We start from the raw sequence: 55,284 nt of genomic DNA, 5'->3' as shown, positions 1-55,284 counted from the left end.
CGTTCGGCGGCTCGGTCCGGTAGGCCCATTCATCGACGTCCACGATGCGCCCCTCCTTCAGGGAGGCGACGATCCCCGAGACGGCACGACGGCTGAAGTCGCGCAGGGTGCCGGCAAAGGGGTTCGCGGTGACCACGACATTGGGGGTGAAATCGCCCTCGATGGGAGGCATGCTGCCGAAGAGTTCGACTTCCGGGCGCACTTTCTCCGCTGACCAGGGTGCCGGTAGTTCAAAGGAAAGTACTCCCTGGAATCCCTCGTGCCTCACGGCGGTATCCATGTCCATCACTTCCATCCCTTCCGTGCGGCGCGTGCTGGAACCGTTTCATGTGGCCCCCAGAGGGGCGTCTCATCGGTTCCACCGCGGCGTACCCAGTCCTTGTGCCACTTCGGAGTCACAGCGGTCGGCCACCACCAGCGCATGCCGATGCCGATCGGAACGAAGACGACGATCAGCACCGTCCACAGCGTCTCGGCGTGCTCCCAGCGATCCAGACTCGCGAGGATGGCAGGACAGATGCAGAGGAGGGCCAGCCCCGCAATACCCAGTTGCATCGGGGCATAGTTCCGCTTCGTGAAGATGAACGGTCCGGGCTCCTTGACCGCCCAGGTGCGCCATCGTCCGGCCCAGGCAGCCCCGAAGGCACACAGGAGCGCCAGAGCCGGCAGGCCAATGATGAGTGCCAGGAGAAGAATGTCTTCCATGCGCTGGTTTGCTTCGCTCCTTGACTAGTCGAATGGGTTGAGTGAACTACCGATGTCCTTAAGGGTGCTACCGACGGCCTCACCGACCGACCCGATATCGCCATGGCGGATGTCGTTGATGGTGGATCCAATGGCATTACCCACGACACCTCCGACGTACCCTCCGGCCAGGCCGCCGAGGAATCCACCAACAGCCGCGCCCACGCCGGGAATCGGGATGATGGCCTGCCCGATGGCAGCGCCCGCGCCCCGCCCAACGGCAGTGCCAACCACGCTACCGACTTGTTCGGCACCTGTCACGATGGCCGCGTCCTTGGCAGCCTCCGCTCGATGCTCGCCCGGGGACATATCGGGATTGCGGATCAGGCTCTCGTTGTAGCCCTCGGTGTAGGTTCCGGCGAAGGTGGTGCCGGCTCCGACCACGGTGAGCAATTTTCCGGCCGGGCCATTCGCGAACTTATTGACCTTGTCGAGTGCCTTCGGCAATTTCACCGGTCCAGTGCGGGCATGCGGGCCGCCCCGGTGCGATCCCGATCCGCGGGTCAGCTGGACCTTGAGATCGACCTTCTGGCCATGGACACTGAATTTGCTGTTCTTCAGCCACGGGTACTTGGCCACGAGGGCCCCCAGGGGGCTCTTGGGATCAAGGTTGTGCAGCATGTTCTTGCCGGCGTTCTTGGAGACGCGGTCACCCGAGGGCTTCTGGCTGTCGACCAGACGCTCAACATACGAATTGGGTACGCCGAGCTTTTTCAGGGTTCCTTCCTTGATGGAAAACTTCTTCGGCAAACCCGTCTTCTTGAAGTCGTTGGCGTCGGAGTTGTACTTGAAAATGAGCTGGCCGTTTCGGAATTCGAGCGAATCAGCAGTCAGGCCGAGCGCCTTGAGCGCAGGCAATGCGTAGGTCGAGACGGCCCCGTAGGCCTTTCCTGCCGTTTTGGCACCATCGCCATAGAGGGGATTGAGCTTGGAGATCTTGTCCGCGCATTCCTTGACGGCGTCGTCGTAGAGCCGGCTCACCGCATTGATCTCGGCCTGGATGTCGGCGTTCTTCGTCCCATAGTCATCGGGACGGTCGTCGCCCTCCAGCGCATTGTGTGCCGACGCCTGCTTCTTCACATCGTCGTAGCGCTGCTTGAGCCCTGAGATATCCGAGGAAAAGCCCTCCAGGGCCGTAGCAGTGTCGTTGGTGAGAGTCTTGACGGCATCGGTGTAGGGCTTCATCACCGTCTTCACCGCCGAGTAGACCAATGCCTGGTGGGGCGACTCGAAGACGCCAGGGAGACCGGACCAGTCGCTCTGGACATCCTTGCGGATTTCGTGGCTATCGGTCCCGACCTTGCGGACTGCGGCGGCCGCGGTATCGATGGCCCCGGTGTCCGGCAGCTTTTCGGGCAGGCTTGCTGTGCTGACAGTCATCCGGCGTCCACCTTCGACTTGGGGGGAGTGGGAACGGAGTAGATGGCGCTCTCTGCCTTATCGGCCATTTTCCCGTTGGCGTCGCTGTAGGCATCGATCGACGCGAGCGCGTTGCCGCAAATGGAGTTGCCGGCGTTTTTCCCCGCTTCCAGCAATGGGCCCAGGAATTCACCGAGCAGCCCATTGAGCGCGTCGCCAATCTCGATGTGGTCGCAGGCTGTGGCAGCTTCCGAAAAGGACGTGGTCAGGGCGGTTTCCTGGTCTTTGAGACGGTCGACATCATCTTGCGCGTTGCCGACGATCAACGTCGCTGCCGCGACGTCCACTTTCCAGGCCTCCAGTGCCATTTCCCCACTCTCCTTTCACCTTCAATGTCATTCTGCGAATACCACCATACGGTGGACGTGACGATGCCGCGATGGGGAGTTCTCCCCATCGCGGCATCGTCACGTGCCCCATCCACGCCTACGGCGTGAACCGCGAGAACTATTTTCCTGCGGCGATCTGTTCAGCTGCCGTCGGGTCGGAATCATGAAGGAACTTGCCGATGCGATCAACCTCGGTGGCCTCGCCGATGGCAGCGGCGGCCCGCTGCAGCGCGTACAGCGAACGCAGGAAGCCACGGTTGGGTTCGTGCGAATACGGGACCGGACCCTGGCCGCGCCAACCAGCGTGGCGCAGGGCGTCCAGTCCGCGGTGGTAGCCCACGCGTGCATACGCGTAGGACTCCACCGTGCGGCCGTCGTCGTACGCCTCGTCGGCCAGCAGCGACCAGGCCAGCGACGAGGCCGGGAACCGGGCCACGACATCGACCGGTTCGTCACCGGCGGCAAGCCGTGCGTCGACCTCTTCGTCAGGGGTCAGCAGGGTCTCGGGAATGCCGAGGAGATTGCGTCCGAGTTCGTCGCTCATCGTTACTTCAGGCTCCGTCCGGCCGAGCCCAGGCGCTGGGCGGCTTCGACGACGCGGGCCGCCATGCCGGTCTCTGCGGAAGCCCCCCAGACGCGCGGATCGTAGGTCTTCTTGTTCCCCACTTCGCCGTCGATCTTCAGCACGCCGTCGTAGTTGGCGAGCATGTGTCCGGCCACCGGACGGGTGAAGGCGTACTGCGTGTCGGTGTCGATGTTCATCTTGATCACGCCATAGGAGACGGCGTCGGCAATTTCCTGCTCGGACGAACCGGACCCTCCATGGAAGACGAGGTCGAAGGGCTTGTCCTTGCCCAGCTTCGAACCCACCTCGGCCTGGATGTCCTTGAGGATTTCCGGACGCAGCTTCACTCCGCCGGGCTTGTAGACGCCATGCACGTTGCCGAAGGTCAGCGCCGTGATGTAGCGCCCGTTCTCGCCGGCGCCGAGCGCGTCGATGGTCGCCAGGGCGTCCTCCACCGTGGTGTAGAGCTTGTCGTTGATGGCGTTTTCCACGCCGTCCTCTTCACCGCCAACGGTCCCGATCTCCACCTCGAGGATCTGCTTGGCCGCGGCCGAGCGGGGCAGCAGTTCGGCGGCGATCCGCAGGTTCTCCTCCAGGGTTTCGGCAGATCCGTCCCACATGTGGGAGTTGAAGATCGGGTCGCGCCCGGCCTTCACCTCGGCCTCGGAGGCTGCCAGCAGCGGCAGCACGAAGCCCTGGAGCTTGTCCGCTGGACAGTGGTCGGTGTGCAGGGCGATGTTCACGCCGTAGCTCTTCGCCACTTCCTTCGCGAAGGCGGCGAAGCCCAGCGAGCCGACCACCATGTCCTTGACGGACGAACCCGACCAATAGGCCGCGCCTCCGGTCGAAACCTGGATGATGCCGTCGGACTCTGCCTCGGCGAAGCCGCGGATGGCGGCGTTCAGGGTTTGCGAGGACGTCACGTTCACCGCGGGGAAGGCGTAGCCGTCCGCCTTCGCCGCGTCGATCATGGCGTTGTACTTCTCGGGGGTTGCAAGAGGCATGCTGACTCCTTCATGAGTTGGGCAGGGAGTAGACATCGTTGGCTACGGCCCATCCTACCGATATGCGATCAGCGCCACACCCGCAGATTACGCCCTTAGATCCGCCAGCAGCTGGAGAGCTGGCGCTTCCCCTCGAACCGTTGCTTCAGGAAGATCATGGCCGCGGGCATCGCAGCGACATAGCCACCGATATGCGTCGGGCCGGCCGTCGTGTTCCACGAGACGTTGGCGCCTTGGGCGCACCAGCGCTTGGCCAGGTCGCGTCCTGTCTTGTAGGGGATGACGTCATCGAGCAGGCTGTGGGACAGCAGCACCGGGACCTCCGGCTTGCGTCCGTTTCCGATTTCCTGGTCGGCAATGGCCGCCTTGAACGCACCTGCGGCCATGACGGTTTCCAGGGGTTCGCCGGAACGCGTGAGGTTCCTCGTGTCGAGGAAGGCGTGCTTGCCCAGCGCCTCGATGGTGCAGTCGCCTTCGGCGCCTTCGAGCTCTTCGATCCCCGCGGCGTTGAGGTACCCGGTCGGATCCAGGTCGGCGGTCGCGCCGAGGCCGGAGACCGCGTACATCAGGAACGCGGTGTAGAGGCTGCGGTCCAGGTTCCTGGCCACGGAGACGAGGTCCGCCGGAACAGCCCCGGCGTAGGCGCCCTTGAGATTGAGCCCCGGCGCATACCGGGGAGCAAGCTCGGCTGCCGCCGCGCTGGCGCCGCCGCCCTGGGAGTACCCCACGAAGGCGACGGGGTTCCGGGCCCCGATGCCCGGGAGCCCGAGCCGCTGGAGGGCGCGCACCGAGTCGATCACCGCATGCCCCTGGGAGGCGCGCCCCATGTAGGTGTGCTTGCCGGGTGTCCCCAACCCCTCGTAATCGGTGATGGCCAGCGCATAGCCGGCGTCCAGCAGCGCGGAGATCATTGGGCCCTCATACTCCTGGCCGACGCCCATCTGCCGGGACGGGGCACATTTGTCCGCCACGCCCTGGGTGCCGACCGCGTACCCGATGACCGGGCGGGGGCCCATGCCGCTCCACTCCTTGCGCGGGACCAGGACGGTGCCGGTGACGGCCATCGGCTGGTCGTTCGCGTCGGTGGACTTGTACATGATGCGCGTTGCAGTGGCCGCCGGACGGATGAGCTTGATGGGATCGAGGAAGAAGTCAGCGGACTCGCTGCGCACGGGTGAGCCGTTGGCCGTGGGGAGTGTCGCCGGTGGGGTGTAGAAGTCCGTATCTACCGTTTGGGCCAACTGTTCGAGGGCATCCTGCCGCCTCACGTCTCCGCCGGATGCTGCATCCGAGGTCTCGATGGACGATGGGTCGGCGCCGGATGTTCCGGCCGGCGCGGCGACAGCCATTCCGGTGCCGGAGAGCAACAGCGTGGACGCGGCGAGGCAGGACAGGGCCAGGCGAAGTCGCTTGCGGGCCGCGGCGGGGTGGGCAGGGGTCATGTTCGCTCCTTTGCGAGGGGGTCGCGATCCGACGTCCACGGGGGATGTCTCGACGCGATCCAGTTATTACCAACGAGTAACAAGTGATCCGCATCACAGGGTATGCCAGGAATCCTCCGCGCGGAAGACCCGGTGCGAATTCCTGCAGTTCACGGGGCGTTCAACTGCGCGGCCCCGGGGATTCAGCCGGGCCTGACAGGGTGGTCCCGATCCTGCACCGTCGATGGAAGGCCCCTCGTGAACGCCGATACCCAGACATTCCTGCCCATGCTCGGACATACGCGCGGCAAGCGCAGCCCCGTGACCTGCGCGCTGAAGTGCGACAACGCCTGCTCCAAGGCCGTCTGCAACACCTCGTCGAACAGCTACTTCCGCGACATCGCCTCGGCGGAATTCTCCCGCCGTTCCGCACTCGGCGTGGGCGCCGCCGGCGCCCTGGCCGCCGCGGTCGTCGTCGTCGGTGGCGCTGATCCCGCAGCAGCCGCAGGCGTCGCGGCCAAGAAGCACCAGCCCGGCAAGCTGGCCTTCGACGCCATCAAGCCGGTCGACGCCAAGATCGACGTCTTCGACGTCCCCGAGGGCTTCGAATGGGCACCGTTGCTACGTTGGGGCGACCCCCTGTTCAACCGGTCCCCGGAGTTCGACTTCGAGAACCAGACGCCCAAGGCCCAGGCCCAGCAATTCGGCTACAACAACGACTACACCGACATCATCCGGTCCAAGAACGGCAAGAAGGGCGTCCTCGTGTGCAACCACGAGTACGTGAACCCGGAGATCATGTTCCCCGCCGCACCGGCCAACGCCGCGGAGGAACGCCAGCGCCGCAACATCTTCCGCAACGCGGTCGGGCTGAGTGTCGTGGAGCTGAAGCGCAAGGACCGCGGCCAGCCCTGGGACTACGTCCGCGGCGCCCACAAGAACCGCAGGATCACGCTGGACACCGAGTTCGAACTGACCGGCCCGGCCATGGGCTCGGACCTGCTCAAGACCAAGCGTGATCGCCGCGCCCGCTTCGTCGAGGGCACGCTGGGCAACTGCTCCGGTGGCACCACCCCGTGGGGCACGATCCTCTCCGGCGAGGAGAACTTCAACGGGTTCTTCCGCACGGCGGGCACCTCGGCCGAGGACAAGCGCTACGGCTTGGAGAACAAGGCGACGGCCATGGGCTGGGAGCTCGAGGACCCGCGCTTTGACGCCCGCAGCGAGGACTTCGCCAACGAGCCGCACCGTTTCGGCTACATCGTGGAGATCGATCCGGAAAACCCGAACTCCACGCCTGTCAAGCACACCAGCCTGGGCCGCTTCAAGCACGAGGGCGCGAATGTCATCGTCGCCGACAACGGGCACGTGGTGGCCTACATGGGCGATGACGAGCGGTTCGACTACCTCTACAAGTTCGTTTCCAAGCGCAAGTACCGCAAGAACGACCGCCGCCACAACCTGACCCTGCTGACCGAGGGTGACCTGTTCGTGGCCCGCTTCAGCGGTACATCGGAGGCCGAGATCGACGGTTCGGGAGACGTGCCATCCGACGGGAAGTTCGACGGCTCCGGCCAGTGGATCCCCCTGGTGGAAGACGGCAAGTCACGCGTGAAGGGGATGAGCGTCGAGCAGGTCCTCGTCTTCACCCGCCTGGCCGCCGACGAGGTCGGCGCCACGAAGATGGACCGTTGCGAGGATGTGGAGCCGAGCCTGAAGTCCGGCAAGATCTACGTGGCCTGCACCAACAACTCCAACCGCGGCGTCGGCTCCAACGCAAAGGCCGACGAGGCCAACCCACGCACCGAAAACCGCGACGGGCACATCGTGGAGATCACCGAGCGTCGCGGGGACCACACCTCCACCCGCTTCAACTGGGACCTGCTGATGCTCTGTGGCGATGCGGCACAGGGCGACGCGACCTACTTCAGCGGCTTCCCGGCCGACCAGGTCTCCCCGATCTCCTGCCCGGACAACGTCGCCTTCGACAGCGAGGGCAACCTGTGGATCTCCACCGATGGCGCCCCGGACGGCATCGGCTACAACGATGGCTTGTTCAGGGTCACCGTGGACGGCAGGAACCGCGGCAAGGTCGAGCAGTTCCTGTCGGTACCGCGTGACGCCGAAACCTGTGGGCCGGTCATCCACGACGACGAGTCGATGGTCTTCGTGGCCGTCCAGCACCCGGGCGAGGAAGGCTCGTTCACCGAGATCCACTCGTACTTCCCGGACTACGTGCCCTCCGAGGCACGCCCGGCGCCCGGCGAGGTCAGGGCCCCGCGTCCTGCCATCGTGCAGGTCTACGCCACGCAGTAGGTCAGCCCACCGGCTGGGAGAAGACGTGCCGGCGGATCCAGGCGTGCATGGCGATGGCCGCGGCGGACGCTGCGTTGATGGAACGGGTGGAGCCGAACTGCTCGATGCTCAACGTGGTCTTCGCCGCGGCATGCACCTCGTCGCTCAGCCCGGGGCCTTCCTGGCCGAACACCAGCACACAGTTGCGCGGCAGGTCATAGGTCTCCAGCTGCTCGGAGTCGGGGAAGATGTCGATCCCGATGATCTCCAGCCCCTCCCCCGTCGCCCAGGCGGTGAAGTCGGCGACGGTCGGGTGGTGGCGTACGTGCTGGTAGCGGTCGGTGACCATCGCCCCGCGGCGGTTCCACCGGCGTCGTCCGATGATGTGGACCTCCTTGGCCAGGAACGCGTTGGCGGTGCGCACGACGGTGCCGATGTTCATGTCGTGCTGCCAGTTCTCGATGGCGATGTGGAAGTCGTGGCGGCGGGTGTCCAGATCGGCGACGATCGCCTCATGCAGCCAGTAGCGGTACTTGTCGGCGACGTTGCGGCGGTCCCCGTCGCGCAGCAGCACCGGATCCCAGTGCCCGCCGTCGGGCCAGGGACCCTCCCAGGGGCCCAGGCCGACCTCGGGCACCGCGGCGTCGGGAAGGGAGGGGTCGGAAGGTGCGGCCTCGGGCCGGGATGCTGGTTCGTCCACCGTGCCAGCGTAGTCCGCTCGCGGAGCCGCCGCCCGTTCCGGTAAGATGGGGACATCGTGAGGGAGTATCCCCCCGCGCCGAGGTCGTCAACACGCAGGGTTCCGCAACCCCGCCGGCCGAGGCGGACGGCGTCGAGGTGACGCCGGCGGAGAGACTCGCGGCCCGACAGCATCATGCAAAGGACCCTCCGTGACCGTTCCCCTGTGGATCTGGCTTCTGACCATCGTCGTCATCCTCGGCCTGCTGGCCTTCGACTACTTCTTCCACATCCGCAAGGCCCATGTGCCGCAGCTGAGGGAAGCCGCGATCTGGTCCTCCATCTATGTCGGCATCGCCGTCGTCTTCGGCATCGCGGTGCTGGTGTTCGGCGGGGGGACGATGGGCGGTGAGTACTTCGCCGGCTACATCACGGAGAAGGCCCTGTCGGTGGACAACCTCTTCGTGTTCCTGGTCATCATGGCCAGCTTCAAGGTCCCCCGCGAGGACCAGCAGAAGGTGCTGCTCTTCGGCATCGTCTTCGCCCTCATCGCGCGCACCGGCTTCATCTTCGCCGGTGCAGCGCTGATCAACACGTGGTCGTGGATCTTCTACATCTTCGGGCTGATCCTGCTGCTCACCGCCGGGAACCTGCTCAAGCCCGGCGGCCACGAGGACGACCAGGCGAACAACGTCATCATCCGGCTCGCCCGGCGCTTCATGCACACCTCCGACGACTACGACGGCGACAAGCTCCTGACCGTGGTCAACGGCAAGAAGGCGCTGACGCCCATGCTGCTGGTCATGGTCGCGATCGGCGGAACCGACATCCTGTTCGCCCTCGATTCGATCCCCGCGATCTACGGGCTGACCCAGAACGTCTACATCGTCTTCACCGCCACCGCCTTCTCGCTGATGGGCCTGCGCCAGCTGTACTTCCTGCTCGACGGGCTCCTGGACCGGTTGATCTACCTGTCGATCGGCCTAGCCGCCATCCTGGCCTTCATCGGCGTCAAGCTGTTCCTGCATGCGCTGCACGAGAACAACCTGCCGTTCATCAACAACGGCGAACACGTCGACGTCCTGGAGATCACCACCGGCTTTTCCCTGTCGGTGATCATCGGCATCCTGGTCCTCACGGTGGTCGCCTCGCTGGTGTCCAAGGCGGGCAAGGCGCAAACGGCAATCAACAACGCCCGCCGCCACGCGGAAAGCTACCTGGACCTCGGCTACACCGACGATCCGGCCGAACGCGAACGGATCTACCAGCTGCTGCTGGAGGAGGAACGGGGCATCGAGGCGATGGACCAGAAGTACCGCGACCAGGCCAAGGACGTCGAGGCGATCCGGGCCCAGGTGGCAGCTGTCCACGCACGCCACGACGAGCTGGGCACGGCAACCCGCTGAGATCCGGCCGCCACGGTGGCAGACTAGTGCGCTGGAGGTGGTCATGGCGATTATCGATAACGGGATCTACGTCAACGGTCAGCGGGTCCAGGACCCGGCCGAGCTGGGGCACACGGTGCAGCGGATGCGCGAGCACTCCGGCATGGCGTGGCTGGGTCTCTACCGGCCCAGCGAAGAGGAGTTGCAGGCGGTCGCCGACGAGCTGGGGCTCCATGCCCTGGCCGTCGAGGACACGCTGAAGGGCCACCAGCGCGCCAAGCTGGACCACTACGGCGACCACTCGCTGCTGGTGTTGCGTCCGGCCCGCTACCTGGACGACGTCGAAAAGGTCGAGTTCGGGGAACTGCACGTCTACATCGGCGAGGACTTCGTCGTCACCGTCAGGCACGCCGAATCCCCCGACCTGGCCAAGGTCAGGCACCGGATGGAGCAGGAGGAACCCGACCTGCTGGCCCTGGGGCCGCGGGCCGTCTTGTATGCGGTCGTCGACCAGGTCGTCGACGAATACGAGCCGGTCGTCGACGGGCTCTCCAATGACATCGATGAGATCGACGACCAGCTCTTCTCCGGCAATCCGGATGTCTCCCGGCGCATCTACGAGCTCTCCCGGGAGGTCATCGAGCTGCAACGCGCGACGTTGCCCCTGGAGCGGATCCTGACAGTGCTGCGCCGGGACCTCGGCGACGGGCAACCGATCGAGGGCATCGAGCGGGCGGCCCGCCGGGGCACCACCGACGAGGGGATCCTGGAACTGGACCACCGGATGGTCGACGTCCAGGACCACGCCATCCGCGTCTCGGAGCGCATCGCCTCCTTCCGTTCGCTGTTGGCCAACGCGCTGTCGCTGAGCTCGACGCTCGTCTCCCAGCAGGCCGCCGAGGCCGGCGTCGCCCAGAACGAACAGATGAAGAAGATCTCCTCCTGGGCCGCGATCCTCTTCGCCCCCAGCCTGATCGGCAGCGTCTACGGGATGAACTTCGAGAACATGCCCGAACTCGCCTTCCCGTGGGGCTACCCGGCGGCGCTGGTCCTCATGCTGGGGCTGAGCGTCGGATTGTATGTGGTGTTCAAGCACAACAAATGGTTGTAGGACCGCGATAGCGTGAACCCAGGACCAAGCAGAGCCACCCGGCAGAAGAGGCTGAGATGAAACACGACGAACGCACCCCCGCAGACATCGAATGCTGGCTCACCGACATGGACGGCGTGCTGGTGCACGAGGAGCGCGCCATCCCGGGGGCCGCCGAGATGATCGAGCGCTGGGTGGCTACCTCCAAGCGCTTCCTGGTGCTGACCAACAACTCGATCTACACCCCGCGCGACCTCTGCTCGCGTCTGGAGTCCTCCGGGCTGGTCATCCCGGAGGAGAACATCTGGACCTCTGCCATGGCCACGGCCGAGTTCCTGCGGCGCCAGGCGCCCGGTGGCAAGGCGTTCGTCATCGGCGAGGCCGGCCTGACCACTGCCCTGCACGACGCCGGTTTCATCCTCACGGACCGGGACCCGGATTTCGTGGTGCTCGGAGAAACCCGCACCTATTCGTTCGAGGCCATCACCCAGGCGATCCGGCTGATCTCCAACGGAGCACGGTTCATCACCACGAACCCGGACGCCACCGGCCCCTCACCCGAGGGCCTGCTGCCGGCCACGGGATCGGTGGCCGCCCTGATCAGCGCCGCGGTGAACCGCCAGCCCTACGTCGTGGGCAAACCCAACCCGATGATGTTCCGCTCCGCCCTGAACCGCATCGAGGCCCACTCGGAGACCACGGCGATGATCGGTGACCGGATGGACACCGACATCGTCGCGGGCATGGAAGCGGGCCTCTACACGGTCCTGGTCCACACGGGCATCACCCAGCCGGCAGACATCGAGCGCTTCCCGTTCCGTCCCGACGCCGTCTACCCGTCGGTGGCCGAACTGCTGGACCAGATCTAGGAACCCAACCAGGCCGCCGCGTCGGAGGCCAGCTGTGCCGGGCTGTCGGCGATGTCGAACATGCGCCCTGCCTCGTCGGGGGCGAGCTTCTCAAGGGTCGCCAGCTGGGAATCGAGCAGGCTGGCGGGCATGAAGTGGCCCGGCCTGACCTGCATGCGTTCGCGCAGCAGCTCCTCGGTGCCGTGCAGGTGCACGAACCGGGTGTCCGGCGCGGCGGCGCGGATCAGGTCACGGTAGGAGCGCTTGAGCGCTGAGCAGCCGATGACCAGGGTCCGGCCGGCGGCCGCAGCCTGGCCGAGCTGGACGCCGATTTGCCGCAACCACGGTTCACGGTCCTCGTCGTCCAGCGCGATCCCGGCACTCATCTTCTCGATGTTCGCCTGCGGGTGCAGGGCGTCGCCGTCGACGAACGTGCCGTCGAGTTCGGTGGCCAGCAGGGCCCCGACAGTGCTCTTTCCGCACCCCGAGACACCCATGACGACCACGCGGTCCCCGGGCACCGGCGTCGTTCCCTGTCCTGCTGCTTCGCCCATGACGGCGCTCACCAGTCGTGGACCGTGCCGTCGATCAGACGGTTGTAGGGCAGGTAGGCCTGCTGGTAGGGGAACTTGGCGGCGGCCTCGACATCGAATTCGACGCCGATGCCCGGCGCGTCGCCCGGGTGCAGGTAGCCGTCGGTGAAGGTCATCGACTGGTGGAAGACCTCGTTGGTGGCGTCGGAGTGCTGCATGTACTCCTGGATGCCGTAGTTGTGGATCGCCAGGCCGACGTGCAGCTGGGCCGCGAAGCCGATCGGGGAGATGTCGGTGGGGCCGTGGAAGCCCGACTTGATCTGGTACTGGGCGGCGTAGTCCATGACCTTCTTCAGCGGCGAGATGCCACCGAAGTGCGTCGAGGCGGCGCGCACGTAGTCGATGAGCTGTTCCTTGATGATCTGCTGGAAGTCCCACACGGTGTTGAAGATCTCGCCGATGGCCAGCGGGGTGGTGGTGTGCTGGCGGACCAGGCGCAACCCCTCCTGGTTCTCCGCTGGGGTGCAGTCCTCGAGCCAGAAGAGGTCGTAGGGTTCGAGCGACTTGCCCAGTTTGGCGGCCTGGATGGGGGTCATGCGGTGGTGGCCGTCGTGCAGCAGCGGGATCTCGGGGCCGAATTCGTTGCGGACCGCCTCGAAGACGGTGGGCAGGTGGCGCAGGTAGGCGCGGGTGTCCCAGTCCTCTTCCTGCGGGAAGGCGCCGCGGCCGGCCGGCTCGTAGTCATAGCGTTCCCCCGAGGACTGGGCCTGGGCCGCCACGCCGTATACGGCCTTGATGCCCGGGATGGCGGTCTGCACGCGGATGGACTTGTAGCCCAGTTCCAGGTGCTCGCGGATCGAGTCGAAGAGCTGCTCGGTGTCGGTGCCGGAGGCGTGGCCATAGGCGCGCAGGCCGCGGCGGGAGGCTCCGCCCAGCAGCTGGTAGACCGGCAGGTTCGCGACCTTGCCCTTGATGTCCCACAGGGCCATGTCCACTGCGGCGATGGCCGCCATGGTGATCGGCCCGCGACGCCAGTAGGAGGAACGGTAGAGGAACTGCCAGGTGTCCTCGATGCGATGCGGGTCCTTGCCGATGAGCAGCTGGGCGACATGGTCCTTCAGGTAGCTGGCGACGGCGAGTTCACGGCCGTTGACGGTGGCGTCGCCGATGCCGACGAAGCCCTCGTCGGTTTCGACGCGCAGGGTGACGAAGTTGCGTGACGGGCTGGTCACGAAGACCTCGGCCTTGGTGATCTTCATGGGATGGGGTCCTTTCGGGGAAGGTGGTCAGCCGGTGAAGGTGCCGCGGAGGGCGTGGACTGCGGAGACGGTGTCCTGCTCGGAGGCCAGGGAGGCGTCGACGATGGCCAGCAACGCCGCCGTCTGCTCGGTGCCGGTGGATTCGGCCGCGTCGGCGATGGCCGTCGCGGCGGGATCGTGGATGTCCTCCCCGGCGGTCAGCTGGGCGTCGATGCGGTCCATCCAGGCGGCCAGCAGGCGCAGTGCCGCGCTCCCGTCGCGGTCATCGTCCCGCTCGGCGCGGTAGACGGGGACTGCACGGGCGGCCAGCTTCAGCGACCCGTCCATGCCGATCTGGGCCAGGTGGTGGGCGATCCGCGGGTTGGCGAAGCGTTCACGCAGTGCCGCCCGGTAGGCGGGGATATCCAGCTGCGGGTCCTGCAGGTGGTGGGCCGCCGCGTCCCAGAACTCCTCGATCCACCCGGCGACCCGCTCGTCGGCCAGGGCCTCGGAGACGGTGGCGTGCCCGCGCAGTGCCCCCGCGTAGGCCATGAGCGAGTGCGAGCCGTTGAGCAGCCACAGCTTGCGCCGTTCATACGGTTCGAGGTCCTCGACGAAAACGGCCCCGGCGGCTTCCCAGGCGGGACGGCCCGCGGGGAAGTCGCCGGCGAGCACCCAGGAGGTGAAGGGCTCGGTGACCACGGGGGCCACGTCGTCGTACCCGGTGGCCTCGCGCACGGCGTCGCGGTCGGCGTCGGTGGTGCGCGGGGTGATCCGGTCGATGGAGCTGTCCACAAACGAAACGTTCGCGTCGATCCACGCCGCGAGCAGCGGGTCGACCAGTTCGGCCAGGTCCAGCACCGAGGTGCGGGCCGCAGCCCCGTTGCCGGGGAGGTTGTCGCAGGAGACGATGGCGATGGGCCAGCCGTCGGCGGCGCGGCGTGCTGCCAGGCCGACCAGGAGGCGGCCGGCACTGGTGCGCACGATCCGCCCGTCCAGGCCACCGGTGCCCAACGTGAAATTCGACCCCTCGTAGTGGGCACGCAAGGCAGAGATGTCCGTGGCCACGAGTTCGTCGTCGGTGTTCAGCCGGGGGGACGCGCCCGCAGCACCGGGAGCCAGCCGGTAGCCGGCCTCGGTGACCGTCAGGGTGACGATGGCGATGTCCGGGTGGGCCATCAGGGTGGCGAGGGCCTGCAGGTCGGCACCGTCGTGGGCCTCGACCTCGGCACCGATGACCTCGTGGCGGTCACCGTCGGCGGCTCGTTCGACCAGCGTGTAGAGCCCGTGCTGTCCGGCCAGCTGCCGTGCCGCTTCCGGGCTGCGTCCGGTGAAGGCGGCAATGCCCCACCCGTCGCCGGCCCGTTCCGTATACCAGGCCTGGTGCGCCCGGTGGAAGGCGCCCAGGCCCAGGTGGACGATGCGCACCTTCGGGCGGTTGCCGACGTCGTAGGTGGTGGCGTTGAGCGGACGCGTGGCCGTTTCCGTGGCGCTCACAGCTTGAACGCCCGTCGTGGTGAACCGTCGACCAGATCGACGATGACCTCTGCGGCACGCTCCTCGGTGAGCCGGTGTTCGGCGACCAGGCGGGCCAGGAAGGCGGCCTCGGTACGCCGGGAGGCATCGTGCCGTGCGGGGATGGAGCAGAACGCGCGGGTGTCGTCGATGAAACCGGAGGACCGGGAGAAACCGGTGGTTTCGGTGACCGCCGAACGGAAGCGGAGCATCGCGTCCGGGGCGTCGAGAAACCACCAGGGGGCTCCGACGAACACCGCGGGGAAGAACCCGGCCAGCGGGGCGATTTCCCGGGAGAAGACCGTCTCGTCAATGGTGAACGGGATGAAGTGGAACCCCTCGGCGGTGCCGAAATCGGCCAGCAGCGGTTGCAGGCCCGTGGAGAAGTCGACGGCGAAGGGGATGTCGTGTCCGGTGTCGGGGCCGAAGCGTTCCAGGGTGCCCGGGTGCGTGTTGCGGTGCACGCCGGCATGCATGGTCATGACCAGTCCGTCGTCCAGTGCCATGGCGGCCTGCTGGTACATCATGTGGGCCTCGAAGGCGAGGCCCTCGGCGAACGTGGCCGTTCCGGCCAGCCCCTTGGCGAAGAGCGCGGCGGCCTCGTCGTGGCCGAGCTTGAGCGTGTTGGCGTTGTGTGTTCCGTGGTCGGAGGACACGGCTCCATGCTCGGCAAAGTACCGGCGGCGGCTGGCCAGTGCGGTGAGGTAGCCGTCGTAACCGGTGGCCCCGTCGCCGGCGGCCTGGATCAGCCGGTCCGCGTTGGCGGCAAAACCGTCCACCCAGAATTTCGTGTAGGCGTCGGGGCGGAAGGTCGGCAGCACGCGGGGGGCGAACGTGGAATCGGCGGCCAACGCGTCGTGGGCTGCCAGATCCGCCAGCGGGTCATCGGTGGTGGCCATGACCTCGATGCCGAACTGGTCCATCAGTGCGCGGGGGCGGAAACCGGGTTCATCGATCTTCTGCTGCAGCGCATCGTAGACCGCATCGGCGGTCTCCTCGCGGATGTCCAGGTCGTCGATCCCGAAGACGTCGACGAATTCCTGGCGTAGCCAATATCCCGAGGCCGTGCCGTCGTACAGGGGCCAATTCCGGCAGAACGTCCGCCAGGTCTCACGCGCAGAGGCTCCGGTGCAGCCGCCCACGCGCTGGTTTTCCAGCGGGACCCCGGCGGCGTGCATCAGCCGCGTGACGTAATGGTCGGGACTGATCAGCATGGCCGTGGGGTCGGGGAAGGGCACGTCATCGGCGATGATGGCGGCGTCCACATGACCGTGCGGGGAAATGATGGGCAGCGACTCCACCACGCCATGGAGGCGGCGGGCGACGTCCCGCACGCCGGGATCTGCCGGGAACAACCGGTCGGGGTGGTTGGCAATGGAAGAAGGCATAGTTCCATCGTCGGATCCGCGCCCCCGCATGGCAACAAGTTGCCATGTGTTGCCTCACACCCGGGGCTGGCCCGTCGAGGCGCGAACCACCAGCCGTGTCGGGAGCACCACGGGCCGGGCCGGGATCTGGATCCCGCCCTGGGAGATGACGAGCAGGTTGCGGACCGCGGCGGAGCCCAGCGCGTGCAAGGGAGCAGCCACCGTGGTGAGTCCGGGGTGTGCGAGTTCGGCCACCACCGAGTTGTCGAATCCGATGACGCTGACATCCCCGGGGACGTCGTAGCCACTCGCCTGGGCGCGGCGCATGAACCCCACGGCCAGCTGGTCGTTGTAGCCCACCACCGCGGTCACCCCGCTGTCCAGGACCTGCTCCGCCACGGCCCCGCCCCCATCGCGCGTCGGTTCGGGACACTCCACGAGGTTGACGCGCAGGCCCAGCTCCAGCGCCCCCTCCTTCAGGCTGCGCCAACGCATCCCGTGCGCCCATGAGGCCTCGGGGCCCGCGAGGTAGGCGATCTCGCGATGTCCCAGCTCGCCCAGGTGTTCCACGACGCGGCGCATGCCCCGGGCGTTGTCGGTGACGACGCTCGCGACCCCGCTGACGCCGCGGTTCATCACCAGCGTGGGCTTTTGCTTGGCCATGGCGCGAATGGCGGCGTCGGACATCCGGGAACTGCTGAGCACGATGCCGTCCACAATCCCCATGGCGCGTTCGATGGCCTCCCGTTCGACGATCCCTGACTCGCGCGTGTGCGCCAGGAGCATCGTGTAGCCGTTCTTGGCCGCTTCTTCTTCGGCGCCGCGGATCATGTCGAAGAACACGGGATTGGAGATGTCAGCGATGACCAACGCAATGGTGCCGTGCCGTTGCCGTCCCTCCGCCATGGTCCGCCGGACGTCAACGGAGCGGTATCCGAGCTCCGCGGCAACGGCACGGATCTTCTCGGCGGTGGCGAAGCTGACCCGTCCGGGACGGGCAAAGGCACGGGAAACCGTGGATGCGGAGACCCCCGCCTGACGCGCAACATCATAGATTGTCGCCGGTTTCGGGGAATCCGGGGTGGGGGCCATGCACCTATCTTGCTCCATGTGCCCCGCTTCGTGAACCCGACGGCAACTGATGGCAACTAGTCGCTTTCCCGCCCATGTGGCGGACATCATGCTTAAGTACCGTCGATGAGGCCGGTCCACCGCGGCCAGTTCGCGGGGGTGGACGCCAGGCGTCCCCCGGCCAGAAAGTAGTGATCCGAATGAAGATGCGCTTCCTGCGTCTGTGCGCCGTTGGGCTGGCCTTGCTGCTGGCCACGACCGCGTGCAGTTCAGGCGTGTCGGGCAAGGCGGAGACCGGCAAGACGTTGGTCCTTTCGCTCAACCAGTCCGAAACGCACCCGTCCTATATCGCCCTCACCGAATTCGGTGAACGACTCAAGGCCGCCATGGATGGCCGCTGGGATGTGAAGGTCTATCCGAACGAGACCCTCGGGGCGCAGCAGGAAGTAATCCAGCTCGTCAGCGACGGCTCAGTGGACATGGCCGTCGCGTCGGGAACGCAGCTGGAGAACCTCAATCCCCACTTCGGCGTGCTGAACCTGCCGACCACCTTCAAGAGCATCGACCACCAGATGTCGGTCATCAAGGACAAGTCGATCGTCGGTGACCTGTTCACCTCGCTCGAGGCCTCCAAGCACCTCACGGTCCTGGGCGGCCTGACCCAGGGCGACAGGAACCTCTACACGGCCACCGGCCCCATCAAGAAGCCCGCCGACCTGCACGGCATGAAGATCCGGGTCCAGGAATCCGACGTGCACATCAAGATGGTCAACGCCATGGGCGGCTCCGCCACCCCGATGTCCTATGGCGAGGTCTACACCGCCCTGCAGTCCGGTGTGCTCGACGGCGCCGAGAACAACGAGATCTCCTACGTCACCCAGCACCACAACGAGGTGGCCAAATATGTGGCACGCACCCGCCACCTGGTCGGCCTCGACTACATGCTCATCAACTCCGAGACCTACAACGGGATGACGCCGGAAGACCGCAAGATCTTCGACGCGGAATGGTCCAAGACCATGACCGAACACACTACGTTGTGGAAGAAGGACACCGCCCGGGCCATCCAGCAGGCCGAGGACTCGGGCACCAAATTCAACGACGTCGACAAGGCCGCCTTCGACAAGGCGCTCGCCCCCGTGGTCAACGGGTCGCTGAAGAGCCCCGCCGACCGCGAACTCTACGACGCCATCCAGGAGGCCAACCAGTGACCGCCGTCAAGAATTCGCTCGACGTGGCGCTGCGCTGGCTGTGCATCGTCCTGTTCGTCGCCCTCGTCCTGGTCGTCGTGTGGCAGGTCTTCAGCCGCCAGGTCGTCCAGTCCCCCGCCACGTGGACCACTTCGGTGGCCCAGTACCTCTTCGTCTGGCTCGCCTTGTTCGGATCGGCCTGGGTGTTCTCCGAGAAGGAGCACATCGCCGTCGACTTCCTCACCCGGCTGGTCCGCATCAACGGCACCCGCGGCATGGAGATCGCCGTCAACGTCGTCATCCTCGCGTTCGCCGTGTTGATCCTTGTCTGGGGCGGGTTGCGCGGCGTTGACCTGACGTGGTCGCAGAAGGTCTCCGGACTCCCGGTGAACATCGGCACCATGTACCTGGCGCTGCCCATCTCCGGTCTGGTCATGACGTTCTACTCGATCTTCCACATCGTCGAGGCCTTCCACGGCCGCGGCCTGCCCAGTGCCGACGAAGAGATCAGGGAGGCGGTCTGACATGGATGCAGCACTTGTTGCAGGAATAGTCCTGGTGGTCGGCATCGCCGTCCTGTTGCTGGCCCGCGTGCCGATCGCCGTGGCAGTCGGCTTCTCCGCCTTTGTCGCGGTGGCCGCGGTCATCGGCATGGAGAAGGCCTCGTTCGTCGCCGCCCAACGCATGTTCACCGGGGTGAATTCGTTCGCCCTGCTGGCGATCCCGTTCTTCATCCTGGCCGGTGTGCTGATGAACAACGGCGGCATCGCCGGCCGGCTGATCGACGCCGCCAAGGTCCTGGTCGGGCGCATGCCCGGTTCGCTGGCCCAGACCAACGTCGTGGCCAACGCGCTCTTCGGTTCGGTCTCCGGCGCCGCAGTGGCCTCGGCCGCAGCGGTTGGCGGCGTGATCGGGCCGCGGCAGGCCAAGGAAGGGTACGACCGGAACTTCTCCGCGGCCGTCAACGTCGCCTCCGCCCCCTCGGGCATGCTGATCCCGCCGAGCAACACCCTCATCGTGTACTCGCTGGTCTCGAGCACCTCGATCGCGACGCTGTTCGTGGCCGGCTACATCCCGGGCATCCTCTGGGCGGTGGCCTGCATGTTCATTGTCTGGTTGTATGTCCGCCGCCACCCAGGTGTCGGCGTCACGGAGCGGGTGCCGCTGAAGCTGGCACTGCTCACCCTGTGGCGGGCAGTGCCCTCCATCCTCATGATCGTCGTGGTGATCGGCGGCATCCTGGCCGGCATCTTCACCCCGACGGAGTCCGCGGCCATCGCCGTCGTCTACTGCCTGGTCCTCGGATTCGCCTACCGCGCCGTGAAGGTCAAGGACTTGCCCGCCATCGTCCTGGACGCCACCCGCACCACCTCGATCGTGATGCTCCTGGTGGGTGTCTCGACGATCATGGCGTGGGTCATGGCCTTCTCCGGCATCCCCGCGGCGATCTCCAGCGCACTGCTGGGTTTGACCAGCAACCCGTCGATCATCCTGGTGCTCATCATGATCATCCTGCTGATCGTCGGCACGTTCATGGATCCGACGCCGGCCATCCTGATCTTCGTGCCGATCTTCCTGCCCATCGTCACGGAGTTCGGCGTGGATCCGATCCACTTCGGCATCATGGTCACGTTCAACCTCTGCCTGGGCACCATCACCCCGCCGGTCGGCAACGTGCTCTTCGTCGGCGCAAAGATCGCCAAGCTCCGGGTGGAGCCGGTGATCAAGTCGCTGGTGCCGTTCTTCGTTGCGCTGATCGTCATGCTCTTCATCGTGGCGTTCATCCCCCAGCTCTCGATGTGGCTCCCGAGTGTGCTGGGGCTGAGCGGGCCGTAACCGGCAGACCAGCACAACGCCATCAGCAAACCCCCGCAGGCCCAGCCTGCGGGGGTTTGCCCATGTCGGACCCCCTCCACCCTTCCAGTGAAACTAACGGCAACCACGGGCATGGGAAAGGTGCTTCGGGTCACAGTGGGTTCGGGTGGATGGGCAGCCACATCGGCCCATCGACCCACCCGCACCGATCCCCCTTGGAGGACCCCATGACACGAAAGTCCCCGCCCACAGCGCGCAGCCGCCGGACGGCCGCCGCCCTTGCCGTCCCCTTCGTCCTCATCCTGGCTGTGCCCGCCGGCATGGCGATGCCCGCGGCGGCGGACCCTTCCCCCGGCGCATCCGCCGCCCGGCATGACGAGGGCAACCACGGCAAGCCACCACGAATCGACGCCCGCTCCAAGGACACCCTGAAGATCAAGGGGCGCACGTTCAAGGACCTCAATGGCAATGGACAGCTGGACCCCTATGAGGACTGGCGGTTTCCGGCCGAACAGCGGGCGGAGGACCTGGTGTCTCAGATGACGCTGGAGGAGAAGGCGGGCCTGATGCTCATCGACACGCTCAACGCCTCCTGCGATCAGGAAACGCGCCAGCGGGGGACCCTTGATCCTTCGGCGGGCGGCTACATCCAGGACCAGCAGATGCGCCGGTTCATCTTCCGCAACACCATCACAAGTGCAGACGAGGCAGTCTGCGGCGAAGCCGACGGCGGATTCCAGGCCAAGACCTCGCTCACCCCCGACGAGGCGGCCGGCTACATGAACTCGGTCCAGGAGCTCGCAGAGGCGACCCGGCTGGGCATTCCGGTCCTCTACAAGTCCAACGCACGCAACCACATCGACCCCAATGCCCGGGCCGGCATCAACGAGTCCGCCGGGGCCTTCACCGCCTTCCCCAAGGAGGCCGGCATCGCCGCGGCGGCCCTGGGTCAACAGGCCCTCCGGACCGGCGAGGATCCCACGACGGGCGACATGTCGGTCGTCGAGGACTTCGCCCAGGTCATGGGCGAGGAGTGGAAGTCCGTGGGCCTCCGTGGCATGTACGGCTACATGGCCGACCTGTCCACCGAGCCGCGCTGGTACCGCGTGCATGAGACCTTCACCGAGGATGCGGCGCTGGATGCCAACATCATGTCCTCCCTCGTGGGGACCCTGCAGGGCCCGGTGGACGACGCCGGTGTCTCACTGTCGCCGGACTCGGCCGTGGCGCTGACCATGAAGCACTTCCCCGGAGGCGGGCCCCAGGAGATGGGGCTCGACGCCCACTGCTCGTTCGGGAAGACGCAGGTATACCCCGGCGGTGCCTTCGGCGAACATCTCAAGCCCTTCGAGGCCGCCATCGACGCAGGCGTGTCGGCCATCATGCCGTACTACGGTGCCCCGGTGCAGCTCACCTATGACGGGGTGGCCTACGACCAGACCGGCATGGCCTTCTCCGGGCAGATCGTCAATGACCTGCTGCGCGGCAAGCTCGGCTTCGCCGGCTACGTCAACTCGGATACCGGCATCGTCACTGACCGCGCCTGGGGACTGGAGGACAAGAGCGTCCCCGAACGCGTGGCCGCAGCCGTCAACGGCGGCACGGACACCCTCTCGGGGTTCCACGACGTGAAGACGATCACCGACCTGGTCGCCAACGGCCTCATCAGCGAGGAGCGCGTCACCACGGCAGCCGTGAGGTTGACGACCCCCATGTTCCGGCTGGGCCTGTTCGAGAACCCCTACGTCGACCCGGAAACGGCTGCCCGGACCGTCGGCAGCAAGGCGCACCGCGAAACCGGACTGGATCTGCAACGCAAATCGGCAGTCCTGTTGGAGAACAAGAAGACCGACGACGGCTCAAAGGTCCTTCCGCTGAAACCGGGGGCCTCCGTCTACCTCCTCGGCGACGCGGACGAGAAGACAGTTGCCGGTTACGGCTACGACGTGGTCAACGGCAACACCAAGGATCCTGCGGATCGGCCGAGCGCCCAGGACAGCGATTATGCGGTCATCAACGTCACGGTGAACAACAAGAACACCAGCACCTATACCAGCGACGGGCCGACGTCCGGCATGAACCCGGAGCACACCAATCCGGTCACCCTGGACGGCGTGAAGGGCCTGGACGGCAAGAGCCCCTTCGGTGCCGCCGACGCCTGCGTGGCCCAAGGGGCGGATGAGTGCACCGATGACGGGCTCCCGTATGGCGGGGCCCTGCCCTGGGAAGCCGGCACCCTGGACTTCACGGGCATGGCGGCTTCGGAGTCCTGGGATGTCAGCCCCTCACTGGACACCATCCAACAGGTCATGCGCGAGGTGGACGACCCTCGGAAGGTGGTGCTCCACGTCTACTTCCGCCAGCCCTTCGTCATGGACCAGGCCAGCGGCCTGCGCGATGCCGGAGCGGTCATTGCCGGCTTCGGCATGAGCGATACCGCCTTGTTCGACGTCCTCTCCGGCAAGGTCTCCCCGCAGGGCCGGATGCCGTTCGCCTTGGCCGGCACCTCCAGGGCCATCGACGAACAGTACAGCGACCTGCCCGGCTACAGGGAAACCACCGATGGGGCCCTCTACCCGTTCGGGTACGGCCTGACGTACTGAACCAGCCCCCGCGGCTGCCCCGGAACCGGTCGAGACCCCGGCCGGTTCCGGGGCACCGCCACCCCAGTCCCGGCTTGTGGACCTCCGGCTTGCCTCGTGTCGGCGCATCGCCCTAGCCTCGAACCATGCCATTGCCTGATTCGCTGCCAACGCTCAAGGACGCCTCCCCCTTCCTGGACTGGTCCTTCTGGCTGGACCGCCCCCTGAAGATCGTGCTCATCATCGTCATCGCGGTGGTGCTGAACTACATCGTCCGGCGGGTCATCCGCCGGACCACGGAGCATATCGCCGCCGGCGAGGCGGCAGCGTTGTCCAAGGAGCGCAGGAAGTCCGACAAGGCGGGTCGGCGTTGGCTGGTGCAGGAGTCGCCCATCGCCGTCGCGCGGCGCACGCAGCGGGCCCAAACCGTCGGGTCGGTGCTTCGTTCGGTCACCACGATCGTGATCACCGCCGTCGTGCTGTTGACCGTCCTGTCGCAGATCGGCATCAACATGGGTCCGATCCTGGCCAGCGCGGGCATCGTCGGCGTCGCCCTCGGCTTCGGCGCCCAGGCCCTGGTCAAGGACTACCTCTCGGGGATCTTCCTGGTGGCCGAGGACCAGTTCGGCATCGGCGACTACGTGGACCTGGGCGAAGCCGCGGGGACGGTCGAGGCCGTCGGGCTGCGGATCACCCAGGTCAGGGACGTCGATGGAACCCTGTGGCACGTGCGCAACGGCGAGATCCTGCGCGTGGGCAACTTCTCCCAGGGGTGGGCCCGCGCCGTCCTGGACGTTCCCGTCCCCTACGATTCGGACGTCGACGAGGTCAGCAACATGATCCTGGCTTCCGCGCGGAAACTGCAAAAGGACCCGCAGTGGTCCCACGAGATCCTGGACGACCCGGAAATCTGGGGCGTGCAGGACCTGAGCGGGGAGTCCATGACGATCCGCCTGGTCTTCCGCACCACACCGCTGCAGCAGTGGGCCGTCGCCCGGGCCATGCGGGCCCGGCTGAAGGTCGACCTCGATGCCGCAGGCGTGCGGATCCCGCTGGTGCAGCAAACGGTCATCCGGGCGGCGAACCCCGCCGGCTTCACCACCGACCATGCCGATCCGCAGCCGGATCCCGAAGCCGAAGCGGCGGGCCCCACCGAGCCGTCGGGTCCGCAGCGGTCCTAGAGACCCAGTTCGTCCTTGCCGAAGGCGAAGAGGTACGGGACCCCGGCCTCGGCCTCGATGCGTTCCTTCGAGCCGGTGTCGCGGTCCACGATCACGGCCACGGCCACAACGTTGCCGCCGGCCTTGCGGACGCCTTCCACCGCAGCCAGCGCGGAACCGCCGGTGGTGGAGGTGTCCTCCAGAACCACGACGTTGCGTCCCGACACGTCCGGCCCCTCCACCTGGCGGCCCATGCCGTAGGACTTCTGTGCCTTGCGGACCACGAACGCGTCGACCTCACGGCCCGCCTGTCCCGCCGCGTGCATCAGCGCGGTCCCGACCGGGTCCGCCCCCATGGTCAGCCCACCGGCGTTGGTGAACTCGATGCCGGCGTCGTCCAGCAGATCCAGCATGACCGAGCCGACCAGCGGGGCGGCCTCATGGTGCAGGGTGATCCGGCGCAGGTCCACGTAGTAGTCGGCTTCCTTGCCGGAGGACAACGTGACCTTGCCGCGGACCACGGCGAGTTCCTGGATGAGTTCGAGCAGGCGGGTGCGGGCGTCGTTGTTCGAGGTCATGGCCTATATTCTAGGTGGCCCGGCCCCACCCTGCGTGACCGCGGATGGCGAGACAGGGCAGCGGTCGCCAGCTAGGGTGAAGGCATGAACGCTCAGCGACCGATCGGATACTGGCTCAAGCTGGTGGACTCGCTCATTTCCGAGCAGTTCGCCGCCTCGTTGGAGGAGCACGGCGTCACGCGCCGGCAATGGCAACTCCTCAATCTGCTGGGGGCCCATCCCCACACCTCGGACGAACTCATCGAGTCCCTCGCCCCCTTCTTCGACGAGGTCTCCCCCGAAGGCGAACCGGCCTCCCCGGCCGAACACCTGACGGAACTGTTGGAGTCCGGTTGGGTCGCCCGCGACGGCGAAACCTATGAGCTCACGGAGCGCGGCCGCACCAGCCTGGAACGGCTCACGGAAATCGTCGAGGGCATGCGCGAACGCTCCAGCGCCGGTGTCACCCCCGAGCAGTACCAGACCACCATCGCCACCCTGCAGCGCATGGCCACCAACCTGGGCTGGTCCGGCACGGAACGGGCATGACCGGTCCCGACCAGTCCACCGATCCGCTCGAGGCGACCCGCACCGCCCCGCACCCCGATGAGGTCTTCCACGGAACTCCAGAGGACGACGGCGCCGCCTCCCCGGTCCGGGAAGTCACCTCCCCGGCGGCGATGGCCCGGTTCCAGGAGCGCACCGACATCGTGCGCGCCAGGGGGCGCTACGCGCTGGTGAACACCTCGATCACCCCCCACGAGGCGATGGTGACCGACCTGCTGTTCATCCGGGACGCCCTCGACGCAGCGAACGTGTCCTACCTGCTGGTGCGCGGCAACGACGCCCGGCCGGTGATCGCGGTGTCCTGGACGGACCGCAAGGCGCTGCGCCGGGCCCTGGTTGCCGCCTGCCAGGACGAACCCTTCTATTCGCTCACCGTCGATACCCGCAAGGACAAGGCGCTGCTGGTCGCTGACGGGAAACTGGCGAAGAGCTCCAAGGCCCGCATGTTCCGGCTCTACCGTCCGCGCGTCGAACCTGCAGGCGGCCTGGCCTTCGGGGCCTCCACCGGTGTGCAGGTCGAACTCTGGCAGTGGACGGAGCAGGGGCAGGTCCATTTGCCGATGGAGAACTCGTTGACCCGGGCGACGCTGCCGGCGGGTGAGGCGATCCGCGGGACGGTGCACCGGTTCGGCCGCGAGTGGCCGACCATCGAGAACATGTTCGCCGAACATGCCATGGACATCTCGTTCCCGATCGACCTGGTGTTCTCCTGGGTCGACGGAAACGACATCGAACACCAGCGCCACCGGGCCTCGTTCATGGAGGGCGTCGTGGTCGGCGAGGGCGATGACGCCGAGGCCCGCTACCGGCAGATCGACGAACTGAAATTCGCGCTGCGCAGTGTCTACATGTTCGCCCCGTGGGTGCGCCACATCTACATCGCCACGGATTCGCCCGTCCCGGCCTGGCTCAACGCGGAGCACCCCCGCATCAGCATCGTGCGGGCCACGGAGCATTTCCGTGATCCGTCGGTGCTGCCGACCTTCAACTCCCAGGCCGTTGAATCACAACTGCAGCACATCGACGGGTTGTCCGAGCACTTCCTCTATTCGAACGATGACATGTTCTTCGGCCGCCCCCTGGGCCCCGACATGTTCTTCTCCCCCGGCGGGATCACCAAGTTCATCGAGGCCGGCACCCGCATCGGCCTCGGCGACAACCATCTGGACCGTTCCGGGTTCGAGAACTCCGCCCGGGTGAACCGCAGGCTGCTCAACGACCGGTTCGGGCGGATCACCACCCGGCACCTCGAACATACTGCCGCCCCGCTGCGCCGCAGCGTGCTGTGGGAACTGGAGGAGGTCTTCCCCGACGAGTTCGCGGCGACCGCTGCGAGCCGTTTCCGCGCCAAGGACAACATCTCGGTCACCAATTCCCTCTACCACTACTACGCCCTGCTCACGGGCCGGGCGGTGACCAAGGAGAAGGCCAAGGTCAAGTACGTGGACACCACCATGTATTCCGGGCTGGACGCGTTGCGCAAGCTCCTGAAGAAGCGCAATCAGGACTTCTTCTGCCTCAATGACGGCAGCTTCCCCGAAGTTCCCGCCCGCGAACGGCAGGAGGTCGTCACCGCGTTCCTGCAGGGCTACTTCCCGATCGCCGCCCCGTGGGAGAACCCGGAGCCCGGCCCCACGACCGGGTGACCGCAGCGGGATCGATGCCGTGGCTGCGCAGGATCCCGGCGACCTCACCCGGTTCCACGACCTCCCCGACGCTCTGCCCGCCCGCGGCCGGGACCACCGAATGCACCACCGTCTCGGGCAGGATGTGGACCAGGTTGTAGGCCTGGGCGGCGTCGCGCCCCCGGGTGGCGTGGATTCCGGTCTCGGTGTCCACCGACGCGGCGAGATCCTGCGTGTAGCAGGTGGCGGAGGCGACCGAGACGGGGATGCCGGCGAACATGCCGAACGTGGAATAGTGCAGGTGCCCGGCCAGGATGGCGCGCACGTCGGTATCGCGCACCACCTCGGCGAGGGCGGCCTGCCCCCGCAACTCCACCAGGATGGCCAGCGGTTGGACGCTGGCGATCGGCGGATGGTGCATCACCAGGATGGTTCCGTCAGGTGCCGGGGTGGCCAGTTCCCCGCGCAGCCATTCCAGTTGGCCCGGATCGAGCCGGCCGTGATGGCTGCCGGGCACCGTGGTGTCCAGGGTGATCAGGCGCAACCCGCCAATCCAGCTCGTATGGTCCAACGGCTCGGTGCCCGCCGGCTCGCCCAGCAGCTCGGTGCGCAGGGTGGACCGGTCATCGTGGTTTCCCGCAGCCCAGATGACCCGGGTGTGCAGGCGCTCCGCCGCCGGCTCGATGATCGAGCGCAACGTGGCATAGGCGTCCGGTTCGCCCTTGTCGGCCAGGTCCCCGGTGACCACCAGCGCGTCGGGCCGTTCCCCGGAGGCCTCCAGCCGGGCCACCAGCGATCGCAGCCGCTCGATGCTGTCCAGCGTCCCGGCCAGCAGTGCACCGCCACCACGCAGGTGGGTGTCGCTGAGGTGGACAAGTACTCGGTCCGCAGCAGGGTGCTCCGGATGGATGGGTTCCATGACCGCTTCCTCACGCAGGGTGGTTCCTGATTCCTGCCCCCTACTATTCACCATCCGGGCCCCGTTGCACCCCATCGCCCTCCCAACGCGCCGCGGCGGGAGGGCGATAGGCTGTGGGTCATGCGCGATCTGCAGGCACACATCATCAAGGACATGGGCGTGAAGCCGACCATCGACGCCCGGGCGGAGGTGGCTCGACGCGTGCGGTTCCTGCGCGACTACCTCGCGGTGACCGGCACCGACGGGTTCGTCCTGGGGATCTCCGGCGGCCTGGACTCGACCCTGGCGGGCCGTCTGGCCCAGCTGGCCGTCGACGAAGCCGCCGCCGAGGGCCAGGACGTGGATTTCGTGGCGGTGCGCCTGCCCTACGGCGTCCAGGCCGATGAGGACGACGCGGCAGCCGCCCTGGACTTCATCGCCTCGAAGACGACGCGGGCCTTCGACATCAAGCCCGCCGTCGATGCCCTGGCTGCGGGGTTCGAGCAGAGCACCGGGGGGCCGATCGGCGACTTCAACAAGGGCAACGCGAAGGCCCGCCTGCGCATGACGGCCCAATACGCCCTCGCCGGCGAGCGCAACCACCTGGTGATCGGCACGGACCACGCCGCCGAATCGGTGACCGGATTCTTCACCAAGTTCGGCGACGGCGGAGCCGACCTGCTGCCGCTCTACGGTCTGGACAAGCGCCAGAACCGCCAGCTCCTGCGCCATCTGGGTGCCCCGGAGCGCCTGTGGTCCAAACCTCCCACGGCCGACCTGCTCGATGGCACGCCGCTGCGCACCGACGAGGACGAGCTCGGTTTGTCCTACGACGACATCGACGACTACCTCGAGGGCCGCACCGTAGCGGTCCCGGTGGCCGAGGCCATCGAGGCACGGTACCTGCGCAGCCGCCACAAGCGGGCCACCCCGGTGACGCCGCTGGACGATTGGTGGCGCCCCGCGGAACGGTGACGTCACGGGCCGCGGGCCCCTTCCAAACGCTTGGATGTCCACGTATATTCGGGGAAGCGCCTCGCCGAGTCCGGCCCGGCGACCCCGTTGAAAGGTGAAAAATGTCAGTCACCGACGACTTCCGTGCCGCCCGCGACCACCTCGTCTCCCTGAGCGGGGACCACGCCCGGGCCCGCGCCGAATTCAGCTGGCCCGCGTTCGAGGAATTCAACTTCGGCTTGGACTGGTTCGACGCGGTGGCCGCCACCGCCGAACGCGCCAACAGCCCGGCACTGGTCATCGTCGAGCAGGACGGCTCCTCCACCCGACGCACCTGGGCCGAACTCTCCGCCCGCTCCAACCAGGTCGCCAACTGGATGCGCGAGTCCGGCTTCTCCCGGGGCGACAAGGCCATCCTCATGCTCGGCAACCAGGTCGAGTTGTGGGAGATCATGCTCGCCGCCATCAAGCTGGGCATCGTCATGATCCCCACCACCACCCAGATGGGCGCCGCCGACCTCACGGACCGGGTCGAACGCGGCGGGGCCTCCTGGGCCATCGCCGGAACCGCGGACCTGGCCAAGTTCGCCGACGTGCCCGGGGACTACCGCTGCATCGCCGTCGGGGACGTGCCCTCCCCCTTGGCCCAGGGCACGACGCCGGTGCTCTCCTACGCGGATTCCGCCGCCTCGTCCACGGACTTCGTCCCGGACGGGCCCACCCGCGGGGACGAGACGCTGCTGCTGTATTTCACCTCGGGGACCACCTCGAAGGCCAAGCTGGTCGAGCACACCCACACGTCCTACCCGGTCGGCCACCTCTCGACCATGTACTGGATCGGGCTCGGACCCGGCGACGTGCACCTGAACGTCGCCTCACCGGGATGGGCCAAACATGCCTGGTCCAACGTGTTCACCCCGTGGATCGCCGAAGCCACCGTCTTCATCTACAACTACGAACGATTCGACCCGGCCGCCCTGATGGACCAGATGGCCGCGGAAAAGGTCACCAGCTTCTGCGCCCCGCCCACCGTCTGGCGACTGCTCATCCAGGCCGACCTGACCCGGCTGAAAACCCCTCCCACCAAGGTCGTCTCGGCCGGCGAACCACTCAATGCCGAGGTCATCGACCAGGTCCAGCGGGCCTGGGGCCAGCAGATCCGGGACGGCTTCGGCCAGACGGAGACCACGGTGCAGATCGCCAATACGCCGGGGCAGCCCGTGAAGATCGGTGCCATGGGCCTGCCCCTGCCCGGATACGACGTCGTCCTCGTTGACCCGGTCTCCGGCGAGGAAGGCGACCTCGGGGAGATCTGCCTGCGCCTGGACCCGCGGCCGCTGGGACTGATGAAGTCGTACTATGGCGATCCGGACAAGACGGCAGCGGCCTTCCGCGGCGGCTACTACCATACCGGTGACGTTGCCGAGCGGGACGAGCGCGGCATCATCACGTACGTCGGCCGGGACGATGACGTGTTCAAGTCCAGCGACTACCGGTTGAGCCCCTTCGAATTGGAGTCGGTGCTCATCGAGCATCCTGCCGTGGCGGAGGCGGCCGTCGTCCCCTCCCCCGACGCCATGAAGCTGAACGTCCCCAAGGCCTATGTCGTCCTGGCCGCCGGCCACGCCGCCGATGCGGCGACCGCCGAGGAGATCCTTGGCTACTGCCGCGAGCACCTGCCGGCCTTCAAACGCATCCGGCGCCTCGAGTTCGCGGATCTGCCCAAGACGATCTCCGGGAAGATCCGCCGGGTCGAACTGCGCCGGAACGAGGAGGCCCGCCACGTCGAAGGTGCCCCGCTGGCGGGCCACGGAACCGAGTATGCCGACACCGACTTCCCCCGCCTCAAGGGACGCGGATGAGCGCACCGCTGCCCTTTGACCCGATCGCCGCGGCCCAGCGGAATTGGGAGGAGCAGGGGTGGAGGGCCGAAGCGGCGCCCATGGCGGCGATCACCGCCGTCATGCGGGCCCAGCAGATCCTGTTGCAGCGGTGCGAGGCCGTCGTGAAGCCGTTCGGGCTGACCTTTGCGCGTTACGAATTGCTCGCGCTGCTGGGGTTTTCCCGCACGGGGTCACTGCCGATGGTCAAGGTCAGCGCCTTGTTGCAGGTCCACCCGACCTCGGTCACGAATGCCGTGGACCGGCTTGAAGCGGCCGGCTTCGTCCAACGCAGCCCGCACCCGACCGACGGGCGGACCACCTTGGTCTCGTTGACCGATCGGGGCCGCGAGGTGGCCGGTCAGTCGACAACGGAACTGAACGCAGCGGTGTTCGCGGAGTCCGGGTTCCCGGCCGAGGACGTGGAAGCACTGATCGGGATCCTGGGCCGCTTCCGGCAGCGGGCCGGCGACTTCTCCTCCGAGGCCCCTGGCTGATCCGCAGGGAACGGGGTCCCGCTCAGTCCGCACCTTCGGAGCGGTCGCGGATATCGGTGATGATCCCGGAGAAGTCCCGACCGGCGCCTCCCTCGTCGCGGAAGCGCTCATAGATCCGCGCGGCCAGGGGACCCAATTCGGCGGCAACTCCGGTGCTCTGAATCGCGTTGACGGCCAGCCCCAGGTCCTTGGCCATCAGCGCGCCGGCAAAGCCCGGCTGGTAGTCCCGGTTCGCGGGGCTGGCCGGCACGGGCCCCGGAACGGGACAGTTGGTGGTCACCGCCCAGCATTGGCCCGACGCCGTGGACACCACGTCGTACAACGCCTGGTGGGTCAATCCGAGCTTCTCCCCCAGCACGAAGGCCTCGGAAGCGGCGATCATGCTCACGCCCAGGATCATGTTGTTGCACACCTTCGCCGCCTGGCCGGCGCCATGTTCGCCGCAGTGGACGAGCTTGCCGCCCATGACCTCCAGCAGCGGCCGCACCGACTCCAGGTCGGCGGCCAGGGCCCCGATCATGAACGTCAGGGTTCCGGCTTCGGCCCCGACGACTCCTCCCGACACCGGAGCATCGATGCTGCGGTGCCCGGCCTCCAGTGCCAACCGGGCCGCCTCGCGGGCGTCATCGACGTTGATGGTGGAGCAATCCAGGAACAAGGTGTCGGGCCCCGCGGATGAGAGCAGGCCCGGCCCGTCCACTCCACGGTAGGCGTCCAGCAGCTGCTGTCCTCCGGGGAACATGGTGAGCACCACCGACGCACCACGGATCGCCTCAAGCGCGGACACCGCGGTGGGGATTCCTGCATCGCTGGCAGCGTCGACCGCTGCCTGGACCACGTCGAAGGCACGCACGTCATAGCCGGCCGCGACCAGGTTCTTCGCCATGGGCAACCCCATGTGGCCCAACCCAAGGAAGGCAATGGTTGCGGATTCCATCAGGCACGCTCCTTCACATCATCGGCCAGCGCGAGTTCGCCGCCGTGTTCGTCGGGCGCCAGCAGCCCGAAGTAGTCGCGGATCATCTCTGGACTGATCTGGCCCAGGGTCGCGGGGCTCCAGCGGGGTCGGCGGTCCTTGTCGATGACCTGGGCGCGGATGCCCTCCAGGAAGTCGTGGGAGGCAAGCATGCGCACCCCCACCCGGTAATCCTGGTCGAGTGCTTCTTCCAGGCTGTCCAGCCCGGCGGCCCGGCGGAGTGCCACCAGGGTGGTCTTCACCGCGGTGGGCGATTTGGCGGCGATGGTGTCCGCGGCTTCCGCCGCCGGTCCCCCGCGTGTGCGCAGCCGCCCGAGAATCCTCTCAATGGACTCCCCGGCGTAGTCCTTGCCCATGGCACCGCTCTGTTCGGCGAGGACCGAGGCCGGGGCCGGGAGACCGGCTGCGCCGATGGCGGCTTCGACATCAGCAGGTGTCGCCGCCCGTTCCAGCTCGTCCGTCAGCGACGGCAGCGACGCGGACTCGACATACGTGTCGGCCAAACCCAGGTGCAGCGCATCAGCAGCATCAAGGTGTGCGCTGGTCAGGGCGGCGTAGGTCCCGGATTCCCCCGGGGCCCGGGACAACAAGTAGAGCCCTCCCACGTCTGGGACGAAGCCGATGGTCGTCTCCGGCATTCCGGTCCGGGTGCGCTCGGTGACGATGCGATGGCTGCCGTGGGCCGAGACGCCGACCCCGCCGCCGAGGACCAGTCCGTCCATGAGGGCGACATAGGGTTTCGGATAGTTGGCGATCAGGGCGTTGAGCCGGTATTCCGTCCGCCAAAAGGCGGCAGTGGCTGCACCCCCGGTGGGGATGTCCCGGTAGATGGCGACGATGTCGCCGCCCGCGCATAATCCGCGGTCCCCCGCACCCCTCAGCAGGACGCTGACCACCGTGTCGTCGTCCTGCCACTGCCTGAGTTGGGCATACATGGCCTCGACCATGCCGTGGGTGAGGGCATTGACGGCACGGGGGCGGTTCAGGGTAATGGTGCCCAGTGTTCCGCGGACCTCGAACTGGACCTCGGGTTCGGTGGGGGCGTCGTTCATGGAGTGTCCTTCCGGGCAGCAGGTCACGGACCCGGAACCGGCAATGCGGTCACGGTCCAGGCCACCCGAACTCCAAGCTACTCGGACACCCTAGGAATTTCTAGGGAGCTGCGGCGCCGGTGCACCACGCCGACGGGCCGGCACGTGCCGGGCGTCGGCGCCGTGGGACCCGGTGGTCACCGGCCCACCGGAGCCCGGCGCAACACCAGCCAGCTGCCCGCAGCGCTCAGCAATCCGAGCACGATCATGCCGACGGCGATCCTGGCGACGATGTCGACGCTGAAGAACGACACCACGTCCACCCCTAGGCTGAGCAGCACCCAGGCCAGCAGGAGTGCGACGGCGACGATCCCGAAGACCACCAGCAGGACCCCTTTCTGGTTCCACCGCACGAACACCGAGGCGAACATCGTTCCGGCAAAGAGGGTGAACATGCTGATCCCGAAGCCCATGAGGAAGATGTCCCGGAAACTGCCGTTACCCATGACGTACACGTCGAACATATGGGTGCCCGAGAACCAGTGCCCGGTCACCTTCTCGAGTGCCAGGAAGATGGTCATGGACGCCCCGATGTACACCGACTCGACGACCAGTGCAATGGCAGTTCCGGCCCAGTACTGGCGACGGGTCGCACCCATGCCCATCGCGAACGGCATCGTCCGGGCATAGGCGAAGGCACCGACGCTGACAAAGTACCCTGCGAAGCACCACAGGGGCGCCTGGTTGTAGCGGAAGCCCTCGCTGAACTCGGCGGAATCGCCCGGGACGAAGGCCCGGATGAGGAGCATCACCACCACGCAGACAGCTGTGGTCGAGGCGAAGATCGTCAACGGCACCCCGAGCAGGCGCATGGGATCGGCAAAGTGCAGGCGGACGACCTTCACCAGGGGCCCGGCCGCCTGGTGTTCCTTCCGGTCGACGGAAGGTGCCTGGGACAGCTGGTTCGTGCTCATCGGATGGCCTCCTCGGCCTCGAACGTGGTCTGTGCGTGGGAGTGCGCGGCGGCGAGTGACGCTTCCCCGCCCTCGAGCAGCCCATAGGCTGCCACGAGTTCCTGGAGCGACACCGGGCCGACCTCCAGGCCCGCCGTCGCCGCGGCGGAGCGCATCGCCTCGTCGGGGGTTCCGGCGATGGTGACCGAGCGCAACCCGCCCAGTGCCTGGCTGCGCAGGATGTGCCGGCCAGCCACCGCTGTCTCGACGGCCTTCGCCGTCCCGGACAGCGTGAAGGCAGAACGCGTGGCCTCCTCGACCGGGGAATCCAGCACCTTGCGCCCATCCTGGAGCACGATGACGTGCTCCAAGAGGTTCGCTGCTTCGTCGATCAGGTGCGTCGACATGAGAATGGTGCGTGGATGCTCCATGTAGTCCTCGAGCAGCAGGTCGTAGAAGATGCCCCGGGCCGTAGCATCCAATCCCAGGTAGGGCTCGTCGAAGAAGGTCACCGGAGCCCGGGAAGCGAGCCCCACCACGATGGCCACCGCGGAGAGCTGTCCACGCGAAAGCTTCTTGATCGGTGTTTTCAGCGGCAGCCGGAATTCGCCCACCAGTCGTCGGGCGAAGTCGGCATCCCAGCCGGCGTGGAACCAGTTCGCGGCCCGCAACACGTGGGTGACCTTGAACTCCTCCGGGTACTTCTGGTTCTCCCGGGCGAAACTGAGCCGCGCAAGGACCTGCGCGTTCTCGAACGGTTCGCTCCCGAGAACCCGCGCCTGCCCCGAGGTCTTCAACTCCTGCCCCGCCAGGATCGACATCAACGTCGTCTTGCCGGCTCCGTTGCGTCCCAGCAGGCCGCAAATCGTGTTCTTTTCAATGCCGATGGTGAGTTCGTCGAGCACGGTCGTGTGGCCGTACTTCTTGCTCAGCGACCGGGTTTCAATGGCCAGATTCATGGTGTCCTGCCTCAAGCTTGTCCGGCGACGACGGCCCGTTGGGCGATCATCGCGATGAGTTCGTCGGCGTCGATGCCGAGGCGGTCGGCCTCATGCAGCAACGGGGTCACATACTGCTCTCCGAAGGCCTCACGCCGTGTAGCCATGAGTGTGGCGCGTGCGCCGGTGGCAACAAACATCCCTATACCCCTTCGTTTGTAGAGGACCCCGGCATCCGCCAGCCGATTCAGCCCTTTTCCGGCGGTTGCCGGATTGATGCGCATGAACGCCGCGAATTCGTTCGTCGAGGGAACCTGCATTTCCTCCGGATAGGTGCCGTCGAGGATGCGCCCCTCGATCTCCTCGGCCAGTTGGATGAAGATCGGCTTCGAGTCATCCACGATCATCACCGACCTTCATTGGTTCATTACTCATGTAACTAACTACAACACCTCGCCGCTCCCGCGTCAAGGCATGGCCACCACCCACCGGCAAGTTGATAGGTTGGAGGCGTGAAGATTGCTACGTGGAATGTGAACTCCCTCCGAGCCCGCGCGGACCGCGTGGAAGGCTGGCTGCGCCGCACCGACGTCGACGTCCTGGCCATCCAGGAGACCAAGTGCAAGGACGAGAACTTCCCCTGGGAACTCTTCGAGAACAACGACTACGAGGTCGCCCACTTCGGCTTCAGCCAGTGGAACGGCGTCGCCATCGCCTCCCGCGTGGGACTCGAGGAGGTCGAACGCACCTTCGCCGGACAACCGGCTTTCGGCAAGGGCGGCAAGGATCCCGTCCAGGAGGCCCGGGCCATCGGCGCCACCTGCGCAGGAGTGCGCATCTGGAGCCTGTACGTGCCCAACGGACGCGGCCTGCAGGACGAGCACATGCCCTACAAGCTCCAGTGGCTGGACCAGCTGCGTGAAAATGCCGCCGGTTGGCTCGCCGATGATCCCACCTCACAGATCGCGCTGATGGGCGACTGGAACATCGCCCCGCGCGACGAGGACGTCTGGGATATCGACTTCTTCATCGACAACGAGCTGACCCACGTCTCCGCCCCCGAGAGAAAGTCGTTCAACGACTTCGTCGACGCCGGATTCGCCGACGTCGTCCGCCCGCATACCCCCGGACCCGGCGTCTACACCTACTGGGACTACACACAATTGCGGTTCCCCAAGAAGGAGGGCATGCGCATCGACTTCACCCTGGCCTCCCCCGCGCTGGCCGAACGCGTGGAAACCGCGTGGATCGACCGCGAGGAGCGCAAGGGCAAGGGCGCCTCCGACCACGCCCCCGTGGTCGTGGAGCTCCACTAGATGACAACACCGGGGATGAGCGCACGCCGCCGGTTGCCACCGACGTCGTATCTGCGCGTCTTCGAACCGCTTCGCGCGTACGACGACGCGGCGCAGCTGGCCATTGCCGCGCAGCGCGGCATCGGACGAACGGAATTCGAGGAACGTTCCGCCAACGAGGCCCTGGAGCGCCTGACCCGCGGCCTGCCGGATCCCTTCCCCCACGAACAGGCCGAGCGGTACCGCGAACTGCACTATCCGGGCGCCGACGGCCTGACAGCCCCCTACTATTGCCCGGACCAGCTGCCCACCCGGTCCATCCTGGCCGCCGAACAACTGGATTCCAGCATGCGGCCCGCCCTCCTGGAGCTCCTCGTGCCCGAGGCGGCGCGGGAAGCCAACGCAGCGCGCATCGGACATGAGGCCTTCGCGGAAGCAGTGGCTGCCCTCCACACCCGCACCGCCACCTGGGGGATCCCGCTGGGCTGGTTCGTCCTCCTCACCGAAGAGGACCATTGCGAGATCGAGGAGGACGGGACCACACTGTTGACCGTTCGCCTCAGCGCACCGGCGGTCCAGGTGCTGGAGCGGGCGCGGTTCGCCGTGGCGTCGTTGGCCATCCACGCTCCGGAGCTGGATATCCTGGACGATCTCACCTCGCTCGGCGAGTGGCTCGGCCTGTTCCACGAGGACGCGATCGTCGAATTGGACTATGGCCCGATTGCCGACCGTGTCTGGCCCGACGATTCAGCGCAGGACCTCAGACTCGGCATCGAATCCCTCGCCGAACAGGATATGCTCGGCGCCGCGGCGGCATACCGCCGGCTGACATCGCGGTGGTTGAAGGTCCGGCAGCTCGCCCGCGCCAACTGACGCCTTTCATCCCCGCGAGCCCTGTTGACATGGGGAGTTCTCCCCATCGCGGTGCGCACTGATGTCGCCTAGCCTCTTATATCGAGGAGGTGGATGATGACCACATACAAGATTGACGTTGCCGCCGCGCGTCTGACGGTAAAAAATGCCCGCGGGCAACTCGACGACCTCGATGGCATCGAAACCACTCTCAAGACCACCGGGGAAACCATGGCGACCACCGCCTTGGAAGCCGACATCAACTCGGCCTTGGATGATGCCTACGACAACTTCCTGCGCCCCATGGCGGTGACGATGGTGCTGGCCGGACGGCAGCTCTTCGACAATACCGACAGCGTCATCAACATCTACGACAAGGCCGATTTGGATATGGGCAAAAAGGCTGACGGCGTCACCGAGCGTGCCATCGCCACAGAGGTACGCCGGTCGGATGACGTACCCGATTACAGCTCGTCTTCACGAACCGCGGAGCCTCCCGTCACCGCGCAGGCACCGGCCGACCCGAAGCATCCCGGCCAAACCACGAACGGGAGGTACACCTGGTGACCGTCGAATACGACATCGAACTCCCCTTCGATTTCCCCACCAAGCTGCCCGATCCCGATACCCTCACTTCAGACGCAAAGGCCTTCGGCAAGAACGCCAAGACCATTACGACCACATACGACAACACGTCCAAACAGTGGAGCCCCATTTCAGGGCAGATGACGTTCCCCAATAGTGGGACGGTCCTCGCCGGCCTGGAAAACAATGTCGCCCCCTACGCCGACATGCTGCAAACCGGGATCACGGAAATGGCAGGGGCACTGACCACGTTCGCGGAGAGTGTCCGGGGGTTCCAGACCACGTGGACCGACCTCAAGGCGGAGGTCGTCGCATTCAACAAACTTCCAGTGAAGCCCATGGTGGAAGAAGACGTGGACGAAAACACCACCTACCGCACCGAGTCGAACAGAACCGACATCATCATTCGCCTGCAGCAAGCAGCTTCGGACTACCGCGGTTACGTTGACACGTGCGTCAACTCCATTGAAAGTGCAAACCAGGCCCTCAATCCCAACTGGGAAGGTTCCACGACACAACAGTTCCTGGCACAGACGAAGAAGACCTGGGGCAATAGCCGCGACTACCTGAAGAAGGCCGGTTCCATCAGCAAGCGCGGCGGACGGTGGACCTTCAAGGGTTCCATGAAGAGTTCAGCTACTCCTGCGGCCTTTTTGCGCGGCAAGGTCCCAGACTTCATTGCCGATCCGGTCCTGGGTGAGGCCCCCAAGGGAAAACTCACCAATACGTCAAAGCCCTTCGCCAATAACCCGATACTGGGGAAATACTTCGACAAGATCGTCGACAACAACGATCCCAAGAAGTTCAGTTTCATCAGTGGCGTGGACAACGTCGGGGGCCGCGCCGCCTTCATGATCGGGCTACCCAAGTTCGAATTGCCGAAGTGGACCAAAAAGGGAATCCCCGGCGCGGTGACGAAGACCTTGTCCAAGGCCGGCAACAAGTCCCTGGGCGCCTTGCAGAAGGCGGACAAGCTCGCCGAGAAACTCGAGAAGTCCAAGGTGATGAAATTCGGCGGTCCGGCGCTCGGCGTGCTGGACGCCGGCATGACCTACAAGGACGAGTTCTCGAAGGGATACAACGCCAGCCTGCAAGAACACCCCGATTGGACCCCAGGACAGCACAAGGCAGAAGCCGTCAAGGACGCCGCCATCGTCGGCACCGCAGAGACGGCCGGAAAGATCGCGGGCGGTGTGGTCGGTCGCTCGGCAGGCGCCGTCATTGGCCAGGCCATCATTCCCATTCCCGGTGTTGGTGCCGCCATCGGCGGATTCGCGGGCGGAATTGCCGGCGAGTGGATCGGCGGGAAGGTCGGCGGCGCCGTCGGCGGATTCATCAATGACATCCGGGAAGGCGGCATGAATGGGGCCCTGGACGAGGCAGGGAAACACATTGGCCAAGCCGTCGACAACGTGAAACAAGGCATCGGCAACACCGTTGATGCGGTGAAGGACGCCTACCACAACCCGGGCGAAGCAGCCAAGAAGGTCGGCAAAAAGGTGTTCGATAAGCTGACGCCATGGTAATTCGATCCACGATGCCCACGCCGGGCGTTCCCGCATGATGACGGCCGCCGGCAGCGCCTGGCTCTACAACGACGCCATCATCATTGGGATTCCGCTCCTTGGCGTACTTGCCTGGTGCCTCATCTACCCCGCCTACCGCGCACTCCGCGGGAGCTGGAGATCCTGGGTGAACGCACCAGCGTATCTGCCGTGGCAGGCATCGCTCACCAATACCTGGCCATTCATCCTTCTCTGCATGGGCCTTGCACTGGTCGTGGTCATGCCAGCCTTGGTCTTCGAGGCGCTCGGGTGGGAGGCAGCCCGGAAGTTCATGTGGAATGGCCCCTTCTGGATCCCTTGGGCCGGGGCCATCGTCGGAATCTTCTGGTGGCCCAAGAGCCTCGGCCCCAAGTGGTACCGCGCCTGGCGCAACGCCGGAGGCAAACGCAACATCATGCCCTTCACGGATGAAGATCTTGAAGCGGTCCGGCGCCTTCCCGAGGGAAAACGCCGCCGCCGACTGGAAAAAAACATCCAAGCCTGCCGTGCTTACTGCGCGCAGGACGAGGAATAACCCACCCCCACAAGGTAGGAGCCACGAATATGGAAGCCAAGACTGCCGGTCGGACGGGACGTGCTTCCCTGGTCCTTGAAGAGGCCTGGCAAACAGAGTCCATCCGCGACGAAATCGAACTCTTCGCCTTCGTCAGGGGTCCCGAGGGCACGTTTGCCCCGAATCTCATCGTGACGGTGAACCCGTTCGACGGAACCATCGACGGTTTCCTCGATCGTGCGGTGACCGGCCTGACCTCCACCCTTCAGAAGCCGTACCTCTTCGACGTACGTGTTTGGGACCGGAAGGGCAATGACACGGAGACCTATCAGCGCGTCGACGACGTGGACGTGCGGCAATGGGGCCGGTCGATCGCCTACACGCACGAATCACCCCAGACCGGGGCAACCCTGCGCTCGGGAGAATGGCTGTTCATCGACTCCGGGCTGGCAGTCCAGGTCACCGGGACGACGACGACAGCCCAGTGGCCGGTGTTCGCCGACACGCTGGAAACCATGGCCCGGTCCGTAACCACGACGACGGAAGGTGCGTCATGACCCAGCAGGACTTCACATTCTTTGACGGCGTCGACCCGATCGCGCAGTCTGCCCTGGGCGCCCCGCTGCCCGACCTTGCCCGCATCGGAGCCCGTCAGCCCTCAACCTACGAGGGGGCCTGGGTCCACGAGGGAGCCGTGGAACTCCTGATGAAGATGGTGGGCGGGTACCGGCCTGGTCGTCTACAGCAGAAACTCCAGAGGTCACAGCTCGATGAGCTGCGCGACGCTGAACTGGTGACGGGCAACGAACTCACGGACGGCGGCCAGCTGCTGGTTGCCGTCATGGACGAGGCCGAGGCCTCATTCCGCCTTTCCGGACTCATCGGCAGTCGCGAGGTGTTGTTCCAGTGCTGGTCCTCGGAACAGATGGCCCTGGTCATCACCCAGCCCGGATACCACGCGGTCGGCAATCCGGAGTTCGCCGAACAGCCAACGCCGGAACACGTCAACATCCGGGTAGTCCCGTTGCTGGACCTCTCGACGCTCATGTCCAAGTGGGTCGGCCTGGCTCCTGCGTGGAACTTCGACATCCAACCAGTGGAAATCCCGATGTCGGCCGTCGAGGCCCAGATGAACGGCGGCACGTCTGTGCCGGATGGCGCCAATGATGTCCTGCGGGATGCCTGGAACGAGAAATGGATGCTCTGGAGCCTGGAGGGTGGATGCCCCACTGGCGATCTGGAACCCTTGACCTACCTCACCGCCGGTCGACGCGGCCAGCAACGGCTGGCCCAACGGGACAGCGGGTCCATCATGTTGGTGCCCACGGCATCGACCTACGTCTTCGACCAGCTGGAGGATCGCATCCAAGCCCTGGTCTTCCAGCGCGACGTGACACTCCCGTAGGATCCAGCCACGGGCGCTCCCAGTGGAAGCGCTTGCACTAGGCTGGTGGCGATCCGTTCCGCCGAGACGACGGTTAGCCCGCTCTCCCGACCCACCCCAGGAGTCCCCATGCCCAAGCACGCCCAGCACATCCCCTGGTGGCAGGATGCGGTCATCTACCAGGTGTACCCCCGTTCCTTCGCGGATGCGGACGCCGATGGCATGGGCGATCTGCGTGGCGTCGCCTCCAAGCTGGGCTATCTGAAGGACCTGGGGGTCGATGCCGTCTGGCTGTCGCCCTTCTACAAGTCACCACAGGCCGACGCCGGCTACGACGTCGCCGATTACCGCCAGGTTGATCCCCTGTTCGGGACCTTGTCCGACTTCGATGACCTGCTCACCCGGGCCCACGCCCAGGGCACGCGAATCATCGTTGACCTCGTCCCTAACCACACGTCCGACGAACACGTGTGGTTCCAGGCGGCCCTGGCCGCCGCGCCCGGCTCGCCCGAACGCGACCGCTACATCTTCCGCGACGGCCAGGGCCCCAACGGGGACCAGGAGCCGAACAACTGGCAGTCGCTCTTCGGCGGCCCCGCCTGGACGCGCACGGTCAATCCCGACGGGACCCCGGGCCAGTGGTACCTCCACCTCTTCGACGTCAAGCAGCCCGACCTGAATTGGGACAATGACGAGGTCCACGCCGAAATGCGCGACATCCTGCGCTTCTGGCTCGATCGCGGCGTCGATGGCTTCCGTGTCGATGTTGCCCACGGCATGGTCAAAGCCGAGGGCCTTCCCGACTGGTCCGAGAAGGTCAGCATGGTCCAGGGCACCGAACAGCCGACGGTCCACGACACCCCGCCCTACTTCGACCAGGAGGGCGTGCACGCGATCTACGAGGAGTGGAACGCCGTGCTGGCCGAATACGACGGCGACCGGATGATGGTTGCCGAGGCGTGGGTCGAGCCCATGGAGCGGATCTTCCGCTACGTCCGGGCCGGGGAGATGCAGCAGGCCTTCAACTTCGGCTTCCTGCTGGCCGGTTGGAACGCACAGAACATCGTGGAGAACGTCACCGAGACCCTGGCCGCTGCCGCGGTCGTCGGCGCTCCCCCGACCTGGGTGCTGTCCAATCACGACACCGTGCGGCATTGCACGCGCTTCGGCCTCTCGGACCCGACGACCTTCCCCAAGGGCATCGCGGCCCAGGACGAACAGCCCGACGAGGACCTCGGACGCGTCAGGGGACGCGCGGCCGCCATGGTCATGCTCGCCCTGCCCGGGTCGGCGTATGTCTACCAGGGTGACGAGCTGACCCTGCCGGAGCACACCACGCTGCCCGACGAATGCCGCCAGGACCCGAGCTTCTTCCGCACCGGCGGTGTCGAACGCGGGCGCGACGGCTGCCGGATCCCCCTGCCGTGGGCCGCCGAATCCCCCGGGTTCGGCTTCTCCCGGGCAGTGGACGACGGCGATGCCCCGGCTTCCTCGGGCTCCGAACCCTGGCTGCCACAGCCCGACTCCTATGCCCGGTACGCTGCCGACCAGCAGGTGGGAGTCGAGGGGTCGGCCTTCGAGCTCTACCGCCTGCTGTTGGCCGTGCGCGCAGACCGCGAACTCGGCCGGGGACGGCTGGAATGGTCACGGCAGAACCGCCCGGCGGATGGCGTGCTCTCCTACGCCAACGGTGCCCTGCAGGTCCTGGCCAACCTCGGGGCCCAGCCGGTGGAAGTGCCGGCGGACCTGGAGGTTGCCGTGGCCAGCCGGCCCGACGCGGTCACCGAGGACGGTTTCCTGGTCCCCGATGCCGCGCTCTGGCTTCTGCCCCGCGCGTAGTCAGCGCACGCGCTCCGCGCGTGACATGCGGGTCCGGGCGCCGGTTGCCAGGTGGATGACCACGGGGCCACCGGCGCCCAGGATCCCATCCATGTCCACCACGAGTTCCGCCAGGTCCTCGGCGATGCGATAGGGGGCGGCGCCCAGGCGGGGTTGGACCTTGATCCTCAAGCCGGCAGCGCTGTGCGGTGAGGTCCATGAGGTCACCGATACCGTGACGAGGTCCGGCCGCCCGGCCAGGGCGGCCTTGAAGGCCTGTTCGGGGACGGCCGCCGACAGCTCGACGATGCCACGCGTCGTCTCCTCGCGGAACTCCCGGACGAAGATTCCGGTCTTGCCCTGCCCCTGGACGGCAACCCACCAGATCATCAACAGGATCAGGGCGATCATCACCACCGAGATGACGATCCACAGCCAGGAATCCCGTTGTCCCTCCAAGGTGGTCGCCGCCAGCAGGTCGGTGAACCCTGTTCCGATCTGGTCCGCGAATCCGCGCCACCCCTGGGCGTAGGCGGGCACGGCTGCCAGGAGCAGGCCGTGCACTCCCAGCCCCGTCAAGATCAGGCCCAGAAGCGTCAACACGATCCGGTTGGTGATGCGAGGGGTCTTGTTCATTGCCCCACCACCCCCGTTTCCGCCACGTGCACCCGGACGGCGGGCACCGGTTCGATCTGGTTGGCCAGCAACTCGTCCTCGATGGCCGCATGGACCGCTGCGGCATCGATGCCGATGCCGGACGTCGGACGCAGCTGGACATCGACATGGTTTCGGCTGATGATCACCACCACCTGCTCGGGAGTCACGCCCGCCTCGGTGCGGGCACGTCGGGCCAGCGTGGATGCCAGCACGCCGTCATCAACGACGACGATGGCCCGGGAGTTGGTGATGGCATGCCGGGCACGTCGACCCGGCAGGATTCCATGGAGCAGGAAGAACAGCCCCAGCGCCAGCAGGACCAGGGAGCCGGCGGCCAGGACCAGCGGGTTGGCCGTGTCAGGCAGCCCGGTCAGCCACTGCCCCCATTGGCCCGGCGACCGGATCCAGACGTCCTGGCCCAGCGATTTCATGGCGGCTTCGAACATGAAGTACAGGCAAATGGCGGTCACCAGGACTGCGGCGATGATGGAGGCCGTGGACCGGGCGCTGTGCAGTTCGTGCGATTGGAGCTTGCGGCGTTCGTCGTCGTTCATGCCATCCTCCTCCGACGCAGCACCACGCCGGTGACCCGGACGTCGACGCGGCTGATATGTGATCCCGTCAGCGTGATGAAACGATCCCGTACCTCGGAGCGGGCCTCGCGAGCCCGGGCCAGGACCGAACCCGAGGGCTCGAGGGCTTCGGATCGGCCATAGAGCAGCGGGGAGATGGGCAGCGGCAGGCTCAGCCCGAGCGCGAGGGCACCGTATTCGTCATTCATGGCAACTTTGATTTCGCCGGGCTGCACCTCGAAGACCTCCGCGGCAATGATCCGGGCGCAGCTGGTCAGCGCCTGGGTGCTCACGCGGGTGTGTCCGGCCAGGGCGCGGGGCCCGGGTCCGTGGTCCGTTGAGTTCACGACGAGGAACGCCGACCGGTGAGGGCATCACGAACGGTCCGCAGATCCAGGCGGCCGTCGACGATGCGGCCCACGCAGGCGCCGATGGCGAGGAAGACGGCCATGAGCACGAAGCCGCCGAACCCGTAGGAGAGTGCCGCCCAGCCCAGCACGGCGGCGATGGCCAATCCAAGGAGTGTCGGGTTCATGGTTGCTCCGCGATGTCGGTGGTGGCCCCGGGGTTTCCGGGGGGTGGGGTACCTGGCGCATGCGCCGGGGGGCTGGGCAGACCGGGTGCTGATCCGGCGGGGGCGGGACCCGGACCGGGAACATGGACGTCGCCGATCTCCACATTGACCTCGATGACCGACAACCCGGTGAGGCTCTCGACCGCCGTGTACACGGCAGCCCGCACGCCCTCGGCGATCTCCTGCAGGGGCATTCCGTAGACCGCAGTGAGTGTGATGTCGACTGCGACTTCACGTTGTCCGACTTCGGCGGTGACCCCCGAGGATCCATCACCGGCCCCGACGGCTCCGCGCAGTGCGCCCAACGCGCGGCCGGAGCCAACGCCCAGGAACTGCACTCCTGGCACCGATCGTGCGGCGGTTGCAGCGACCTTGGCCACTGCCGCATCGGAGATCGACGTGGTTCCCGTCGCCGGCGTGGCGGGTTGCACGGGGGTGTGCCCAGACTGGTCCATGGTGGCGGCCTTTCCTTGGGAGCGCTGTCCTGTCACCACCCTACCGCCCTCGGCGGGGGCATCCACCGGGCACACACACGGCACGGAAGGGCTGCCGATTCCGTTTCGTCAACCAAGGTCAACCAAGGAGCGCGGCGACGGCAATGTCGAGTCGTTCCCGTACATCCGCTTCGGCTTCCGGGCCATAGAGCAGTTGCGCGGCCAGGCCCTGGGCGAGGGCCAGCACCGCCCACGCGGTGGTTTCCGCGTCGACGTGCTCCGGTACCTCGCCCTCAGCACGGGCGCGTGCGATGAGCGAAGCCAGGAGGTGGCGAACCTGCCTGTCGCTTCCGGCGATCGCGGCAGCGATCTCGGGATCGGCAAGAGCTGCCTGCGCGAAGGCGTCGGCCTGGCGTTGGGCCGCCAGACGCTGCTCGTCGAGGGGAAGGATCCCCACGATGAGCGCAACGAGCCAGTTGTGGAGGTCCGGCCTGCCGGGATCGCCCTGCGGAAGCGACGCTGCGCTCTCGCGCAATCGCGCGAACATGGCGGTGAGCATGAGCTTCTTCGAGGGGAAGGCCTTCTGGACCGAGCCGAGGGAGCAGTTCGCTTCGGTGGCCACGTTCCGGAACGACAGGTCGGCCATTCCCGTGCGGGCGATGATGCGCAACGCGGCGTCGGCGAGTTCCGTCTGACGTCGGGTGAGTTCCATGTCAATGAGGGTATGCGATCTGCGCACTGGGCAGTCAGGGGCTGCTTCCGCTCAGACGTCGTTGCCGCGGCCCACATCACGAGGGCGTATGCCAGGATGAGGCAACAGGCGATGCCTATTCCGGTCAGGGCCAGGGTCGTCGTGGAATTGCCCCCGGCGTAATTGGCGAAGTCCCAGGCCGCATGCCACATGATGGCTGGCCACAGGCTCCCGCTCAAGACCGTCACTTCTGCGGCCGCAATGCCAAAGAGGGCGGCGAAGGCCAGTTGGAGCAGGCCGGCCGGAAGATCCTCGCCACCGGCGAGGTTCGCCAGGTGCAAGACGGCGAACAAGGCCGAGCTTCCGATGATGGCGGCGCGTATCCCGCCACCCCTCAGCACTGTCAGGATGGCGCCCCGGAACCACACCTCTTCGTTGACGGCAACGGACATCGCCAGGACCCCGTAGGCGATGAGCGGTGGGCCGGATGCCTTCATTCCCTGCGTGGCAAATACGACCATGACAGTGACCAGCAACGGCACGAACCACAACGCTGCCCGGCCACGACGAGGAGCGCCGAACCCCGGCCGCCGAAGGCCGGACGGCAACATCATCATCACGGTCACCCCCACACCGGCGGACACTGCTGCACCACCGGCAATCATCAGGGCGGCGGTCGTCTCGTCGGCATGCATCAGCTGTGATGCGGCGGATGCCGCCGCCGTGCAGAAGACAGGGACCAGGGCGAAGACCATCGCCGCGATCCAGCGATGGCGAACGATCCATCCGCCTGGTTTGGTTCGTTGGAGGCCCTGATGTGTCGTGGACATGCTGTCCCCTCCATGGAATACGACTGTATTCTTTGTTTGATGAGAAGACGGCCGTATTAAGGTGACGTCAAGAGGCGGTCCGACGGCGCATCACGTGGGGCAGGTTCCGGATACGGGTCCGGCAAAGGGGTGCCGACGGGACGCGGCGCGCCCGGGCCGGGCCGACGCCACTGGCTGATCGGAAAATACCGGCCCGCCACGGGACCTCTTCCCGGAAACAGAAAACCCCCCGGGGTTACCGAGGGGTTCTAGCTGGTGGCTCCGACCGGCGTCGATCCGGTGACCTTTCGATTTTCAGTCGAACGCTCTACCAACTGAGCTACAGAGCCTGGCATCATCTAGGATGATCACCGTGATCTTCCGTTCAACGGAAAACCAAAGCGACCCTGACGGGACTTGAACCCGCGACCTCCGCCGTGACAGGGCGGCGCGCTAACCAGCTGCGCTACAGGGCCTAGTTCACAAGGTTTTACCCTCGCTTCACAAGTCCTAAACTTTACCAGAGATATTCGCTCCGGCGAAATCAGGACTTGCAGTACCCCCAACGGGATTCGAACCCGTGCCGCCGCCGTGAAAGGGCGGTGTCCTAGGCCGCTAGACGATGGGGGCCGGACGGCTGCCGAACACAAGCGTCCCGCAGCGACCTCATCAACTATAAGGCACCGTGTCGTGTCTGCAAAACCGCGCGGGAAGTGCCGCCCGGACCGGGGAAAACCGGCGGATAGAGTCCATGACATGGCCTACAGCATGACCGACGACGAGTTCGAATCCTGCGTCTCCGACGCGCTCGAGAACATTCCCCGGCAGCTCCTCGACATGATGGACAACGTCGCGGTCTTCATCGAGGACCGCTACCAGCCGCAGCCGGGCGAAGATCCATCCACCTCGCTGCTGGGACTGTACGACGGAGTGCCCCTGACCGAACGGGACGACGGCTGGGGTGCCGGCGCCTTGCCGGATCGCATCACCATCTTCCAGGAAGACACCCTGGCCGCCTGTTCCTCGCGCGAGGAGGTGATCGCCGAGGTGCAGATCACTGTCGTCCACGAGATCGCGCATCATTTCGGCATCGACGACGAGACGCTGCACCGGCTGGGCTGGGGCTGACCGTCACCGTTCCGCAACATGGCCGCCGGCTGCCGTCGCACCGCACGCCGCCACGAACCGCAGGTCAACACACGCAACGCCGCCCCGAAATCACCGAAATGACACGGATGTTATTTATGATGAAGATGTGACTCGTGTTGCCACTGTTACATTAAGTCGCCTATTCTCATGTGAAGCAGTAACTGAACCGTGATCCTCTGCGCCGGTCCCACCGGCACTGAATGATGCGGATCGGTTCATCATTCGCAGTGAGGACTCAGTATGGCCAAGGGGCAACTTCTAGGCGTCGCGACGTGCACACTCGCCTTGATCGGCGGGACGCTGGTCTCGGGTACCGCGGCAATCGGCGCGCCGACAACCATTGACTCGACCATCGGTACTTCCACGTTCGGCACAGTTTTCCCGGCCGCGGCCCCCGCCCAGCGGACCCTGCCGACCCGCGCCGATGTGACCGCCGCAAAGAAGGACCCGGCAGCCCTGAAGTCCATGGTGGCCTCCCTCGAGGGACTCATCCTCGACTCGAACGACGACCTCGCCACGGCAGAGGCTTCGGCCATGAACGACCAGGACGCCTACGAAACCACCTCCGGAGTCCTGGCCGAGCGCAATGCCGCGGCCCAGACGGCCCGCGCCGAGGCCGCCAAGGCCACCGCATACTACGACGCCGTGAAGAAGCAGGTCGGACAGCTCGCCGGGGATCTCTACCGCAACGGCGGCATCAACCCCGGCGTCAGCTCCATGCTCAATGCCTCCGAGCACAACGACGTCCTCTACAAGGCAGCCACCATGCAGACGCTGGCTGCCAACCGCTCAGCCACGCTGACGACCGCCCAGCAGGCCGCGTCCCTGTGGGCCGAGTGGCAGAACTACGCGGCCGACGCCGAGGCGGCGGCAGCCGACGCCGCCGACGCCAACGAAAGCGCCCTGGCGGCCGCCGAGCGGACCCGCTCCGCCTACGCCACGCGGGTTGACGAGCAGAAGAAGCTCCGCGACGAACTCATCGGCCAGCTGGCCTACCTGCAGGACACCAAGCGGGCCGAGGAAGCCAAGCGTGTCGCCGCGCTGGAAAACCAGCAGCGCGAGGATCGCCTCAAGGCCGAGCTCGCTGCCACGCCGGCCGAACCCGCAGCCCAGAAGCCGGCGGAGACCGTTGCGGTAGCCGCGGCCCCGCAGGCAGTGCCCGACGCGGTGCCGACCTCGACCTCGTTGAGCCCGGCCAGCAAGCCGAAGACCACGAATAGCCGCCCGGCAACCGTGGCAACCAACTCCCCGGCCCGGACGTCCAAGCCCGCTGCCGACCCCAGGCCCGTGGCCGCTTCCACCCCGAAGCCCATCACCTCCGATACGTCTGCCGCCTCCAAGGCAGCCGAACAAGCCGCCGCACAGCGCAAGGCCGAAGCCAAGGCTGCTGCCCAGCGCCAAGCTGCGGAGGAAGCCAAGGCCAACGACGAGGCACGCCGGAAAGCCGCAAAGGAAGAGGCGGACGCGAAGGCAGCTGCAAAGGCAGAGGCAGACGCAAAGGCGGCCGCCGAGGCGGCTCAGGAACGTGCCGAGGAGGCCGCCCGCAAGAAGGCGGCCGAGGAAGCCGCCCGGGCCTCTTCCGGATCCTCCAAGGAATCGGCCATCGCCTGGGCGCTGAAGACCGCAGCGGATGACAGCAACTACTACGTCTACGGCGGCAACGGCCCCGACGCCTACGACTGCTCCAGCTTCGTCCGAGCCGCCTTCGCGCAAAGCGGCATCTCCCTGCCGCGCACCTCGACCAGCCAGTACTTCGCCGGCGGGACCAAGGTTCGAGTCAGCCAGCTGAAACGCGGGGACCTGGTCTTCTCCACCAGCAACGGCGGATCGTCGTTCTACCACGTGGCCATCTACCTGGGCAACGGCCAGGTCGTGCACGCCCGCAACCCCAGCGTCGGCATCTCGACCACGCCGCTGAGCTGGGTCAACAACATGTACTCGTACGGGGTCCGCTACTAGGCAGCAGCACCCCCACCCACTGAAATGCCCCCATCCACTGGATGGGGGCATTTTCGTCGGCGTGCTTCTCCGGCAGTCCGGCTCAGCCTTCGTCGTCGGTGTCGAAGTCCGCGCGGTCATCCAACCGCGGGTCCGGGGAATCCGGCACCACGAGCACCGGCCCCTTGGAGTGGTGCAGGACGCCCTGGGACGTGGAGCCGAGCAGCATTCCGGCGAACCCCCCGCGCCCCCGCGACCCCGTGACCATCAGGGTCGCCTTGGCCGATTCCTCGATGAGGACCTCGATGGGCGCCCCCTCGATGACCTCGGTCTCGATGACCAGGTCGGGGAAGTGGCTGGCCAGCCAGCGGGCACCCACGGAGAGCTGGCGGCGGACATCGATGGTCAACGCCTCCTGGTCGACGGTGGCCGGCATCCAGGCCAGCGACCCGCTGACCGGGGGCAGCGCACACACCACACGCAGCGGGATGCCACGCGCCGCCGCCTGCTCGGCGGCCACCAGCACGGCGCGCCGCGCCCGGTCCGAACCATCCACGCCCACGACGATCACGTCACGCAGCACCGGATCATCCGGCTTCCGTTTGGAGACGCACAGGGGCACGACGACGGTGGGGCACTTGGCATGCGCGGGGAGGGCGCTGCTGACCGATCCGAGCAGCCGGCCGACAAATCCCCCGCGGCCGCGGGTGCCGACCACCACCAACTCGGCTTCCTCGCTGAGCTCCATCAGCACGCCCGACGGATCACCGGATTCGATGCGCAGGCGCACGTCCACGCCGATGTCACCGATCCTGGCCTTCGCGGCGTCGAGGACCTCCTGGGCGCCATCGCGGATGACCTGGTCGTCCAAGGTCGCGTAGCCGGCATCCATGCTGGACGCGGCGAAAACAGGGATCGTGTAGGAGGTGACGATGTTCAACGGGACATCCCGCCGTCGTGCCTCGGCAGCGGCCCAGTCCAGGGCACACAGCGCCGGGTCCGAGCCGTCGACGCCGACGACGATGCCGTCCGCCGTCATCGCGGCCTCCGGGGAAACGTTTCCTTCGCTCATGACGGTCACTCCTTGGCAGTCGGGTCGTGGTGTCTTCCGGCTAGATCCCACCGTGGTGGTCTTGTTCCTCACACTACCCACTTCCGGCTCGTTTGAACCCACCGGCGCCCACTAGGATTCTGCCCATGGCTAAAAACGGGCTCGGCACCCTCGACCGCTACTTCAAGATCACCGAACGGGGGTCGACCTACTCCCGGGAGATCCGTGGCGGCCTGGCCACCTTCTTCGCGATGAGCTACATCGTGGTGCTCAACCCGCTGATCCTCTCCGGTGCCGACTCCACCGGCGCCGAACTCGGGGCCGCCCGCGTGGCCGCCGCGACGGCGCTGGTCGCCGGCCTGCTGACCATCCTCATGGGGGCCTGGGCGAAGCACCCGTTCGCCATGGCCACCGGGCTGGGCGTGAACGCGTTCGTCGCCGTCACCGTCGCCACCAACCCGGGCCTGACATGGCCCGACGTCATGGGCCTGGTGGTCATCTCGGGTGTGACGATGCTGGTGCTGGTCCTCACCGGTTTCCGGACCGCGGTGTTCAACGCCGTGCCGCCGAGCCTGAAGACCGCGATCGTGGTGGGCATCGGCATGTTCATCGCCCTGATCGGACTGGTCAACGCCGGGTTCGTCCGCCGGATCCCCGACGCCGCAGGGACCACCGTTCCCGTGGGCCTCGGCTTCGATGGAGAACTCATCGGCTGGCCGACCCTGGTCTTCGTCGTCGGCCTGCTGCTGACCATGGGCCTGGTGATCCGCAAGGTCAAGGGCGCCATCCTCATCGGCATCGTCGTCGCCTCGGTGCTGGCCAACATCCTCGAGGCCGTCTTCCACATCGGCCCCTCCTTCGACGGCGCCGGACCGCACCCCCAGGGCTGGTCCCTGGTGGTCCCCTCGATGCCCGATTGGGCCGCACCCGACCTGTCCCTGATCGGCCAGGCCAACGTGGTGGGCCCCTTCCAGCACCTGGGCACGACGTCGGCCCTGCTGCTGGCGTTCGTGATCCTCCTGTCCATCTTCTTCGACGCCATGGGAACCATGGTCGGGCTGGCCAACGAAGCGGGCAACGTCGATGAGGACGGGAACATCTACGACGTCGACCGGGTCCTGCTGGTCGACTCACTCGGTGCCATCGCCGGTGGCGGGGCGTCGTCCTCCTCCAGCCAGATCTACGTCGAATCCGGGGCGGGCATCGGCGAGGGTGCACGCACCGGGTTGGCCTCCATCGTCACCGGCCTGCTGTTCATCGCCGCCATGTTCCTCACCCCGCTGATCCACCTGGTCCCGTTCGAGGCCGTCGCCCCGGCGCTGGTGGTCGTGGGCTTCATGATGATCACCCAGATCACCCGGATCGACTGGGCCGACTGGGGCGTCGCCCTGCCCGCGTTCCTGACGTTCATCCTCATGCCGTTCACCTACTCGATCGCCAACGGCATCGGCGCCGGCTTCGTCGCCTACGTCTTCGTGCGCAGCGTCCAGGGCCGGGCCAGGGAGATCCACCCGTTGATGTGGGTCGTTGCCGCGGCGTTCGTGCTGTTCTTCGGCATCGGGATCATCGAGCAGGCCGTCGGGATGTAATCCCGCCCGGCGGGGCCCCGCAACTACAGTGGCCGCATGGGACATGTCGGGTCGTATCTGTGGCGGCTACGCCAACTCGTGGGGCCGCAACTGCTGCTGTTGCCCGGCGCCCAGGTCATCGCCCTGGACGACGCCGGACGGGCCCTCTTCCAACGTCGCGCCGACACCGGGGACTGGGAGTTCCCGGGCGGAGGGGCCGAACCGGGCCAGGATTTCCGGGCGGTGGCGGTGGCCGAGCTGGCCGAGGAAACAGGACTGCGGGCCGATCCGGTGGAACTCATCGCATTCGCGTCCTTGTCGGATCCCAACGACCACGAATTGGAATACCCCAACGGTGACCGGGTGCACGCGTTCGCCCTGTGTTTCGTTTGGCCCCGTGCCACCGGGTCCCTGCGCGCCGAGGAATCCGAAGTCGCCGAGCTGGGCTTCCACCCGCTCGATGCCCCTCCCCAACCGATGAGCCGTGCGGCCGCACGGGTGCTGGACCTCTACCGCGAGTATGTGCTCACGGGCATCTTTCAGGCCTGCTGAGCCGTCGCCGGCCCGTCCTCGATCACCGCTGCCGTCCCGGCGAACGAGCGCACCCGGGCGTCATCCCAATGTTGGGCGGGCACCGCACCGCCGAGCAATTCACGCAGCATGCCCGGCCCCGCCGGGATGGGGGCGTTCGAGCCGGCGATGACCATGTTCCCGTAGCGCCTGCCCTTGAGCATCGCCGGGTCCGCGACGATGGCAGTGTGGGCGAAAACGGTGCCGATGGTGGCAGCCTCCCGGCGTGCCGTTTCCAGTTTCGGGGTGTCCCCGCAGTTCACGATGTACAACCCATCCCCGGCCAGCACGCGGGCCGCCTCCCGGGTGAACCCGACGGTGGTCAGGTCTACGGGGGTCTTGTCACCGGCGAACACGTCGCGGATGACCAGGTCCCGGGTGTCATCGGTCAGGGAGCGCAGGACGGCCCCGGCCTCCCCGGTCCGCAGGCGCAGCAGCGGTGCGCGCGGCAGGTCGAACCAGCCCCTGACCAGTTCGGCCAACCTGCCGTCGAGTTCGACGACGACCTGGCGCGCATCGGGGTAGGTGGCCGTGGCCCAGCGGGCCATGGAACAGGCTCCCCCGCCCAGGTGCAGGGCGCGCAGATGCCCGGCAGCGCCGTCGCGCCCGGGGGGAAAGCGCGCGGTGACCAGGGCGGCCATCCAGCGCATGTACTCGAAGTCCAGGCGGCGCGGGTCGGCGAGGTCCACATGCGATGAGGGGACGCCGTTGACCTTGAGGATCCAGCCGTCGTCGTCATAGGGGTCGCGTTCGAGCGTGGCGGTGCCGGTGTCGATCGGGTAGTCCCCGGCCACCGGTCCTGCCTCGGCGGCCGGGGCGGCCACCGGGGATTTGCGGGAGCGGGATTTAGCCACGGGGGCCCGGCCGGACCATGCGCAGCTCGTACAGGCCCTCCCACTCGTCGGCCAGCAGCTCGCGGGTGCCGTCGAAGTCGAAGCCGTGCTTGCGGTAGAACGCCTGGGCGCGGGGGTTGTGTTCGAGCACCCACAGGGCCGCCGGGAGGTTGCCAATGGCCGCGCGCATCAGCCGCTCCCCCAGGCCGGTGCCGTAGGCCTCCGCGAGGACGTAGAGCATCTGCAGCTCCACGGAGGCTCCGGTGGTGGCGTCCTCGTCCAGGACGGGCGCGCCGCCGGCACAGCCGACGATCCTCCCGTCAGGTGCGGTGGCGATCCAGAGTTCGGCGCCGGCGGCGAGGCCGCGGGTCCACCAGTCGACCTGGCGTTCGTGGCGTGATTCCTGCAGCGCGAAAAAGGACTCCGGGCGCTGGTCGCCGTAGGCTTCGCGCCAGGCGGCCAGTTTCATGGCCAGGGTGGCGTCGATGTCCTCGACGGTGGCCTGGCGGACGGTGTAGTCGGTGGTGCTCACCCCACCAGCGTACTGGGGTGTGGGGCCGGTTCGCTCAGCGCACGACGGCGAGCGCGAACCCGTCCCAGCCCTTGGAACCGGTGGTCTGCAGGGCGGTGGCCTCCAGGCGGGGGTCGGAACCGAGGATGTCCAGGACCTCGCGGGTCCCGTTGGTGGCCCGGCCCTCGTCGGTGGAGGCGTCCCCGGGGTGCAGCACGGACCCGGAACGCACGACGTTGTCCACGATGATGATCGACCCGGAGCGGGTCAGTTCCAGCGATTCGAGCACGTAGTGGGGATTGTTCTCCTTGTCGGCATCGATGAACACCAGGTCGAAGGGTTCTGCGTCCTCCCGGCGCAGGGCGGCCAGGGTGTCGCGGGCCGCGCCGAGCCGGATGTCCACCCGGTCCCCCAGGCCGGCGGCGTCGAGGTTGCTGCGGGCGACGTCGGCGTGGCGCTGCTCGAATTCGCAGGTGGTGACGTGCCCGTCGGGGCCAACGCCGTCGGCGAGCCAGCTGGTGCTGTAACCACCGAGCGTGCCGATTTCCAGCACCCGGCGGGCTCCCGAGAGGACCACCAGCAGCTTCAGCAGCTTCCCCTGTCCGGCGCTGACCTCGATCTGCGGCAGACCGGCTGCGTGCGCTGCGGCGCGGCCATCGGCGTAGGCCCGCGGTTCATCGACCACGTTCGCGCGCAGGTAGTCGTCGACCTGGCCCGGTTCGGCGCCCATGGCCTAGGTGCGTGGGTCAATAATGCTGAGCCCGAACTTTAAAACGCCGACGCAATAGCAAGGGTCCATAGGGTGCGGCT

The 55,284-nt window shown here is 66.7% G+C and carries 56 protein-coding genes, 3 tRNA genes and 1 pseudogene (1 of these 60 only partly in view); 26 read left to right on the top strand and 34 right to left on the bottom strand.

Annotation, left to right across the window (positions count from 1 at the left end; all coding sequences use genetic code 11):
- The 7 genes from ACN0TP_RS05730 to ACN0TP_RS05700 all read right to left on the bottom strand — a co-directional run.
- Positions 1-286: the 5' end (the start) of a hypothetical protein gene (locus tag ACN0TP_RS05730; protein WP_417217602.1), read on the bottom strand. 1,127 nt of this gene lie to the left of the window's left edge; only the first 286 of its 1,413 coding nucleotides appear in the window; its start codon is at positions 284-286; its stop codon lies off the left edge, out of view.
- Positions 286-705, bottom strand: coding sequence for a hypothetical protein (locus ACN0TP_RS05725; protein WP_417217600.1), 420 nt, complete (start codon positions 703-705; stop codon positions 286-288). The genes ACN0TP_RS05730 and ACN0TP_RS05725 overlap by 1 nt, the downstream gene beginning before the upstream one ends.
- A gap of 24 nt (positions 706-729) precedes the next feature.
- Complete coding sequence (locus ACN0TP_RS05720; protein WP_417217598.1) at positions 730-2,124, bottom strand: hypothetical protein; 1,395 nt, start codon at positions 2,122-2,124, stop codon at positions 730-732.
- On the bottom strand, positions 2,121-2,471 hold the full coding sequence (locus tag ACN0TP_RS05715) for a DUF6507 family protein (protein WP_417217597.1): 351 nt from the start codon (positions 2,469-2,471) through the stop codon (positions 2,121-2,123). Before ACN0TP_RS05715 ends, ACN0TP_RS05720 begins: the two co-directional genes overlap by 4 nt.
- A 139-nt stretch (positions 2,472-2,610) precedes the next feature.
- Positions 2,611-3,036: a DUF3151 domain-containing protein gene (locus ACN0TP_RS05710; RefSeq protein WP_417217595.1), complete on the bottom strand. Its 426-nt coding sequence runs from the start codon at positions 3,034-3,036 to the stop codon at positions 2,611-2,613.
- Positions 3,037-3,038: 2 nt separating this feature from the next.
- Positions 3,039-4,061, bottom strand: coding sequence for a class II fructose-bisphosphate aldolase (gene fbaA / locus ACN0TP_RS05705; RefSeq protein WP_417217593.1), 1,023 nt, complete (start codon positions 4,059-4,061; stop codon positions 3,039-3,041).
- Positions 4,062-4,156: 95 nt separating this feature from the next.
- A complete protein-coding gene (locus ACN0TP_RS05700; RefSeq protein ID WP_417217591.1) occupies positions 4,157-5,503 on the bottom strand; it encodes a lipase family protein in 1,347 nt (448 codons plus the stop codon).
- 267 nt (positions 5,504-5,770) lie between these two features.
- Here ACN0TP_RS05700 and ACN0TP_RS05695 point away from each other — a divergent pair, with 267 nt between their 5' ends.
- Positions 5,771-7,798, top strand: coding sequence for a PhoX family protein (locus tag ACN0TP_RS05695; RefSeq protein ID WP_417218217.1), 2,028 nt, complete (start codon positions 5,771-5,773; stop codon positions 7,796-7,798).
- A gap of 1 nt (position 7,799) precedes the next feature.
- On the opposite strand, the gene ACN0TP_RS05690 is transcribed toward ACN0TP_RS05695, so the two are convergent.
- Positions 7,800-8,477, bottom strand: a complete 678-nt coding sequence (locus ACN0TP_RS05690) for a TrmH family RNA methyltransferase (protein ID WP_417217589.1) — start codon at positions 8,475-8,477, stop codon at positions 7,800-7,802.
- Positions 8,478-8,667: 190 nt separating this feature from the next.
- Between ACN0TP_RS05690 and ACN0TP_RS05685 the strand changes: the two genes are divergently transcribed.
- From ACN0TP_RS05685 to ACN0TP_RS05675, 3 genes are read left to right on the top strand one after another with little or no spacing between them, the layout of a single operon-like run.
- Complete coding sequence (locus tag ACN0TP_RS05685) at positions 8,668-9,861, top strand: TerC family protein (RefSeq protein WP_417217587.1); 1,194 nt, start codon at positions 8,668-8,670, stop codon at positions 9,859-9,861.
- Positions 9,862-9,904: 43 nt separating this feature from the next.
- Positions 9,905-10,951: a magnesium and cobalt transport protein CorA gene (locus tag ACN0TP_RS05680; protein ID WP_417217585.1), complete on the top strand. Its 1,047-nt coding sequence runs from the start codon at positions 9,905-9,907 to the stop codon at positions 10,949-10,951.
- A gap of 56 nt (positions 10,952-11,007) precedes the next feature.
- On the top strand, positions 11,008-11,799 hold the full coding sequence (locus ACN0TP_RS05675) for an HAD-IIA family hydrolase (RefSeq protein WP_417217583.1): 792 nt from the start codon (positions 11,008-11,010) through the stop codon (positions 11,797-11,799).
- On the opposite strand, the gene ACN0TP_RS05670 is transcribed toward ACN0TP_RS05675, so the two are convergent.
- Genes ACN0TP_RS05670 through ACN0TP_RS05650 form a run of 5 tightly spaced genes read right to left on the bottom strand, consistent with a single transcriptional unit; the run spans position 11,796 to position 17,523 of the window.
- Entirely contained in the window at positions 11,796-12,344 is a 549-nt protein-coding gene (locus ACN0TP_RS05670; RefSeq protein WP_417217581.1) for a gluconokinase, read from the bottom strand. The genes ACN0TP_RS05675 and ACN0TP_RS05670 overlap by 4 nt on opposite strands.
- Positions 12,341-13,570 carry a D-mannonate dehydratase ManD gene (manD, locus tag ACN0TP_RS05665; protein WP_417217579.1) on the bottom strand — a complete coding sequence of 410 codons (1,230 nt, stop codon included), beginning with the start codon at positions 13,568-13,570 and terminating at the stop codon, positions 12,341-12,343. The genes ACN0TP_RS05670 and manD overlap by 4 nt, the downstream gene beginning before the upstream one ends.
- Before the next feature lie 27 nt (positions 13,571-13,597).
- Entirely contained in the window at positions 13,598-15,046 is a 1,449-nt protein-coding gene (locus ACN0TP_RS05660) for a mannitol dehydrogenase family protein (protein ID WP_417217577.1), read from the bottom strand.
- Positions 15,043-16,452: a glucuronate isomerase gene (gene uxaC, locus ACN0TP_RS05655; RefSeq protein WP_417217575.1), complete on the bottom strand. Its 1,410-nt coding sequence runs from the start codon at positions 16,450-16,452 to the stop codon at positions 15,043-15,045. Before uxaC ends, ACN0TP_RS05660 begins: the two co-directional genes overlap by 4 nt.
- Before the next feature lie 54 nt (positions 16,453-16,506).
- Positions 16,507-17,523 carry a LacI family DNA-binding transcriptional regulator gene (locus tag ACN0TP_RS05650; protein ID WP_417217573.1) on the bottom strand — a complete coding sequence of 339 codons (1,017 nt, stop codon included), beginning with the start codon at positions 17,521-17,523 and terminating at the stop codon, positions 16,507-16,509.
- Positions 17,524-17,702: 179 nt separating this feature from the next.
- On the opposite strand from ACN0TP_RS05650, the gene ACN0TP_RS05645 reads away from it, so the two are divergent.
- From ACN0TP_RS05645 to ACN0TP_RS05625, 5 genes are all read left to right on the top strand, one after another.
- The gene (locus ACN0TP_RS05645) at positions 17,703-18,713 is read left to right on the top strand and encodes a TRAP transporter substrate-binding protein (RefSeq protein WP_417217572.1); all 1,011 of its coding nucleotides are present in this window, start codon (positions 17,703-17,705) and stop codon (positions 18,711-18,713) included.
- On the top strand, positions 18,710-19,216 hold the full coding sequence (locus tag ACN0TP_RS05640; RefSeq protein ID WP_417217570.1) for a TRAP transporter small permease: 507 nt from the start codon (positions 18,710-18,712) through the stop codon (positions 19,214-19,216). The genes ACN0TP_RS05645 and ACN0TP_RS05640 overlap by 4 nt, the downstream gene beginning before the upstream one ends.
- A gap of 1 nt (position 19,217) precedes the next feature.
- A complete protein-coding gene (locus ACN0TP_RS05635; RefSeq protein WP_417217568.1) occupies positions 19,218-20,528 on the top strand; it encodes a TRAP transporter large permease in 1,311 nt (436 codons plus the stop codon).
- Between the two features lie 206 nt (positions 20,529-20,734).
- Positions 20,735-23,110 carry a glycoside hydrolase family 3 N-terminal domain-containing protein gene (locus tag ACN0TP_RS05630; RefSeq protein WP_417217566.1) on the top strand — a complete coding sequence of 792 codons (2,376 nt, stop codon included), beginning with the start codon at positions 20,735-20,737 and terminating at the stop codon, positions 23,108-23,110.
- Positions 23,111-23,235: 125 nt separating this feature from the next.
- Positions 23,236-24,270, top strand: coding sequence for a mechanosensitive ion channel family protein (locus ACN0TP_RS05625; RefSeq protein WP_417217565.1), 1,035 nt, complete (start codon positions 23,236-23,238; stop codon positions 24,268-24,270).
- On the opposite strand, the gene pyrE is transcribed toward ACN0TP_RS05625, so the two are convergent.
- Positions 24,267-24,827: an orotate phosphoribosyltransferase gene (gene pyrE / locus ACN0TP_RS05620; protein ID WP_417217563.1), complete on the bottom strand. Its 561-nt coding sequence runs from the start codon at positions 24,825-24,827 to the stop codon at positions 24,267-24,269. The two genes, ACN0TP_RS05625 and pyrE, sit on opposite strands and share 4 nt — an antisense overlap.
- An 84-nt stretch (positions 24,828-24,911) precedes the next feature.
- On the opposite strand from pyrE, the gene ACN0TP_RS05615 reads away from it, so the two are divergent.
- Both ACN0TP_RS05615 and ACN0TP_RS05610 read left to right on the top strand, forming a co-directional pair.
- Entirely contained in the window at positions 24,912-25,355 is a 444-nt protein-coding gene (locus tag ACN0TP_RS05615; protein WP_417217561.1) for a MarR family winged helix-turn-helix transcriptional regulator, read from the top strand.
- Positions 25,352-27,019 carry a stealth family protein gene (locus ACN0TP_RS05610; protein WP_417217560.1) on the top strand — a complete coding sequence of 556 codons (1,668 nt, stop codon included), beginning with the start codon at positions 25,352-25,354 and terminating at the stop codon, positions 27,017-27,019. The genes ACN0TP_RS05615 and ACN0TP_RS05610 overlap by 4 nt, the downstream gene beginning before the upstream one ends.
- Here the strand turns inward: ACN0TP_RS05610 and ACN0TP_RS05605 are convergent.
- Positions 26,943-27,917, bottom strand: a complete 975-nt coding sequence (locus tag ACN0TP_RS05605; protein WP_417217558.1) for a phosphodiesterase — start codon at positions 27,915-27,917, stop codon at positions 26,943-26,945. The two genes, ACN0TP_RS05610 and ACN0TP_RS05605, sit on opposite strands and share 77 nt — an antisense overlap.
- A 120-nt stretch (positions 27,918-28,037) precedes the next feature.
- Between ACN0TP_RS05605 and nadE the strand changes: the two genes are divergently transcribed.
- From nadE to ACN0TP_RS05590, 3 genes are all read left to right on the top strand, one after another.
- Positions 28,038-28,871, top strand: a complete 834-nt coding sequence (gene nadE / locus ACN0TP_RS05600) for an ammonia-dependent NAD(+) synthetase (RefSeq protein WP_417217556.1) — start codon at positions 28,038-28,040, stop codon at positions 28,869-28,871.
- 101 nt (positions 28,872-28,972) lie between these two features.
- A complete protein-coding gene (locus ACN0TP_RS05595; RefSeq protein WP_417217554.1) occupies positions 28,973-30,712 on the top strand; it encodes an AMP-binding protein in 1,740 nt (579 codons plus the stop codon).
- Complete coding sequence (locus tag ACN0TP_RS05590; RefSeq protein WP_417217552.1) at positions 30,709-31,227, top strand: MarR family winged helix-turn-helix transcriptional regulator; 519 nt, start codon at positions 30,709-30,711, stop codon at positions 31,225-31,227. The genes ACN0TP_RS05595 and ACN0TP_RS05590 overlap by 4 nt, the downstream gene beginning before the upstream one ends.
- A 22-nt stretch (positions 31,228-31,249) precedes the next feature.
- Here the strand turns inward: ACN0TP_RS05590 and mmsB are convergent, their stop codons facing one another.
- From mmsB to ACN0TP_RS05565, 5 genes are all read right to left on the bottom strand, one after another.
- Positions 31,250-32,164, bottom strand: coding sequence for a 3-hydroxyisobutyrate dehydrogenase (gene mmsB, locus ACN0TP_RS05585; RefSeq protein WP_417217551.1), 915 nt, complete (start codon positions 32,162-32,164; stop codon positions 31,250-31,252).
- On the bottom strand, positions 32,164-33,255 hold the full coding sequence (locus ACN0TP_RS05580) for an enoyl-CoA hydratase/isomerase family protein (RefSeq protein WP_417217550.1): 1,092 nt from the start codon (positions 33,253-33,255) through the stop codon (positions 32,164-32,166). The genes mmsB and ACN0TP_RS05580 overlap by 1 nt, the downstream gene beginning before the upstream one ends.
- A 176-nt stretch (positions 33,256-33,431) precedes the next feature.
- Positions 33,432-34,208: a hypothetical protein gene (locus ACN0TP_RS05575; RefSeq protein ID WP_417217549.1), complete on the bottom strand. Its 777-nt coding sequence runs from the start codon at positions 34,206-34,208 to the stop codon at positions 33,432-33,434.
- The gene (locus ACN0TP_RS05570; RefSeq protein ID WP_417217547.1) at positions 34,205-35,146 is read right to left on the bottom strand and encodes an ATP-binding cassette domain-containing protein; all 942 of its coding nucleotides are present in this window, start codon (positions 35,144-35,146) and stop codon (positions 34,205-34,207) included. Before ACN0TP_RS05570 ends, ACN0TP_RS05575 begins: the two co-directional genes overlap by 4 nt.
- A gap of 11 nt (positions 35,147-35,157) precedes the next feature.
- Positions 35,158-35,532, bottom strand: a complete 375-nt coding sequence (locus ACN0TP_RS05565) for a GntR family transcriptional regulator (RefSeq protein WP_417217545.1) — start codon at positions 35,530-35,532, stop codon at positions 35,158-35,160.
- Positions 35,533-35,637: 105 nt separating this feature from the next.
- On the opposite strand from ACN0TP_RS05565, the gene ACN0TP_RS05560 reads away from it, so the two are divergent.
- The 8 genes from ACN0TP_RS05560 (at position 35,638) to ACN0TP_RS05525 (ending at position 43,138) form a co-directional block, all read left to right on the top strand.
- Complete coding sequence (locus ACN0TP_RS05560) at positions 35,638-36,441, top strand: exodeoxyribonuclease III (protein WP_417217544.1); 804 nt, start codon at positions 35,638-35,640, stop codon at positions 36,439-36,441.
- 15 nt (positions 36,442-36,456) lie between these two features.
- Positions 36,457-37,293, top strand: coding sequence for a hypothetical protein (locus tag ACN0TP_RS05555; protein WP_417217543.1), 837 nt, complete (start codon positions 36,457-36,459; stop codon positions 37,291-37,293).
- A gap of 93 nt (positions 37,294-37,386) precedes the next feature.
- Positions 37,387-37,839, top strand: a complete 453-nt coding sequence (locus tag ACN0TP_RS05550) for a hypothetical protein (protein ID WP_417217541.1) — start codon at positions 37,387-37,389, stop codon at positions 37,837-37,839.
- Positions 37,836-39,383, top strand: coding sequence for a hypothetical protein (locus tag ACN0TP_RS05545; RefSeq protein WP_417217540.1), 1,548 nt, complete (start codon positions 37,836-37,838; stop codon positions 39,381-39,383). The genes ACN0TP_RS05550 and ACN0TP_RS05545 overlap by 4 nt, the downstream gene beginning before the upstream one ends.
- Positions 39,384-39,417: 34 nt before the next feature.
- A complete protein-coding gene (locus ACN0TP_RS05540) occupies positions 39,418-39,936 on the top strand; it encodes a hypothetical protein (RefSeq protein WP_417217538.1) in 519 nt (172 codons plus the stop codon).
- 29 nt (positions 39,937-39,965) lie between these two features.
- On the top strand, positions 39,966-40,472 hold the full coding sequence (locus ACN0TP_RS05535; RefSeq protein ID WP_417217536.1) for a hypothetical protein: 507 nt from the start codon (positions 39,966-39,968) through the stop codon (positions 40,470-40,472).
- A complete protein-coding gene (locus ACN0TP_RS05530; protein ID WP_417217534.1) occupies positions 40,469-41,320 on the top strand; it encodes a hypothetical protein in 852 nt (283 codons plus the stop codon). Before ACN0TP_RS05535 ends, ACN0TP_RS05530 begins: the two co-directional genes overlap by 4 nt.
- A 108-nt stretch (positions 41,321-41,428) precedes the next feature.
- On the top strand, positions 41,429-43,138 hold the full coding sequence (locus ACN0TP_RS05525) for an alpha-amylase family glycosyl hydrolase (protein WP_417217533.1): 1,710 nt from the start codon (positions 41,429-41,431) through the stop codon (positions 43,136-43,138).
- Here the strand turns inward: ACN0TP_RS05525 and ACN0TP_RS05520 are convergent, their stop codons facing one another.
- From ACN0TP_RS05520 to ACN0TP_RS05475, 10 genes and pseudogenes are all read right to left on the bottom strand, one after another.
- Positions 43,139-43,753 (bottom strand): hypothetical protein, encoded by a 615-nt coding sequence (locus ACN0TP_RS05520; RefSeq protein ID WP_417217532.1) that lies wholly within the window; start codon positions 43,751-43,753, stop codon positions 43,139-43,141.
- Positions 43,750-44,328 (bottom strand): DUF6286 domain-containing protein, encoded by a 579-nt coding sequence (locus tag ACN0TP_RS05515; protein WP_417217530.1) that lies wholly within the window; start codon positions 44,326-44,328, stop codon positions 43,750-43,752. The genes ACN0TP_RS05520 and ACN0TP_RS05515 overlap by 4 nt, the downstream gene beginning before the upstream one ends.
- The gene (locus ACN0TP_RS05510; RefSeq protein ID WP_417217528.1) at positions 44,325-44,693 is read right to left on the bottom strand and encodes a hypothetical protein; all 369 of its coding nucleotides are present in this window, start codon (positions 44,691-44,693) and stop codon (positions 44,325-44,327) included. The genes ACN0TP_RS05515 and ACN0TP_RS05510 overlap by 4 nt, the downstream gene beginning before the upstream one ends.
- Positions 44,690-44,881: a hypothetical protein gene (locus ACN0TP_RS05505; protein ID WP_417217527.1), complete on the bottom strand. Its 192-nt coding sequence runs from the start codon at positions 44,879-44,881 to the stop codon at positions 44,690-44,692. Before ACN0TP_RS05505 ends, ACN0TP_RS05510 begins: the two co-directional genes overlap by 4 nt.
- Entirely contained in the window at positions 44,878-45,375 is a 498-nt protein-coding gene (locus ACN0TP_RS05500; RefSeq protein ID WP_417217526.1) for an Asp23/Gls24 family envelope stress response protein, read from the bottom strand. The genes ACN0TP_RS05505 and ACN0TP_RS05500 overlap by 4 nt, the downstream gene beginning before the upstream one ends.
- Before the next feature lie 118 nt (positions 45,376-45,493).
- Positions 45,494-46,066, bottom strand: a complete 573-nt coding sequence (locus ACN0TP_RS05495; protein WP_417217525.1) for a TetR/AcrR family transcriptional regulator — start codon at positions 46,064-46,066, stop codon at positions 45,494-45,496.
- Positions 46,067-46,293: 227 nt separating this feature from the next.
- A pseudogene (locus tag ACN0TP_RS05490) lies at positions 46,294-46,497 on the bottom strand (type II CAAX prenyl endopeptidase Rce1 family protein); the annotation flags it as partial.
- Positions 46,498-47,128: 631 nt separating this feature from the next.
- Positions 47,129-47,204, bottom strand: a tRNA-Phe gene (locus ACN0TP_RS05485).
- 52 nt (positions 47,205-47,256) lie between these two features.
- Positions 47,257-47,330 (bottom strand) — tRNA-Asp (locus tag ACN0TP_RS05480).
- A gap of 81 nt (positions 47,331-47,411) precedes the next feature.
- Positions 47,412-47,484 (bottom strand) — tRNA-Glu (locus ACN0TP_RS05475).
- Between the two features lie 126 nt (positions 47,485-47,610).
- On the opposite strand from ACN0TP_RS05475, the gene ACN0TP_RS05470 reads away from it, so the two are divergent.
- Positions 47,611-47,982, top strand: a complete 372-nt coding sequence (locus ACN0TP_RS05470) for a metallopeptidase family protein (protein WP_417217524.1) — start codon at positions 47,611-47,613, stop codon at positions 47,980-47,982.
- Between the two features lie 261 nt (positions 47,983-48,243).
- On the top strand, positions 48,244-49,962 hold the full coding sequence (locus ACN0TP_RS05465; RefSeq protein WP_417217523.1) for an NlpC/P60 family protein: 1,719 nt from the start codon (positions 48,244-48,246) through the stop codon (positions 49,960-49,962).
- 82 nt (positions 49,963-50,044) lie between these two features.
- Here the strand turns inward: ACN0TP_RS05465 and ACN0TP_RS05460 are convergent, their stop codons facing one another.
- Entirely contained in the window at positions 50,045-51,013 is a 969-nt protein-coding gene (locus ACN0TP_RS05460; protein WP_417217521.1) for a universal stress protein, read from the bottom strand.
- A gap of 125 nt (positions 51,014-51,138) precedes the next feature.
- On the opposite strand from ACN0TP_RS05460, the gene ACN0TP_RS05455 reads away from it, so the two are divergent.
- On the top strand, positions 51,139-52,581 hold the full coding sequence (locus tag ACN0TP_RS05455) for an NCS2 family permease (protein WP_417217520.1): 1,443 nt from the start codon (positions 51,139-51,141) through the stop codon (positions 52,579-52,581).
- A gap of 36 nt (positions 52,582-52,617) precedes the next feature.
- The gene (locus tag ACN0TP_RS05450; protein WP_417217519.1) at positions 52,618-53,112 is read left to right on the top strand and encodes an NUDIX domain-containing protein; all 495 of its coding nucleotides are present in this window, start codon (positions 52,618-52,620) and stop codon (positions 53,110-53,112) included.
- Here the strand turns inward: ACN0TP_RS05450 and ACN0TP_RS05445 are convergent.
- Genes ACN0TP_RS05445 through ACN0TP_RS05435 form a run of 3 tightly spaced genes read right to left on the bottom strand, consistent with a single transcriptional unit; the run spans position 53,100 to position 55,204 of the window.
- Positions 53,100-53,984: a spermidine synthase gene (locus ACN0TP_RS05445; RefSeq protein WP_417217518.1), complete on the bottom strand. Its 885-nt coding sequence runs from the start codon at positions 53,982-53,984 to the stop codon at positions 53,100-53,102. The genes ACN0TP_RS05450 and ACN0TP_RS05445 overlap by 13 nt on opposite strands.
- A complete protein-coding gene (locus ACN0TP_RS05440; RefSeq protein WP_417217517.1) occupies positions 53,977-54,495 on the bottom strand; it encodes a GNAT family N-acetyltransferase in 519 nt (172 codons plus the stop codon). The genes ACN0TP_RS05445 and ACN0TP_RS05440 overlap by 8 nt, the downstream gene beginning before the upstream one ends.
- Before the next feature lie 34 nt (positions 54,496-54,529).
- Positions 54,530-55,204 (bottom strand): O-methyltransferase, encoded by a 675-nt coding sequence (locus ACN0TP_RS05435; protein ID WP_417217516.1) that lies wholly within the window; start codon positions 55,202-55,204, stop codon positions 54,530-54,532.
- Positions 55,205-55,284 lie beyond the last annotated feature (80 nt).

It is taken from the genome of Arthrobacter sp. (assembly GCF_048266065.1).
Classification (GTDB): domain Bacteria; phylum Actinomycetota; class Actinomycetes; order Actinomycetales; family Micrococcaceae; genus Arthrobacter_H.
Note: the sequence above shows the minus strand (reverse complement) of the source record. Positions and strands in the feature narration are given on the sequence as shown.

Excerpts from the sequence above, each read along its gene's own strand:
- ACN0TP_RS05725 (WP_417217600.1), bottom strand. The coding sequence starts at position 705 with ATGGAAGACATTCTTCTCCTGGCACTCATCATTGGCCTGCCGGCTCTG.
- ACN0TP_RS05720 (WP_417217598.1), bottom strand. The coding sequence starts at position 2,124 with ATGACTGTCAGCACAGCAAGCCTGCCCGAAAAGCTGCCGGACACCGGG.
- ACN0TP_RS05715 (WP_417217597.1), bottom strand. The coding sequence starts at position 2,471 with ATGGCACTGGAGGCCTGGAAAGTGGACGTCGCGGCAGCGACGTTGATC.
- ACN0TP_RS05710 (WP_417217595.1), bottom strand. The coding sequence starts at position 3,036 with ATGAGCGACGAACTCGGACGCAATCTCCTCGGCATTCCCGAGACCCTG.
- fbaA (WP_417217593.1), bottom strand. The coding sequence starts at position 4,061 with ATGCCTCTTGCAACCCCCGAGAAGTACAACGCCATGATCGACGCGGCG.
- ACN0TP_RS05700 (WP_417217591.1), bottom strand. The coding sequence starts at position 5,503 with ATGACCCCTGCCCACCCCGCCGCGGCCCGCAAGCGACTTCGCCTGGCC.
- ACN0TP_RS05695 (WP_417218217.1), top strand. The coding sequence starts at position 5,771 with ATGCTCGGACATACGCGCGGCAAGCGCAGCCCCGTGACCTGCGCGCTG.
- ACN0TP_RS05680 (WP_417217585.1), top strand. The coding sequence starts at position 9,905 with ATGGCGATTATCGATAACGGGATCTACGTCAACGGTCAGCGGGTCCAG.
- ACN0TP_RS05675 (WP_417217583.1), top strand. The coding sequence starts at position 11,008 with ATGAAACACGACGAACGCACCCCCGCAGACATCGAATGCTGGCTCACC.
- manD (WP_417217579.1), bottom strand. The coding sequence starts at position 13,570 with ATGAAGATCACCAAGGCCGAGGTCTTCGTGACCAGCCCGTCACGCAAC.
- uxaC (WP_417217575.1), bottom strand. The coding sequence starts at position 16,452 with ATGCCTTCTTCCATTGCCAACCACCCCGACCGGTTGTTCCCGGCAGAT.
- ACN0TP_RS05650 (WP_417217573.1), bottom strand. The coding sequence starts at position 17,523 with ATGGCCCCCACCCCGGATTCCCCGAAACCGGCGACAATCTATGATGTT.
- ACN0TP_RS05645 (WP_417217572.1), top strand. The coding sequence starts at position 17,703 with ATGAAGATGCGCTTCCTGCGTCTGTGCGCCGTTGGGCTGGCCTTGCTG.
- ACN0TP_RS05635 (WP_417217568.1), top strand. The coding sequence starts at position 19,218 with ATGGATGCAGCACTTGTTGCAGGAATAGTCCTGGTGGTCGGCATCGCC.
- ACN0TP_RS05630 (WP_417217566.1), top strand. The coding sequence starts at position 20,735 with ATGACACGAAAGTCCCCGCCCACAGCGCGCAGCCGCCGGACGGCCGCC.
- ACN0TP_RS05625 (WP_417217565.1), top strand. The coding sequence starts at position 23,236 with ATGCCATTGCCTGATTCGCTGCCAACGCTCAAGGACGCCTCCCCCTTC.
- pyrE (WP_417217563.1), bottom strand. The coding sequence starts at position 24,827 with ATGACCTCGAACAACGACGCCCGCACCCGCCTGCTCGAACTCATCCAG.
- ACN0TP_RS05615 (WP_417217561.1), top strand. The coding sequence starts at position 24,912 with ATGAACGCTCAGCGACCGATCGGATACTGGCTCAAGCTGGTGGACTCG.
- ACN0TP_RS05610 (WP_417217560.1), top strand. The coding sequence starts at position 25,352 with ATGACCGGTCCCGACCAGTCCACCGATCCGCTCGAGGCGACCCGCACC.
- ACN0TP_RS05605 (WP_417217558.1), bottom strand. The coding sequence starts at position 27,917 with ATGGAACCCATCCATCCGGAGCACCCTGCTGCGGACCGAGTACTTGTC.
- nadE (WP_417217556.1), top strand. The coding sequence starts at position 28,038 with ATGCGCGATCTGCAGGCACACATCATCAAGGACATGGGCGTGAAGCCG.
- ACN0TP_RS05595 (WP_417217554.1), top strand. The coding sequence starts at position 28,973 with ATGTCAGTCACCGACGACTTCCGTGCCGCCCGCGACCACCTCGTCTCC.
- ACN0TP_RS05590 (WP_417217552.1), top strand. The coding sequence starts at position 30,709 with ATGAGCGCACCGCTGCCCTTTGACCCGATCGCCGCGGCCCAGCGGAAT.
- mmsB (WP_417217551.1), bottom strand. The coding sequence starts at position 32,164 with ATGGAATCCGCAACCATTGCCTTCCTTGGGTTGGGCCACATGGGGTTG.
- ACN0TP_RS05580 (WP_417217550.1), bottom strand. The coding sequence starts at position 33,255 with ATGAACGACGCCCCCACCGAACCCGAGGTCCAGTTCGAGGTCCGCGGA.
- ACN0TP_RS05575 (WP_417217549.1), bottom strand. The coding sequence starts at position 34,208 with ATGAGCACGAACCAGCTGTCCCAGGCACCTTCCGTCGACCGGAAGGAA.
- ACN0TP_RS05570 (WP_417217547.1), bottom strand. The coding sequence starts at position 35,146 with ATGAATCTGGCCATTGAAACCCGGTCGCTGAGCAAGAAGTACGGCCAC.
- ACN0TP_RS05565 (WP_417217545.1), bottom strand. The coding sequence starts at position 35,532 with ATGATCGTGGATGACTCGAAGCCGATCTTCATCCAACTGGCCGAGGAG.
- ACN0TP_RS05555 (WP_417217543.1), top strand. The coding sequence starts at position 36,457 with ATGAGCGCACGCCGCCGGTTGCCACCGACGTCGTATCTGCGCGTCTTC.
- ACN0TP_RS05550 (WP_417217541.1), top strand. The coding sequence starts at position 37,387 with ATGATGACCACATACAAGATTGACGTTGCCGCCGCGCGTCTGACGGTA.
- ACN0TP_RS05540 (WP_417217538.1), top strand. The coding sequence starts at position 39,418 with ATGATGACGGCCGCCGGCAGCGCCTGGCTCTACAACGACGCCATCATC.
- ACN0TP_RS05535 (WP_417217536.1), top strand. The coding sequence starts at position 39,966 with ATGGAAGCCAAGACTGCCGGTCGGACGGGACGTGCTTCCCTGGTCCTT.
- ACN0TP_RS05530 (WP_417217534.1), top strand. The coding sequence starts at position 40,469 with ATGACCCAGCAGGACTTCACATTCTTTGACGGCGTCGACCCGATCGCG.
- ACN0TP_RS05525 (WP_417217533.1), top strand. The coding sequence starts at position 41,429 with ATGCCCAAGCACGCCCAGCACATCCCCTGGTGGCAGGATGCGGTCATC.
- ACN0TP_RS05520 (WP_417217532.1), bottom strand. The coding sequence starts at position 43,753 with ATGAACAAGACCCCTCGCATCACCAACCGGATCGTGTTGACGCTTCTG.
- ACN0TP_RS05515 (WP_417217530.1), bottom strand. The coding sequence starts at position 44,328 with ATGAACGACGACGAACGCCGCAAGCTCCAATCGCACGAACTGCACAGC.
- ACN0TP_RS05505 (WP_417217527.1), bottom strand. The coding sequence starts at position 44,881 with ATGAACCCGACACTCCTTGGATTGGCCATCGCCGCCGTGCTGGGCTGG.
- ACN0TP_RS05500 (WP_417217526.1), bottom strand. The coding sequence starts at position 45,375 with ATGGACCAGTCTGGGCACACCCCCGTGCAACCCGCCACGCCGGCGACG.
- ACN0TP_RS05495 (WP_417217525.1), bottom strand. The coding sequence starts at position 46,066 with ATGGAACTCACCCGACGTCAGACGGAACTCGCCGACGCCGCGTTGCGC.
- ACN0TP_RS05470 (WP_417217524.1), top strand. The coding sequence starts at position 47,611 with ATGGCCTACAGCATGACCGACGACGAGTTCGAATCCTGCGTCTCCGAC.
- ACN0TP_RS05465 (WP_417217523.1), top strand. The coding sequence starts at position 48,244 with ATGGCCAAGGGGCAACTTCTAGGCGTCGCGACGTGCACACTCGCCTTG.
- ACN0TP_RS05460 (WP_417217521.1), bottom strand. The coding sequence starts at position 51,013 with ATGAGCGAAGGAAACGTTTCCCCGGAGGCCGCGATGACGGCGGACGGC.
- ACN0TP_RS05455 (WP_417217520.1), top strand. The coding sequence starts at position 51,139 with ATGGCTAAAAACGGGCTCGGCACCCTCGACCGCTACTTCAAGATCACC.
- ACN0TP_RS05450 (WP_417217519.1), top strand. The coding sequence starts at position 52,618 with ATGGGACATGTCGGGTCGTATCTGTGGCGGCTACGCCAACTCGTGGGG.
- ACN0TP_RS05435 (WP_417217516.1), bottom strand. The coding sequence starts at position 55,204 with ATGGGCGCCGAACCGGGCCAGGTCGACGACTACCTGCGCGCGAACGTG.